Origin of the sequence: Natronobeatus ordinarius (assembly GCF_024362485.1) — an archaeon.
GTDB lineage: Archaea > Halobacteriota > Halobacteria > Halobacteriales > Natrialbaceae > Natronobeatus > Natronobeatus ordinarius.
This window is the reverse complement of sequence record NZ_CP101456.1, coordinates 2,837,021-2,891,830: the sequence shown is the minus strand read 5'-3', so window position 1 is coordinate 2,891,830 and position 54,810 is coordinate 2,837,021. Positions and strand designations below refer to the sequence as shown.

58 protein-coding genes (2 of these 58 only partly in view) are annotated in these 54,810 nt (G+C 66.8%); 24 read left to right on the top strand and 34 right to left on the bottom strand.

Going from position 1 to position 54,810, the window contains the following annotated elements:
• Positions 1–211, top strand: the 3' end of a protein-coding gene (locus NMQ09_RS14755) for a PAS domain S-box protein (protein ID WP_255191344.1). Its footprint begins 2,930 nt before the window's first position; the window shows 211 of its 3,141 coding nt (coding positions 2,931–3,141); its start codon lies off the left edge, out of view; its stop codon occupies positions 209–211.
• Between the two features lie 148 nt (positions 212–359).
• Complete coding sequence (locus tag NMQ09_RS14750; RefSeq protein ID WP_255191343.1) at positions 360–632, top strand: HalOD1 output domain-containing protein; 273 nt, start codon at positions 360–362, stop codon at positions 630–632.
• Between the two features lie 201 nt (positions 633–833).
• Here the strand turns inward: NMQ09_RS14750 and NMQ09_RS14745 are convergent, their stop codons facing one another.
• The 3 genes from NMQ09_RS14745 to NMQ09_RS14735 all read right to left on the bottom strand — a co-directional run bounded on the left by NMQ09_RS14745 (position 834) and on the right by NMQ09_RS14735 (position 3,004).
• Positions 834–1,544, bottom strand: coding sequence for a competence/damage-inducible protein A (locus NMQ09_RS14745; protein WP_255191342.1), 711 nt, complete (start codon positions 1,542–1,544; stop codon positions 834–836).
• A gap of 58 nt (positions 1,545–1,602) precedes the next feature.
• Positions 1,603–2,043, bottom strand: coding sequence for a dCTP deaminase/dUTPase family protein (locus NMQ09_RS14740; RefSeq protein ID WP_255191341.1), 441 nt, complete (start codon positions 2,041–2,043; stop codon positions 1,603–1,605).
• Between the two features lie 163 nt (positions 2,044–2,206).
• On the bottom strand, positions 2,207–3,004 hold the full coding sequence (locus NMQ09_RS14735; RefSeq protein WP_255191340.1) for an alpha/beta fold hydrolase: 798 nt from the start codon (positions 3,002–3,004) through the stop codon (positions 2,207–2,209).
• Between the two features lie 178 nt (positions 3,005–3,182).
• Here NMQ09_RS14735 and NMQ09_RS14730 point away from each other — a divergent pair, with 178 nt between their 5' ends.
• On the top strand, positions 3,183–3,863 hold the full coding sequence (locus NMQ09_RS14730) for an O-methyltransferase (protein ID WP_255191339.1): 681 nt from the start codon (positions 3,183–3,185) through the stop codon (positions 3,861–3,863).
• Here the strand turns inward: NMQ09_RS14730 and NMQ09_RS14725 are convergent.
• The 4 genes from NMQ09_RS14725 to NMQ09_RS14710 all read right to left on the bottom strand — a co-directional run bounded on the left by NMQ09_RS14725 (position 3,836) and on the right by NMQ09_RS14710 (position 6,945).
• The gene (locus NMQ09_RS14725) at positions 3,836–4,297 is read right to left on the bottom strand and encodes a hypothetical protein (RefSeq protein ID WP_255191338.1); all 462 of its coding nucleotides are present in this window, start codon (positions 4,295–4,297) and stop codon (positions 3,836–3,838) included. The genes NMQ09_RS14730 and NMQ09_RS14725 overlap by 28 nt on opposite strands.
• Before the next feature lie 55 nt (positions 4,298–4,352).
• A complete protein-coding gene (locus tag NMQ09_RS14720) occupies positions 4,353–5,150 on the bottom strand; it encodes a creatininase family protein (RefSeq protein ID WP_255191337.1) in 798 nt (265 codons plus the stop codon).
• 90 nt (positions 5,151–5,240) lie between these two features.
• Positions 5,241–6,515 carry a 4Fe-4S ferredoxin N-terminal domain-containing protein gene (locus NMQ09_RS14715; protein ID WP_255191336.1) on the bottom strand — a complete coding sequence of 425 codons (1,275 nt, stop codon included), beginning with the start codon at positions 6,513–6,515 and terminating at the stop codon, positions 5,241–5,243.
• Positions 6,516–6,783: 268 nt separating this feature from the next.
• Entirely contained in the window at positions 6,784–6,945 is a 162-nt protein-coding gene (locus NMQ09_RS14710) for a hypothetical protein (RefSeq protein ID WP_255191335.1), read from the bottom strand.
• A 79-nt stretch (positions 6,946–7,024) separates the two neighbouring features.
• Here NMQ09_RS14710 and NMQ09_RS14705 point away from each other — a divergent pair, with 79 nt between their 5' ends.
• Positions 7,025–7,993: a sugar phosphate isomerase/epimerase family protein gene (locus NMQ09_RS14705; protein WP_255191334.1), complete on the top strand. Its 969-nt coding sequence runs from the start codon at positions 7,025–7,027 to the stop codon at positions 7,991–7,993.
• Positions 7,994–8,065: 72 nt separating this feature from the next.
• Here NMQ09_RS14705 and NMQ09_RS14700 read toward each other — a convergent pair whose 3' ends face one another.
• The gene (locus tag NMQ09_RS14700; protein WP_255191333.1) at positions 8,066–8,497 is read right to left on the bottom strand and encodes a universal stress protein; all 432 of its coding nucleotides are present in this window, start codon (positions 8,495–8,497) and stop codon (positions 8,066–8,068) included.
• A gap of 151 nt (positions 8,498–8,648) precedes the next feature.
• Between NMQ09_RS14700 and NMQ09_RS14695 the strand changes: the two genes are divergently transcribed.
• Positions 8,649–9,794 (top strand): Gfo/Idh/MocA family protein, encoded by a 1,146-nt coding sequence (locus NMQ09_RS14695; protein WP_255191332.1) that lies wholly within the window; start codon positions 8,649–8,651, stop codon positions 9,792–9,794.
• 114 nt (positions 9,795–9,908) lie between these two features.
• Here NMQ09_RS14695 and NMQ09_RS14690 read toward each other — a convergent pair whose 3' ends face one another.
• The 3 genes from NMQ09_RS14690 to NMQ09_RS14680 all read right to left on the bottom strand — a co-directional run bounded on the left by NMQ09_RS14690 (position 9,909) and on the right by NMQ09_RS14680 (position 14,180).
• Positions 9,909–10,226, bottom strand: coding sequence for a DUF7344 domain-containing protein (locus NMQ09_RS14690; RefSeq protein WP_255191331.1), 318 nt, complete (start codon positions 10,224–10,226; stop codon positions 9,909–9,911).
• Positions 10,227–10,421: 195 nt separating this feature from the next.
• Positions 10,422–11,423, bottom strand: a complete 1,002-nt coding sequence (locus NMQ09_RS14685) for a hypothetical protein (RefSeq protein ID WP_255191330.1) — start codon at positions 11,421–11,423, stop codon at positions 10,422–10,424.
• Positions 11,424–11,459: 36 nt separating this feature from the next.
• Complete coding sequence (locus NMQ09_RS14680) at positions 11,460–14,180, bottom strand: hybrid sensor histidine kinase/response regulator (RefSeq protein WP_255191329.1); 2,721 nt, start codon at positions 14,178–14,180, stop codon at positions 11,460–11,462.
• 179 nt (positions 14,181–14,359) lie between these two features.
• Here NMQ09_RS14680 and NMQ09_RS14675 point away from each other — a divergent pair, with 179 nt between their 5' ends.
• Complete coding sequence (locus NMQ09_RS14675) at positions 14,360–15,247, top strand: universal stress protein (RefSeq protein WP_255191328.1); 888 nt, start codon at positions 14,360–14,362, stop codon at positions 15,245–15,247.
• Positions 15,248–15,276: 29 nt separating this feature from the next.
• Here the strand turns inward: NMQ09_RS14675 and NMQ09_RS14670 are convergent, their stop codons facing one another.
• Positions 15,277–16,638 (bottom strand): sulfatase family protein, encoded by a 1,362-nt coding sequence (locus NMQ09_RS14670; protein ID WP_255191327.1) that lies wholly within the window; start codon positions 16,636–16,638, stop codon positions 15,277–15,279.
• Between the two features lie 209 nt (positions 16,639–16,847).
• Between NMQ09_RS14670 and NMQ09_RS14665 the strand changes: the two genes are divergently transcribed.
• A complete protein-coding gene (locus NMQ09_RS14665; protein WP_255191326.1) occupies positions 16,848–17,279 on the top strand; it encodes a pyridoxamine 5'-phosphate oxidase family protein in 432 nt (143 codons plus the stop codon).
• Here the strand turns inward: NMQ09_RS14665 and NMQ09_RS14660 are convergent.
• The 3 genes from NMQ09_RS14660 to NMQ09_RS14650 form a co-directional block, all read right to left on the bottom strand.
• Positions 17,276–17,761 (bottom strand): metal-dependent hydrolase, encoded by a 486-nt coding sequence (locus tag NMQ09_RS14660; RefSeq protein WP_255191325.1) that lies wholly within the window; start codon positions 17,759–17,761, stop codon positions 17,276–17,278. The genes NMQ09_RS14665 and NMQ09_RS14660 overlap by 4 nt on opposite strands.
• A 114-nt stretch (positions 17,762–17,875) precedes the next feature.
• A complete protein-coding gene (locus tag NMQ09_RS14655) occupies positions 17,876–18,163 on the bottom strand; it encodes a HalOD1 output domain-containing protein (RefSeq protein WP_255191324.1) in 288 nt (95 codons plus the stop codon).
• 128 nt (positions 18,164–18,291) lie between these two features.
• Positions 18,292–19,080 carry an HAD-IIA family hydrolase gene (locus tag NMQ09_RS14650; protein ID WP_255191323.1) on the bottom strand — a complete coding sequence of 263 codons (789 nt, stop codon included), beginning with the start codon at positions 19,078–19,080 and terminating at the stop codon, positions 18,292–18,294.
• Positions 19,081–19,216: 136 nt separating this feature from the next.
• Here NMQ09_RS14650 and NMQ09_RS14645 point away from each other — a divergent pair, with 136 nt between their 5' ends.
• Positions 19,217–19,789 carry a GNAT family N-acetyltransferase gene (locus NMQ09_RS14645; RefSeq protein ID WP_255191322.1) on the top strand — a complete coding sequence of 191 codons (573 nt, stop codon included), beginning with the start codon at positions 19,217–19,219 and terminating at the stop codon, positions 19,787–19,789.
• Between the two features lie 94 nt (positions 19,790–19,883).
• Positions 19,884–20,357: a DUF7992 family protein gene (locus NMQ09_RS14640; RefSeq protein WP_255191321.1), complete on the top strand. Its 474-nt coding sequence runs from the start codon at positions 19,884–19,886 to the stop codon at positions 20,355–20,357.
• A gap of 69 nt (positions 20,358–20,426) precedes the next feature.
• On the opposite strand, the gene NMQ09_RS14635 is transcribed toward NMQ09_RS14640, so the two are convergent.
• Positions 20,427–20,981: a class I SAM-dependent methyltransferase gene (locus tag NMQ09_RS14635; protein ID WP_255191320.1), complete on the bottom strand. Its 555-nt coding sequence runs from the start codon at positions 20,979–20,981 to the stop codon at positions 20,427–20,429.
• Between the two features lie 108 nt (positions 20,982–21,089).
• Here NMQ09_RS14635 and NMQ09_RS14630 point away from each other — a divergent pair, with 108 nt between their 5' ends.
• Both NMQ09_RS14630 and NMQ09_RS14625 read left to right on the top strand, forming a co-directional pair.
• Positions 21,090–21,584, top strand: coding sequence for a GNAT family N-acetyltransferase (locus NMQ09_RS14630; protein ID WP_255191319.1), 495 nt, complete (start codon positions 21,090–21,092; stop codon positions 21,582–21,584).
• A 189-nt stretch (positions 21,585–21,773) separates the two neighbouring features.
• A complete protein-coding gene (locus NMQ09_RS14625) occupies positions 21,774–22,244 on the top strand; it encodes a DUF2062 domain-containing protein (protein ID WP_255191318.1) in 471 nt (156 codons plus the stop codon).
• A gap of 90 nt (positions 22,245–22,334) precedes the next feature.
• Here NMQ09_RS14625 and NMQ09_RS14620 read toward each other — a convergent pair whose 3' ends face one another.
• Positions 22,335–23,213, bottom strand: coding sequence for a COX15/CtaA family protein (locus tag NMQ09_RS14620; RefSeq protein ID WP_255191317.1), 879 nt, complete (start codon positions 23,211–23,213; stop codon positions 22,335–22,337).
• Positions 23,214–23,370: 157 nt separating this feature from the next.
• On the opposite strand from NMQ09_RS14620, the gene NMQ09_RS14615 reads away from it, so the two are divergent.
• Entirely contained in the window at positions 23,371–24,474 is a 1,104-nt protein-coding gene (locus NMQ09_RS14615) for a M24 family metallopeptidase (RefSeq protein WP_255194601.1), read from the top strand.
• Positions 24,475–24,489: 15 nt separating this feature from the next.
• On the opposite strand, the gene NMQ09_RS14610 is transcribed toward NMQ09_RS14615, so the two are convergent.
• On the bottom strand, positions 24,490–25,092 hold the full coding sequence (locus tag NMQ09_RS14610) for a helix-turn-helix domain-containing protein (protein ID WP_255191316.1): 603 nt from the start codon (positions 25,090–25,092) through the stop codon (positions 24,490–24,492).
• 248 nt (positions 25,093–25,340) lie between these two features.
• Here NMQ09_RS14610 and NMQ09_RS14605 point away from each other — a divergent pair, with 248 nt between their 5' ends.
• Complete coding sequence (locus NMQ09_RS14605) at positions 25,341–26,339, top strand: 5-methyltetrahydropteroyltriglutamate--homocysteine methyltransferase (protein WP_255191315.1); 999 nt, start codon at positions 25,341–25,343, stop codon at positions 26,337–26,339.
• Complete coding sequence (locus tag NMQ09_RS14600) at positions 26,336–27,403, top strand: methionine synthase (protein WP_255191314.1); 1,068 nt, start codon at positions 26,336–26,338, stop codon at positions 27,401–27,403. The genes NMQ09_RS14605 and NMQ09_RS14600 overlap by 4 nt, the downstream gene beginning before the upstream one ends.
• Before the next feature lie 163 nt (positions 27,404–27,566).
• Here the strand turns inward: NMQ09_RS14600 and NMQ09_RS14595 are convergent, their stop codons facing one another.
• Complete coding sequence (locus NMQ09_RS14595) at positions 27,567–28,034, bottom strand: pyridoxamine 5'-phosphate oxidase family protein (RefSeq protein WP_255191313.1); 468 nt, start codon at positions 28,032–28,034, stop codon at positions 27,567–27,569.
• 219 nt (positions 28,035–28,253) lie between these two features.
• Positions 28,254–29,009, bottom strand: a complete 756-nt coding sequence (locus NMQ09_RS14590; protein ID WP_255191312.1) for a DUF2797 domain-containing protein — start codon at positions 29,007–29,009, stop codon at positions 28,254–28,256.
• 460 nt (positions 29,010–29,469) lie between these two features.
• On the opposite strand from NMQ09_RS14590, the gene NMQ09_RS14585 reads away from it, so the two are divergent.
• Positions 29,470–31,491 carry a bacterio-opsin activator domain-containing protein gene (locus tag NMQ09_RS14585; protein WP_255191311.1) on the top strand — a complete coding sequence of 674 codons (2,022 nt, stop codon included), beginning with the start codon at positions 29,470–29,472 and terminating at the stop codon, positions 31,489–31,491.
• A gap of 453 nt (positions 31,492–31,944) precedes the next feature.
• Here the strand turns inward: NMQ09_RS14585 and hutH are convergent, their stop codons facing one another.
• Genes hutH through hutU form a run of 4 tightly spaced genes read right to left on the bottom strand, consistent with a single transcriptional unit; the run spans position 31,945 to position 37,521 of the window.
• On the bottom strand, positions 31,945–33,564 hold the full coding sequence (gene hutH, locus NMQ09_RS14580) for a histidine ammonia-lyase (protein ID WP_255191310.1): 1,620 nt from the start codon (positions 33,562–33,564) through the stop codon (positions 31,945–31,947).
• A complete protein-coding gene (gene hutI, locus NMQ09_RS14575; RefSeq protein WP_255191309.1) occupies positions 33,561–34,820 on the bottom strand; it encodes an imidazolonepropionase in 1,260 nt (419 codons plus the stop codon). The genes hutH and hutI overlap by 4 nt, the downstream gene beginning before the upstream one ends.
• Complete coding sequence (hutG, locus tag NMQ09_RS14570) at positions 34,817–35,743, bottom strand: formimidoylglutamase (RefSeq protein ID WP_255191308.1); 927 nt, start codon at positions 35,741–35,743, stop codon at positions 34,817–34,819. Before hutG ends, hutI begins: the two co-directional genes overlap by 4 nt.
• A complete protein-coding gene (hutU, locus tag NMQ09_RS14565) occupies positions 35,740–37,521 on the bottom strand; it encodes a urocanate hydratase (RefSeq protein ID WP_255191307.1) in 1,782 nt (593 codons plus the stop codon). Before hutU ends, hutG begins: the two co-directional genes overlap by 4 nt.
• A 63-nt stretch (positions 37,522–37,584) precedes the next feature.
• Between hutU and NMQ09_RS14560 the strand changes: the two genes are divergently transcribed.
• Positions 37,585–38,262, top strand: a complete 678-nt coding sequence (locus tag NMQ09_RS14560; RefSeq protein ID WP_255191306.1) for a helix-turn-helix domain-containing protein — start codon at positions 37,585–37,587, stop codon at positions 38,260–38,262.
• Positions 38,263–38,319: 57 nt separating this feature from the next.
• On the opposite strand, the gene NMQ09_RS14555 is transcribed toward NMQ09_RS14560, so the two are convergent.
• The 3 genes from NMQ09_RS14555 to NMQ09_RS14545 form a co-directional block, all read right to left on the bottom strand.
• On the bottom strand, positions 38,320–38,568 hold the full coding sequence (locus NMQ09_RS14555; RefSeq protein WP_255191305.1) for a DUF3194 domain-containing protein: 249 nt from the start codon (positions 38,566–38,568) through the stop codon (positions 38,320–38,322).
• Complete coding sequence (locus NMQ09_RS14550; protein ID WP_255191304.1) at positions 38,569–38,967, bottom strand: prefoldin subunit beta; 399 nt, start codon at positions 38,965–38,967, stop codon at positions 38,569–38,571.
• A 143-nt stretch (positions 38,968–39,110) separates the two neighbouring features.
• The gene (locus NMQ09_RS14545; protein ID WP_255191303.1) at positions 39,111–39,533 is read right to left on the bottom strand and encodes a VOC family protein; all 423 of its coding nucleotides are present in this window, start codon (positions 39,531–39,533) and stop codon (positions 39,111–39,113) included.
• A 199-nt stretch (positions 39,534–39,732) separates the two neighbouring features.
• Here NMQ09_RS14545 and NMQ09_RS14540 point away from each other — a divergent pair, with 199 nt between their 5' ends.
• Positions 39,733–40,512, top strand: coding sequence for a DUF7839 domain-containing protein (locus NMQ09_RS14540; RefSeq protein ID WP_255191302.1), 780 nt, complete (start codon positions 39,733–39,735; stop codon positions 40,510–40,512).
• Positions 40,513–40,590: 78 nt separating this feature from the next.
• Here NMQ09_RS14540 and NMQ09_RS14535 read toward each other — a convergent pair whose 3' ends face one another.
• Both NMQ09_RS14535 and NMQ09_RS14530 read right to left on the bottom strand, forming a co-directional pair.
• Positions 40,591–40,776 carry a DUF7525 family protein gene (locus NMQ09_RS14535; RefSeq protein WP_255191301.1) on the bottom strand — a complete coding sequence of 62 codons (186 nt, stop codon included), beginning with the start codon at positions 40,774–40,776 and terminating at the stop codon, positions 40,591–40,593.
• A gap of 147 nt (positions 40,777–40,923) precedes the next feature.
• Positions 40,924–41,694 carry a methyltransferase domain-containing protein gene (locus NMQ09_RS14530; protein ID WP_255191300.1) on the bottom strand — a complete coding sequence of 257 codons (771 nt, stop codon included), beginning with the start codon at positions 41,692–41,694 and terminating at the stop codon, positions 40,924–40,926.
• Positions 41,695–41,888: 194 nt separating this feature from the next.
• Between NMQ09_RS14530 and NMQ09_RS14525 the strand changes: the two genes are divergently transcribed.
• Positions 41,889–42,941 carry a S66 family peptidase gene (locus tag NMQ09_RS14525; protein WP_255191299.1) on the top strand — a complete coding sequence of 351 codons (1,053 nt, stop codon included), beginning with the start codon at positions 41,889–41,891 and terminating at the stop codon, positions 42,939–42,941.
• 30 nt (positions 42,942–42,971) lie between these two features.
• Here the strand turns inward: NMQ09_RS14525 and NMQ09_RS14520 are convergent, their stop codons facing one another.
• Entirely contained in the window at positions 42,972–43,418 is a 447-nt protein-coding gene (locus tag NMQ09_RS14520) for an acyl-CoA thioesterase (protein ID WP_255191298.1), read from the bottom strand.
• A gap of 263 nt (positions 43,419–43,681) precedes the next feature.
• On the opposite strand from NMQ09_RS14520, the gene NMQ09_RS14515 reads away from it, so the two are divergent.
• Both NMQ09_RS14515 and NMQ09_RS14510 read left to right on the top strand, forming a co-directional pair.
• Positions 43,682–45,454: a TraB/GumN family protein gene (locus NMQ09_RS14515; RefSeq protein WP_255191297.1), complete on the top strand. Its 1,773-nt coding sequence runs from the start codon at positions 43,682–43,684 to the stop codon at positions 45,452–45,454.
• Positions 45,451–46,077, top strand: a complete 627-nt coding sequence (locus NMQ09_RS14510) for a zinc metalloprotease (protein WP_255191296.1) — start codon at positions 45,451–45,453, stop codon at positions 46,075–46,077. The genes NMQ09_RS14515 and NMQ09_RS14510 overlap by 4 nt, the downstream gene beginning before the upstream one ends.
• A gap of 15 nt (positions 46,078–46,092) precedes the next feature.
• On the opposite strand, the gene NMQ09_RS14505 is transcribed toward NMQ09_RS14510, so the two are convergent.
• Entirely contained in the window at positions 46,093–47,346 is a 1,254-nt protein-coding gene (locus NMQ09_RS14505; protein WP_255191295.1) for an NAD(P)/FAD-dependent oxidoreductase, read from the bottom strand.
• 244 nt (positions 47,347–47,590) lie between these two features.
• Between NMQ09_RS14505 and NMQ09_RS14500 the strand changes: the two genes are divergently transcribed.
• Positions 47,591–48,496 (top strand): acetamidase/formamidase family protein, encoded by a 906-nt coding sequence (locus NMQ09_RS14500; protein WP_255191294.1) that lies wholly within the window; start codon positions 47,591–47,593, stop codon positions 48,494–48,496.
• Between the two features lie 94 nt (positions 48,497–48,590).
• Here NMQ09_RS14500 and NMQ09_RS14495 read toward each other — a convergent pair whose 3' ends face one another.
• Positions 48,591–49,493, bottom strand: coding sequence for an alpha/beta fold hydrolase (locus NMQ09_RS14495; protein ID WP_255191293.1), 903 nt, complete (start codon positions 49,491–49,493; stop codon positions 48,591–48,593).
• A gap of 162 nt (positions 49,494–49,655) precedes the next feature.
• A complete protein-coding gene (locus NMQ09_RS14490; RefSeq protein WP_255191292.1) occupies positions 49,656–50,990 on the bottom strand; it encodes a metallophosphoesterase in 1,335 nt (444 codons plus the stop codon).
• Positions 50,991–51,094: 104 nt separating this feature from the next.
• Between NMQ09_RS14490 and NMQ09_RS14485 the strand changes: the two genes are divergently transcribed.
• Together NMQ09_RS14485 and NMQ09_RS14480 are read left to right on the top strand one after the other, a co-directional pair.
• Positions 51,095–52,906, top strand: coding sequence for a 2-oxo acid dehydrogenase subunit E2 (locus NMQ09_RS14485; protein WP_255191291.1), 1,812 nt, complete (start codon positions 51,095–51,097; stop codon positions 52,904–52,906).
• A 167-nt stretch (positions 52,907–53,073) separates the two neighbouring features.
• Entirely contained in the window at positions 53,074–53,631 is a 558-nt protein-coding gene (locus NMQ09_RS14480) for an OsmC family protein (RefSeq protein WP_255191290.1), read from the top strand.
• A 26-nt stretch (positions 53,632–53,657) separates the two neighbouring features.
• Here NMQ09_RS14480 and NMQ09_RS14475 read toward each other — a convergent pair whose 3' ends face one another.
• The gene (locus NMQ09_RS14475) at positions 53,658–54,299 is read right to left on the bottom strand and encodes a helix-turn-helix domain-containing protein (protein ID WP_255191289.1); all 642 of its coding nucleotides are present in this window, start codon (positions 54,297–54,299) and stop codon (positions 53,658–53,660) included.
• 90 nt (positions 54,300–54,389) lie between these two features.
• Here NMQ09_RS14475 and NMQ09_RS14470 point away from each other — a divergent pair, with 90 nt between their 5' ends.
• Positions 54,390–54,810, top strand: the beginning of a protein-coding gene (locus tag NMQ09_RS14470; RefSeq protein WP_255191288.1) for a cytochrome P450. It continues 893 nt past the right edge of the window; the window shows 421 of its 1,314 coding nt (coding positions 1–421); it begins with the start codon at positions 54,390–54,392; its stop codon lies beyond the right edge, outside the window.

The window sequence follows — 54,810 nt, the reverse complement described above, 5'->3', positions numbered from 1 at the left end:
GCCCCTCTTAGACGATCTCACCGACCGTCAGCGCGAGGTCGTGCAGGTCGCCTACCACGGCGGGTTCTTCGAGTGGCCCCGCCAGAGCACTGGCGAAGAACTCGCGGCGTCACTCGAGATCTCTCCGCCCGCGTTCCACAACCACGTTCGGACGGTCCAGCAGAAGCTCTTCTCGAGCCTGTTTGCCCGAGACCAGCGCAGTGGCGGTTAACTGTTTAACCCCCCTCTGAGTGTCCGATTACAGGATTAATGAATAACCTCTTTACCCATCACGCTGAACGTACGGATAGCTCCCCTTGGGATGCTGGGGGACGTAGTACCAAATGAGTGAGATGACTTCGCAATCGTCACGGACACCGATGGAAACGCAGTATACTGTACAGTACGATCGACTCGACGACGAACCCCTGAGCGTCGCCGTCGCAACCGCCGTCGCGACGTTTTCCGGGATCGACGTTACCGAACTCGAGCCGCTTCACTACGCGATCAACGCCGACGCCCTCGAGCGACTCTTCGAACCCCACGCGGACGGGCTTCGATCGGGGGGGTCAGTGACGTTCGAGTACAATAACTGTCTGGTGACGGTGACCGCCGACGGCGCAATCACCGTCGAATCGGCTGACCGAGCCTGAGGCTGTTCTGGCGGTACTCTCCGGCACACACCTGTCGTGACAGCAGACCACGTTGGGCCAGCGGACGCTCGTATGTGTGCCTACGCGCTCGCACGGGCAATCGACAACAAGGTCCGCGCGAGTGGGTGTGAGTATCGCGTGAGCGGTTGAAACCCGGCTCCACTCGTGTGAGAGACAGCGCCTGAGCCGACGGAACGACGCTCAGTCCTCGACTTCGGGACGGCTCGACAGCCACTCGTGGGCCGCCTCGAGTCGCTCCGGGTCGGTCGCGGTCACGGTGATCCGCTTTCGTTTCTCGCCGGGATAGCAGCCGACGCCGACGTCGAATCGCTCCTGGAGCTCGACCAGCAGGGGATTGAGGTTGCTCTCGGGAACGCTCGAGTAGACGCTTCGCGACCGGACGTCGCCGACGAACTCGTCTTCGACGCGCTCGAAAACTACCTTCATCTCCTCGGGAACCCCCGGGAACACGTAGACGTTCTCGACGACACAGCCGGGAACGATGCCTTCCTCGTTCGGGATCGGCCGTGAGCCCACCGGATACCGCGCCGACCGGTCGACGTCGTAGTCGAACTCCGGGAGCCGGCGTTCGATCTCGCGGACGGTCCGCTCGATGTCCGCCCGAGCCGCCGGGTCGACCTCGAGCGGCCGCTCGAGCGCGTTCGCGACCGCCTCGAGCGTGACGTCGTCGGGAGTCGAGCCCAGCCCGCCAGTGACGACGACGTGGTCGAACCGGTCGGCGAACCCCGACACGGCGCGTTCGATGGCCGGCCCGTCGTCGGAGACGACCCGGATTTCGCGGACGGCGACGCCGCTCGCGGTCAGCCGTTCGGCCAGCCACATCCCGTTCCCGTTGGCGATCTCCCCGGCGAGCAGCTCGTTACCGACGTTGAGAATTCCCGCGGTCGTCATGTTCGATTCGGGGCCCGATACGTCCCCAACCGTCTTCAACGCTTTCGGAAGTGGCCGATCAGCCGTCCACCGCGGGCGCTGCCGGCACCAGCGTCGAGATGCGGGCGTTCTCCTTGAGCTCGAGCCCGCCGCCGGCGACCGACAGCGGCACCAGCGGCAGGTGGCCCATCACCAGCAGCGAGGGGTGTGAGCCGCCGCGGGCGAGCAACTCGTTTCGCGGCTGGAGCGCCAGCGGCTCCTCGCCGTCGACGACGAACTCGTTGTACTGGAGGACGTACTGGCCGCCCGCGAGCTCCCACCAGCCGTACTCGTCGTCCGACTCGCGGTGGGTCGTCGAGATGGGCTCGAGGTCGGCGTCCTCGAGTTCGTCGCCCCCGAAGTCGATGCGTCCGGGGCCGGCGACCTCGTACACCGCGCTCACGGTGAGGTCGACGCCGTGTTCGTGCACCTGTACGGGCTCGTACACCAGGTTGTCGACGCGTTCTGCGAGAGGTCCCATACGAATCGTCTCAACGGAGTGATCGATAAAAAAGGTGGTCGCCTCGAGGGGGCACAGTCACCCCGCGCGAAGTGATCGAAATTAGTAACGCAACTCATCGTCTTGATTCAGTGCTCACCAGTAGTTGAGATATTGGCACTGATGAATACAAAGCGCGTATCGGTCACAGCGAATCAACGAACTGGCTCACGACCTGATTGAACCGCTCAGGTTCTTCGAACGGCGGAGCGTGGCCGCTCTCATTGAACAGTTCCACCCTCGCCTCGGGAACGAGTTCGGCGACGTGCCGAACGGCGTCAACGGAGCCTCTTGTTTCGGCGGCACCAGCACAGACCAGCATCGGAACGTCGATTTTAGGGAGGACAGACCGGTAGTCTCGTGTGTGCGTATCGAACAGGATTGCGCTTTGAATCGGTGGTGGCGTCCGGGAGATTTCGTCGTACTGTAAGGCTCTCATCTCGGCAGTTGGGTCGGCGAAAACCTGCTCCGTGGCCTGATCGATGAGACCTTGCTGGTCTGTCTGAGCCAGTTCAAGCAGGCTCTGTACGTCCTCCAGTCGAGCGAGCCCGTAGTCGTAATCGTTCCATTTGAACCGGGTCGCCTCAATATCAACATCAACCAATCCGCGAATTCGGTCAGTACCGAACTGGTCCACGTAATCCCACGAGACAAACGCGCCCATCGACCAGCCGACCAGAACTACGTCCCCAAGGCCACGCTGCTCGAGGAACGCGTGGAGATCCCGAGCATATTGGGGGACCGTGTGGCCGAGCTCTGTCTTCTCTGACCGGCCGTGTCCTCGACAATCAAACGCGATTGCCCGATACTCGTCCGAGAGCCCGGCCAGCTGCGGTTCGAAGAACCGGAGCCCATGTAATACGCCGTGGAGAAACACAATCGGTTGCCCCTCTCCGAAGTCTTCGTAATAGAGGTCGGCTCCATTACATTGGATGACGGCCATAGCTTCGTACTTCGGGTCCTGTTTCGATAACTGTACGTGCTGCAGACAGCCTCTGTATCGGTCACGGCGATTTCAACACAGCTGTGATCTACCACGGGGAACCGTGTGCGAATCCACGCTGCTCTACGAGACCGCCGCAATCCGGACGACTATGAGGCGTGCGCTCGAGGACTCGAGCATGGTCACGATCCTGTCACCGGAGGTCTCCCGGTTCGTCCGTGCGGTCGCGCCCGATTCCGACGCGGTCCTGGCCGAGATGGACGCCTACGCCGACGAGGAGGGCTTTCCGACGGTCGGTCCCGAGGTCGGCGCGTTCTTGCGGCTGCTCGCCCGGACGACCGATGCGCGACGGATCTTCGAGTTCGGCTCGGGCTACGGCTACTCCGCCTACTGGTTCGCCGAGGCGCTGCCCGACGACGGCGAGCTCGTCCTCACCGAAGTCGACGCCGACGAACTCGAGCTCGCCCGCGAGTACCTGACCCGCGGCGGCTACGACGAGCTGGCGCGGTACGAACTCGGGGACGCCCTCGAGACGATCGACCGCTACGACGGCCCGTTCGAGGTCGTCCTGATCGACCACCAGAAACACCGCTACGTGGAGGCGTTCGAGGCGATCAGGCCGAAGGTTCCCGTCGGCGGCGTGATCGTCGCCGACAACGCCATGACTGCGGGCCCGATTCAGTTCGAACAGTTACTCGAGCTCGTCGAGGGCGCCGACCCCGACGACGTTAACGAGGACACCCGCGGCATCGCTGACTACCTCGAGACGGTGCGAGCCGATCCCGACTTCGAGACCGTCGCGCTCCCACTGGGAGAGGGAATCGCCGTGAGCTACCGGGTCCGGGACGGAATGTCGTAGTCGCCCTCGAGGATGCGCTCTTCGGGCGCGTCAGCGCCCGCCTGTGCGCCGTACTCCCGGAAGCCGAGGAACGTCGTCGTCCCGAACGCGCCGAGGAGCGTCGCCCACGTGAGGGCGGTGAGCGTCGCGGCGACGGCGACCGTCGAGACTGGGAGCGCGGAGCCGACGGCCGCGACGCCGACGACGTGGGCGGGCGTGACGGCGAGGAAGGCGATCCAGAGGCCGATCGACAGCGTGGCGAGCGTGCGACGGCTGACGGTGCGTGCGTATCTCGCCAGCCCGTAGACGCCGACGGTCACGAACGCGACGGCGGCGAGACTCTGGGCTGATGCGGCGAGCGTCGTATTTGCCACACCCGCTGTGGCGAAGAAGGTGAGCGAACCCGCGAGCAGGGGCCGACCGGCGCGATCGGGGAGTTGACTGACGTCGTTCACTGCTTGGCTGGGTGCAGCACACGGTGCGGTATATATCTGTTGGTGGACGAGCAGCTCAGCGACGACCGCTGCCCGGCTGTGGATCGACGTGCGGGGCGGGGAGCAGGTCGTCGAACGGCTGGTCGTCGAGCCACTCGAGCAGGGCGACCAGCTGGTCGGTTGCGGCGTCGAAGAGGCGTTCGCCGACGGCGGGCGTCGCGTCGGTCTGGTCGCCGAAGACGCCGTTCTCGCTGTTCTCGATCGCGTCGTAGGTGACCCGGGCGCCGTTGACGGCCATCTCCTCGGCCTCGAACGTCGGCCGGCCGGCGTCGCGGGCGGCCTCGAGGTACTCCTCGCGCACCAGCTCCCGTGCGATGTGCATGATCATGGCCGTCTCCTTCGGTCCGCCGTGGGGGCCCGGCTGTGCGAAGACGTCCTCGATCAGCTCCGGGATGGACTCGTCCCACATCCACTCGCAGGCGAAGGCGGTGCCGTCGTCGCGCAGGCGACGGCCGACCTCACGGAGGTGGACGACGTTGCCGCCGTGGGCGTTGACGTAGACAATGCGGTCGACACCGTGGTAGGTGAGATTCCGCGAGAGGTTCTCGACGTAGTCCCGGAACACCGGCGCGTCGACCCACATCGTCCCGTGAAACTGGCGGTGGTGGGGACTGACGCCGATCGTGACGGGCGGCGTACAGAGGTGGCCCGTCCGGTCGGTCGCCGCTCGAGCCAGCGCGCGAGCGATCAGGTAGTCGGTCCCCTCCGGGAGGTGGGGTCCGTGTTGTTCGGTCGAGCCGAGCGGGACGACCGCGAGCGACTCCTCGGCCACGTACTCGCCGAGTTCCGGCCACGTCTCGTGGGGGAGATACATGAGACGTGGGTTCGGCTCGAGGAAGAAAACGTTACCCCTCGCCGACGAGTCGTCGGCCCGGTGTTCGAACGCCGGACGTCGGATCTCCGTTCAGGGAATCGACCACGTCCGATCCTCGAGTACCTCTTCCGTCCGATTGTCGGCCAGCCCCATCTCCTCGTAGGTGACGATGGTCTCGACGCCGCGTTCCCGGGCTTCCTCCTGAGGGATCTGCTCGGCGTTGGGTCCCGGTTCGTTCCCGACGTAGGCGATGTTCGGGTTGGTCCCGGCGTCCTCGAGCAGCCGGTAGACGGAGGTCCGTTCGGGTTCGTCGTCGGCCGGTCCCTCGACCTCGTCAATGAGCTGTCGGGGATCGCTGTCGGGGTCGTTCATATCGCCGAACTTGATGATCTGCGGGGGACAGGCAACCTCGCAGGCGGTGGTCCCGACCAGGTCCTCACCTTTCATCCCGTCCTGACGAGAGGGACAGAACGTACACTTGCCCATAACGCCGCGGGGCGGGCGGCTGTCGACCCACTGTCCGCGCTCATCGTAGATGTGATCGGGATCGATCTCTCCCTGCGGGACGTCCGGTTCGCCCCACTGGAAGTAATTGACGCCGTACGGACAGGCCACCTGGCAGTACCGACAGCCGATGCAGATGTCGTAGTCGGTGAGTACGAGGCCGTCTTTCGAGCGAGTGTGTCGGGCCGTCGTCGGACACACCTTCTCACACGGCGCGTCCGAACAGTGCTGACAGGGACGAACCATCAGGTCCGGCTCCCCACCGCGGTCCTCGTCCTCGTAGGCGAGGATGTACATCCAGTTGGCCCCCTCGTCGAGGTTGTGTTCTTGTTGACACGCGACGACGCAGCTGAGACACCCATCACAGTAGGCGAGGTCGATCGCCATCCCCCACTGGACGTTGTCCTCGTCGTCCTCCTGGGCCGCGGCGACGCCATCCGACGGGTCACCGACGGCCGATCGGGGATCGCCGTCGGCGTTCTCTTTCGTCGCCATCGCGCCGAGTCCGAGGAAGGCGGCGCCAGCGCCCATCTTCTTCATCATCTCGCGTCGAGACTCCTCGTCGTCGAGGTCGAACGTCGAGAGGGCGTCGCTCAGCCGTCCTTCCTCCCGGGCGGCTTCGATCTCCTCGGCCATCGGGCGATCGTCCTGGCCGAACTCCTCGACGACGGCGTCGTGGTACTGATCGTAGAACTCCTCCTCCGTGAGTTCTCCCTGGACGAGTCGCTGGGCATCCCGTGCCATCTCCATGCCGAGTTCGGTGTCGTACTCGGTCTCCTCGAGGCGTTCCTCGAGTTCGTCCTGCCACGCCTCACCCATCGGGTGGAACGTCTCGTCGTCGACGTCGTCACCGGGAATCATCGAATCGGTGCACCTCCGGAGCGAGGACCGATCGTATCGAGTGCCGTCATTGTGAAAACCCAACTGCGTGAAACGAGTCCTCGAACGCCCAAAAGCGCCTGCCCTGCATTCTCATGCGTGTCAATCACACACTGCTGGCGGTCGAACGACGACTCCGGTCGCTCCGTCGCTCGCTCGAGCGTCGACGCTGACGGATGGCTGTACCGCTGTCCCGACGCAGCCGCCACAGGGCCACGGTGACGCCGGAGCTGACGTCCAGCGGCCTGTCTCACTCGGAGACGTCGCCGACCCGTTTTGCCTCGTGTTCGGAGACGACTTCTCGGGCCAGTTCGCGCTTCGTGTGCTCCTCGGCCAGATGATCGACGAGCCGCTGGTCGGGACGAACGTCCTCCTTGCAGAGCGGGCAGCGAGCAGGTGGTCGTGATGCCATACCACACGAACGACTGCCGGGGGCAAAAGGTCCGGGCCGGCACGCGTTTTATTTTCCGTGCCGTGGTCGTCTCACCCGCATGGACATCGGCGTACACACCCCACCGCTGGCGGACGAATCGCTCGAGGGCGCGCTCGCCTACCTCGCCGACCGCGGCGTCGACGCGATCGAACCTGGCGTCGGTGGTCACCCGGGCGACGACCACTTGCCTCGCGAGGCGTACCTCGACGACGAGGATGCCCAGGCGGAACTCCACGACCTGCTCTCCGAGTACGACATGCGCATCAGCGCGCTGGCGACCCACAATAATCCGCTCCACCCCGACGAGGACGTGGCGTCGACGGCCGACACCGAACTCCGGGAGGCGATCCGGCTCGCGAGCCAGCTCGAGGTGAACGTCGTCACCTGCTTCTCCGGTCTCCCCGCGGGCGGCCCCGACGACGCGGTCCCGAACTGGATCACCGCTCCGTGGCCGCCCGAACACGCCGAGGCGCTCGCCTACCAGTGGGAGGTCGGCCTCGAGTACTGGGGGGATCTCGCCGCCCACGCCGACGACCACGGGGTCGACGTCGCCATCGAGATGCACCCGAACATGCTCGTCTACGAGCCCCACGGGCTGGTTCGTCTGCGCGAGGAGACGAACGAACGGATCGGAGCGAATTTCGACCCCTCACACCTCTACTGGCAGGGCATCTCGATCACCGACGCGGTCCGCTACCTCGGCGAGCGCGACGCCATCCACCACGTCCACGCCAAGGACACCCGCATCTACGAGGAGCAAGCCCGCGAGAAGGGCGTCCTCGATACGACCCCTTACGACGACGAACCCAACCGTTCGTGGCTCTTTCGCTCGGTTGGCTACGGCCACGGCGAACGCCACTGGAAAGATCTCGTCTCGACGCTCCGGCTGGTCGGCTACGACGACGTCCTGAGCATCGAGCACGAGGATTCGCTGACGAGCTCGCGGGAGGGGCTCGAGAAGGCGATCGAGTTGCTCTCTCGCGTCGTCTTTGCGGAACAGCCCGGCGAGGCCTACTGGGCGGAGTGAGACGGTCTGTTCTGTGTCGTTGTGAGACGACGCGACCGCCGAGCCCCGATTGCCGGCTCCTCGCGCAGTCGATCACCGAATGATCGTCACGGGGACCGTCGCCCTGTCGACGACGCTCTTGGCGACGCTGCCGACGACCTGTTCGCGCTCGCTCGAGAGGCCACGGTGGCCGACGTAGATCGCGTCAGCAGCCGTCGACTCCGCGTGATCAGCGATCGCCTCGGCGGGTCGTCCCGCGAGCAGTTCCGTCTCGACGCGCAGTTCCTCCTGGCGGTCGGTCGCGACGTCCGCCGCCAGGGAGCGGGCGCGCTCGAGCGTCCGCTGGCCGTGCTCGACTGCCGCCTCGCCGCCCGGCATGACGATCTCTCCCTCGACCAGTTCCGTCCGCGGCGTGAGCACGTGGACGATCTCGAGGAGGGCGTCGCTGTCGAGCGCCTGGCGGGTGGCGTACCGGACCGCCTCGTCACTCTCCGCCGATCCGTCGGTTGCGACGACGTAGTGCATACGCGAACCTACCGCCGTCACAATAATAGACACCACCACGTGTTCCCACGGGACGGGAACCCGCCGTCGGGTGGATCGCCGCCGTCTGACGGCGAGCGCCCGGATCGGTCCAGCGCAAAACCATAACTGTCCGCTCGGTGAACGGCGGCACATGACCCTCGACGTCGGCGTACTCGGCTACCGGTTCATGGGTGAGGCACACGCGAACGCGCTCGCGCGGCTGCCGATGTTCTTCCCGGACGCCCCGGCGGTGAACCGGCGCGTGCTCGTCGGCCGGGACGAGGAGGCGCTCGCGGACGCCGCCGATCGGCTCGGGTTCGAGTCGACCGCGACCGACTGGCGCGACGTCGTCGACGAGGTCGACGTCTTCTACAACCTCGGGCCGAACCACCTCCACGCCGAGCCGTCGATCGCCGCCCTCGAGGCCGGCACGCCCGTCTTCTGTGAGAAACCCCTCGCGCCGACGCTCGAGGGTGCCGAGGCGATGGCCGACGCCGCACGGACGGCCGACGTCCCGGCCGGCTGTGCGTTCAACTATCGGTTCGTGCCGGCGATCCAGTACGCAAAGCAGCTGCTCGAGGACGGCACACTGGGCGAGATCCACCACGTCCGCGGCCGCTACTTACAGGACTGGCTGGTCGATCCCGACGCCCCGTGGGCGTGGCGACTGGACGAGGGGCTGGCCGGTTCGGGTGCGCTCGGAGATCTCGGTTCGCACACGGTCGATCTCTTGCGCTTTCTCGTCGGCGACGACGAACTCGCCGGCGAGATCGAGCGCGTCAGCGGCCACCTGCGGACGTTCGTGGACGAACGTCCAGTCGAGGACCGGGACGACGACGTCGAAACCCGACCCGTCACCGTCGACGACGCCTACAGCGCGCAGGTCGCCTTCGAAAACGGCGCGATGGGCACGCTCGAAGCCTCGCGGTTCGCGAGCGGCCACAAGAACGACCACACGATCGAGATCCACGGTTCCGACGGCAGCCTGCGGTTTTCACTCGAGCGACTGAACGAACTCGAACTCCTCCGCGACGGGAACCGCGGCTACGAGACGATTCTCGTCACCGACGAGGACGATCCGTACGTCGACCACTGGTGGCCCCCGGGACACGTCCTCGGCTGGGAGCACACGTTCGTCCACGAGAACTACGAGTTCCTGACCGCCGTCGCGGGCGAGGCGTCTCGAGACGACGGCGAGGCCTTCGAGCCGAGTTTCGAGGACGGGCTCGCGGCCCAGCGCGTTCTCACGGCGATCGAGGACAGCGACGAGCGCGGCGAGTGGGTCGACCTCGAGTGACGACGGCGTCGCGACAGCCACCGAGCGAGTCGATCATAACGATGGTTGTAGTCTCTTACCGGTGGTCGCCGTCCCGGTGGGGCGATCACCGGTAAACAGTTACAACCGTCATTATCAGTCCTCGAGTACTTTCGCGACCGTGAGGATCGCGTTGAACGCGGGCGGTTCGTCGGTCAGCCGCACGACTTTTTCGGTGGAATCGTATTCGACGAACTCCGCGGTCTGCGCTTCCGGCAGGTGGTTGTGCGTGAGTGCAATCTCGACGCGATCGAACGTTCCGTTCGGGATCGGCGTCTCCTCGGCCTCCATCTCCGCCACCGCGTCGACCAGTTCGGTCACGGGAACCGGACCGTTCTGCTCGGAGAGATAATAGAGCATGTATCGGCGCCGGCGTTCGTGGAGTAACGTCATGACCTCGTCGACCGTCGTCATTGCTCAAAATCTGGTTTGCACGTAGAAAAACACACCGGTGGTTGCAGGATCTGTGAATTTTCCCGGTAGAAAACCAAACAGTTTGAAAAATTGAACTGCGACAACTGGCCGAACGGTGCAGCTGGTCGGTAGTGTCGAGAAGATCAGTCTGTTCGTCGTCGAACGCGGACGGAGAGGTATCGGGATCGAACTCGACTAGAAGTAGTCTGCCGCCTCCGCGGCGTACGTTTCGGGGGCGACGTCGACGATCGGTTCGTCGTGGAGGATCGTGAAGAAGAACGCGTCGTTCACGTAGTGCTCGCCGAAGACCGGTCGGGCCACGACGTCGACGACGGCCGTCGACGCGGGGTCCTCGAGCAGGCGAAGCGCGAGGTTGTGGCTGTTCAGCCCGAGCTCGGCGTAGTACGAGAGGACGTTCACGATTCCGGCGGCGAGGTCGGCCACGACGTCGTCGTCGGGCGCCGGGAGCCCCGTCACGTCGGTGACGCCCGCGACGTGCCACTGGTGTTTCGGGGCGAACGGCGCGAGCCACTCCACCTCGCCGGTCGAGCCGACGTACCGCGGTCCGTCGCGTTCCTCCTCGAGGTAAGCCTCCCAGTACCGGCGGCCGTGCTCGTCGTGGTAGGCTCGCTCGTGGCGACGGATGCGGCGCAGCTGCTCGGTGCCGTGATCGTCGACGATCGTCTGGAGGTGCGGGTGAACGACGCTACTTCCCGACGAGGGGAGGATGTTCATGTTGATCGAGGCGTACGCCGCTTCCTCGTGGTCTCTGACGGCGTGGACGTACTCGAGCGCGCAGGCGAGGCCGTCGGCGAAGTGGTCCACGGTGAACTCGTCGATCGAACGGAAGTGGTCCTCGGTAAGGACGACGACGTTCGAACCCCTCGCGTACGGGAACAGGTTGGGGAACGAGACCGCTTCGCCGACCGAGCCGCGATCGACGCCGACGAAGTTGGGGTAGGTCGGCGTCGCCTCGGTGACGTTCTCGGGACAGAAGAAACAGCCCTCGCCGTCGCCGACGAAGTCGTCGAGCGGTGGTTCGTCCTCCGGCATCGGGAAGACGTCCGGGACGATCCGCGTCTGCCGGCCCGTCAGTGGATCTGTCCGGTGTTCGATCTCGACAGCGTCGGCTTCGAACCCCTCGAGCGGGTTGTGAAACGGCGCCTCCTCGACGGTTCGGTCGAACTCGATAGCCATCCGTGTTGACCGTTCACGCAGTTCGACCAAAAAACACTAGGCCCGGAACTCGAACCTGACGCCGCCGTCCTCGCTCTCGGTGACGGCGAGCGTCCACTCGTGGCCCTCGGCGATCTGGGCGACGATCGCGAGGCCAAACCCAGTGCCGTCGTCGGCGGTCGTGTAACCGCGCTCGAGGACCCACTCGCGCTCGTCGGCGGGGATTCCGGGGCCGTCGTCCGCGACGAAGAAGCCGTCGCCGAAACCGAGCGGACCGACTCGGACCGTGACGGCCGGGCCGGCGTGTTCGACCGCGTTTCGAAACAGGTTCGCCAGCAGCTCCCGCAGCCGCTCGGGGTCGGCGTCGATCGTGCCGTCGTCGACGACGAGGCGACTTGGTTCAGTTCCAGTCTCCTGCCAGGCCGTCCGGGCGACCGGCTCGAGTGCGGTCTCTTCGGCGTCGAGCACCAGCTGGCCGTGTTCGGCCATCGACAGCAGGTTCTCGATCAGCCGCCGCATGTAGTCGGTGAGCTCGTCGACGTCGCGAAACTCCCGCCGGAGGTCGGCCTCGAGCTCGCCTACGGGCGTCTCCGGATCGACCTCGAGGACGGTCTCGGTCGCCTCGACGTGGGCGTCGAGCAACGTCAGCGGATTCCGGAGGTCGTGTGCGACCATCCGCCCGTACTGGGCGAGGCGCTCGTTCTGTTCCTCGAGTTCGCGTTCGTACGTCTTGAGGTCGGTGATGTCGTTGTTGATCGCGACGAATCCCACCGGCTTCCCGTCCTCGAGCAGCGGGGCGATCGTCTGGTCGATGACGTAGTGGCTCCCGTCGGGTCGCTCGTTGACGACCTCGCCGTGCCAGACCTCGCCCGCGAGAATCGTCTCCCAGAGCGCCTCGAAGAACGCCTCGTCGTGGACGCCGGCGTTGAGGATCGCGGGCGTCTCCCCGACGGCCTCGGCCGCCGAGTAACCGCTCATCGCCTCGAACGCCTCGTTCACGTACTCGATCGTCCCCGTCTCGTCGGTGATGACGACCCCGTGGCCGGCGTGTTCGACCGCGCTACGAACGCGCTTGAGTTCGCGTTCGTATCGTCTCCGCTCGGTGACGTCCCTGACGGTCGCGACCTGGTACGGCTCGTCGTCGATGGTGATCCGTGAACTGACGACCTCGACCGGAACCGCCTCGCCCGTGTCGAGTCGTTCGTACGACGTCTCGATGAGCCGCGTCTCGCCCTCCTCGAACGCCTCCCAGCGGGCTGCTAACTGATCGCGGGCGACCTCGGCGTTGATCTCGGCGACGTGTCTCCCCTCGAGGTCCTGGCAGTCCGTTCCGACGAGGGCTGCGAGTCGGCGGTTGACGTACGTCGCCCGGCCGTCGGGCTCGTACGTGGCGACCCCAACGCCGACCTGGTCGACGGCTCGCTTGAGAAACGCCAGGTCGCGCTCGCGTGCTTTCTGGTCGGTCACGTTCTGGTTGACCGCGACGAACCCGACCGTCGCTCCCCGGGCGTTCTCGATGGGGGCGATCGTCTGGTCGATGACGTACCGGCTGCCATCCGCACGCTCGTTGATCACCTCTCCGCGCCAGACGTTGCCGGCGCGAATCGTCCCCCAGAGGTCGGCGTAGAACGCCTCGTCGTGCTCGCCGGAGCTGAGCATCGCGGGCGTGCGACCGACGGCCGCCTCGCGGTCGTAGCCGGTGACCCGCTCGAACGCCGGATTGACGTACTCGATCGTCCCAGTCTCGTCGGTGATGAGGACGACGTGACCGGCGTGTTCGACGGCGTTCCGAAAGCGGAGGAGGTCCGACTGCAGATCCGTCGTGTGGATGGCGTGAGCGACTTCGGTGGCGATACCCGCCAGGAGGTCGTGCTCGTCGATCCCACACGACTCCGTGACCACAGCGAGCAGCAGGTACTGCTCGCGGCTCACTTCCACGGCCAGTATCGTGAGACACTCGCCGTCGTCGAGGTGACGGTGGGCACTCCGCACCGGCGCTTCGCCCGCACAGACGACCTGTGGGCGGCCGGTTCGAACCGCCTCGGCGAGCACGGAGTCCTCGGGATCGTCGTGGAGTCGTTCGAGGAGGGGGGCGGTGCCGTCGGCCGACTCGAGCGGCGTCAGCTCTCGGTCGTCGTAGCGAGCGAGTTCGATCCGAACGAGCGGTTCGTAGCCATCGAACGCGCCGTGAACGGCGTCGGCGATCTGCGCGTCGTCTCGGCCGACCGTCGTGAGTTCCGCGTCGATCGCCGTCCGGAAGAGTCGGCGCGTGAGCCGATCCTGCAGGGCTCGTCCCCGCCTGAGTTCGTCCACGTCCGCTCGAGCCCGGTACCGAACGACGGCGTTTCGGACGCGGTTGCCGAGCACCGCGTAGCCGTCACGGGGTCGAAAGTGATCCGTCCCGGCGAACGAGAGCGTCTCCCGGACGAACGCCTCGTCGGCGCCGTCGATCACGAAGACGAACGGGAGGTATCGGTCGTGCTTGCGAACCGACTCGAGCAACGCGGCCCCCCTTTCGTCGGCCAACTCGCGACCACAGACGACGCAGTCGACGGTCGCCGACTCGAGGCGCTCGAGGACGGCTCGACCGTCGGTTTCGACAGCGGCCGTCAGCCGGTCGTCCCGTCGCTCGAGTTCGGTCGCCACCTGAACCGCAGCCTGCCGCTCGGCGTCGGCGCAGACGACGTCGATCGGCCCGCCGGCCTGCTCGACCGAACGGTTCCGATCTGCCCGGCCACGGGCGGAGAAGCCGGCGAGACGGCTGTCTGTACGGTCCATCTTCGAGGGGTTCGAAACCAGCCACCGTATCCCTTACGGCCGAGACGGCGGGCAGTGCCGTGACCGCGAGCGAGCCGCGCTATTATGTGGTGTGGCAACTCGGCTCGGTGTTTATCCGTGCGGGCCACGAATCACGACGCGACCGCCGACAGCCGATCGTGAACCCAGATTCACCCACCATGCCAACCCACGTTCTCGTTCCCCTCGACGGATCGGAGCAGGCCACCGCTGGCCTCGAGTACAGCCTCGCGTCGGTTCCCGACGCGGCGATCACGCTCCTGTACGTCGTCGATACCGGTCGGGACCACTACGCCGGCGTCGGCGACGCCGAGACGCCGGAACAGCGAGCGCGAGCCACCGCCGAGCGCGTCTTGTCGACGGCGAAGTCGCGCGCCGAGGCGGTCGGCGTCGAAGCACGCACGACGATCCGGACCGGCTCACCCCACACGGAGATCCTCGAGTGCCTCGTCGAGCGCGAGGCCGACCACGTGGTGATGGGCAGTCACGGCGAGTCGCCGATCACCCGGCCGTTTCTCGGCCACGTCAGCGAGGCCGTCGTCAGTCGCGCGCCGGTCACGACGACGGTCGTCTCCGAACCGCCCGCGACCCTCCGCGAGCGCGACCTCCCGGGCCACGTCGTCGTCCCCACCGACGGCTCCGAGCAGGCCGAAGCCGCACTCGAGTACGTCCTCGCCGAGTTCCCCGACGCCGAGGTAACCGCCCTGCACGTCGTCGACCTCCCGTTCGAGTCGAGCCACGACGAGGTCGACGGGACCTACCTCGAGGCGATTCGCGACGACTTCGACGAGCGCGCCGGGCAGGTCCTCGCGTCGGCCGAGACGATCGCGGCCGACCACGGTGCGTCGATCGAGACGGTCAGCAGCTACGGGGAGCCGACGACGGAGATCGTCGAGTACGCCCTCGAGGCGGACGCAGACCAGATACTCATGGGAAGTCACGGGCGCTCGCTCGCGGCGCGGCTGGTGCTCGGGACCGTCGCGGAGACCGTCGCGAGGCGCTCGCCGCTCGCGGTGACGCTCGTCAGGGGGCGTCCACACGACGCGTGAGCGGGCCGCCGCTGGCTCGTCACCGGACGTCAGTCGTGGGTCGATGACTCTTCGTGTGGCCAGGCGCTGATCTCGTCGTCGTCGCCGGGCGGCAGCGGGCCGTCGAGCAACGGGTCGTCGGTCGCGTTCATCCACTCGTGGAGCCGCCGCGAGAGGTCGACACGGACGTCCTGGTACCGTGGTTCTTTGACCACGTTCACGTCCTCCTGTGGATCGTCCTGGAGGTCGTACAGTTCCTCGTACGGGCGAGGCGGGATGCCATACTCCTCGCGCACCTCGCGGCCGGCCTCGCTGGCGAAGATGTCCGACGAGAGGTACACCTTCGGCAGGTGCCAGAAGTTCCTGACGTACTTGTACCGGTGTGTACGGATCGCCCGGAACGGGTTGTACATGTCGTGCCAGCTCATCTCGGCGAAGAGTTGCTCGCGTTCCTCGTACTCCTCGTCTGCCAGCAACGGGTAGAAACTCCGCCCGTCGATGCCGTCCGGAACGTCGGCGCCGACGCACTCGAGGAGCGTCGGGAGCACGTCGACGTTGCTGAGCAGTTCGTCGTACCGGTCGCCACCGTCGGCGAGGCCGGGACAGCGCATCACGAGCGCGGCTTCGATACCCGCGTCGTAGGGGCACCCTTTCGCCCGGGGGAAGGCGATGCCGTGTTCGGTCGTGAAGGCCACGAGCGTCTCCTCCTCGAGGCCGGTGTCCGCGAGGCAGTCGAGAATCGTTCCCATCGCCTCGTCGACGGCGTACACCATCCCCCGCATCTCCGCCAGGTCGAGCCTGATCCCGCGTCGGTCCGGAAGGTAGGGAAGCGGGCGGATCTCGTCGGGATCGTCCGTCGCGTAGTAGTCGGCGTCGAACCCGAATCGGCCGTGTTCCTCCTCGACGCGGTGGAGTTCGAAGAAGCCGATCGAGGCGAAAAAGGGCGCGTCGAAGGCCCGTTTCTCGAGGAACGTCGAGACGACGTCGGCGACGTTTCGCGCCCGATTCGCCTGGTGGACGGCCGGCGAGACGCCGGGGTAGAGGTTCCCCTCGGAGTGGACGTGATCGTAGCCCAGCCGATCGGTGTCCTGACTGATGTGCTGGAGGCCGAACAGGTGGGTCTCGTAGCCGGCGTCGTGCAGGTACTGTGGCAGGATGCGCTCGTCCTCGTGCAGCTCCCAGCTACCGTGGGCCAGTCCCATCAACCCGTTGACGTGCGGATACCGGCCCGTCATCAGGCTTCCGCGGGAGGGCGAACACTGCGGGGCGGTGACGAAGTGATTCTCGAACAGCGCACCGTCGTCGGCGAGTTCGTCGATTCGCGGCGTCTCGACGTCGACGCCGTAACACCCCAGGTACCGGCCGAGGTCGTGACAGTGTATCAGGAGGACGTTCGGCTGCGTATCGGCCATGAGAGACGTCGTACCACGACCGGCGGGATAATGGTTGGGCCGTTGACGGCGGCGAGCGGCGGCGTCGCTCGGCGGTGAACGGGACGACGACTCCAGCGGCGGGTCTGTCTCGAGTCCGTGATCGTTCAGCAGAGTCGACGATCTCGGCCACCGATCGTTCGGCTCGACTATTTACCACGGGACGTAGACACTGGCGAACGGTGACGTAGATGACAGACCACTGGTACGGAAAGCCGATGTCCGAAGACGACGCCGTCGAGTTCCTCAACGACCGCGGGACCGGCGTGCTTTGTCTCGCAGCGGAGCGTCGAGCCTACGGCGTCCCCGTCGCGTTCGCCTACGATTCTGGAAGCGATCGAGTGCTCTTCGATCTCGGCTTCGCCGCCGAGAGCAAGAAACGATCGTTCATCGAGAGGACCGACGAGGTGTGTCTCACTGTCTACGAACACTCGAGTCCCCACGAGTGGCGAAGCGTCGTGGTGACCGGACCGCTCGAGGGGCTCGCCGAGGACGACGTCGACGAAGAACTCGAGTCGTGGTTCTACACCGTCGCTGGCGACGTCGACGTCGAGGAAACCGACCTCGAGTTGCAGTGGTACGAGCTCCGTGCCGACGATGTGTCGGGGCGCTACCTTGGCTAGATACCGATCGCCTGCCGACTCATCTCGAAGCCCCACTGTGGCACTTCGTAGATGATCGCCGCCGCAATGAGGATCTCGCCAGCAGTGACGAGCACGGTAACGAGGTCCGCTTTGCTACTGCTGACGGGGACCCCGAACGGCAGGTTGTACTCGGTCGGCGAGAGCGGATAGAACAGCGCGATGCCGCGCCGACTTCCCGCCACGTCGAGCACGAAGTGTGTGAGGACGCCGATCCAGACGTACTGGAGGTTCTCGAAGTAGTACGGAAACGCGAGAAACGCCACGAGCACCGGCAGGTTGTGGAGCGTCTTCCGGTGGCGGCCGAAGTCCGTGTCGACGTCGGGAAAGAGCGCCCCCAGCGTCACCGGAATGGTGATCGCCACGATCGTCTCGAGCGTCTTCAGGTCCAGCGACGGCTCGAGGAGGAGCCCCAGTCCGACGCTGAGTAACACCGCGTTGAGAACGTGCCCCCGCTTGTTCATCTACCTGTGACTGTTCAGCCGACGGTTGAATAGGTTTCCCTCGGTCGCCGACGTCGGGTCGGGTTGGGAGTTCGGGTCGGGCCCGCTCGACGGTCGGGGTAGGGCCGTCCCGGATCACCGCTCCTCATCCGAGAGCAGGGTAGCGCGGACCTCGATATCGTCGCCTGCGACGAGCGTCACCTCACAGTCCACACAGCCGAACGTCACGACCGTATTGCCGCTTCCTGAATCCGCAAACAGGAGATCGAGCCCGGTCGGATCGACGTCGTCGTACAGAATGCACGTCTTTTTCGTGATCTCCTCGCCTTTCACCTCGGCGATCGCTTCGAGGACGACGTCGCTCAACGGTCGACCGCTCGAGGAATCGTACGCCTTGCGGACCGTGTTCTCGTCGGACCTCATCGACTGTTCCTTCACCGGTCGCTCAGATAAGTACGTCCCCGGAACACCGTCTGGATCCGTTGGATTCGCCGACTGTCGTCGGTGAACGGGTCCGCCGTCCGCTTTCCGGATGGGGCAACGAACGCGTCCTACTCCCCGTCGAGAATCGAGTCAACCTCTCCGAGCGACTCGAGTACGTACGCTGGCTCGATCTCCGACCGCTCGAGGTCCGCTCGCGTCGTGACCCCCGTCAGGACGAGCGCGGTCGTCATTCCTGCTCGCTGGCCGAGTGCCACGTCGGTGTCGAGGCGGTCGCCGACGACGAGGGTATCGGCTGGGTCGACCTCGAGTCGGGCCATCGCGGCCTCGGCGGCGATCGACGAGGGTTTGCCGAGGATGGCGTCCGGCTCTCGCCCCGCAACGGCTGCCATCGCGGCGAGCACCGCGCCCGATCCGGGCATCGTCCCGTCGTCGGTCGGAATCGTCACGTCCGGGTCGGTGCCGTAGAAGGGGACATCGCGCTCGAGCGCCTCGAGCGCCGCCCCGAGGTTGTCGTAGGTGAACGCGCGGTCGATCGAACCGACGACGAGATCCGCCGCCGTCGGGTCGGTCGTCACCTCGAGGCCAGCCTCCCGTACGATCGCGGCGAGTCGATCCTCGCCGACGAGGTAGACGGCGTCGCCGTCGTGAGTCGACGCGAGGTACTCGGCCGTGACGGTGGCCGACGTGAGCACGTTCTCGGGACCGATCTCGATGCCGTGGTTCCCGACGCGTTCCCGGTAGTGGGCCGCGCCGCGAGTCGGATTGTTCGAGAAGAGCAGGCGCGAGAGCCCGGCGTCCTCGAGCGAGCGAAGCCCCTGGGTCGCGCCCTCGAGCAACCGCTCGCCCCGAACGATCGTTCCGTCGACGTCGAGGATCGCCGCCTCGTAGGTCGTCATCGCTCGAGGGGAGGGGTCGCTGCCGGTTGAGCGTTCGGGTTCCGCTCGTCGGGTTCGATCGCCGGAGACGAATGCACCGCGTTCCGGACCTGCCGCGACGCGAAAGATTCATGTTCGATGTCAGGAAGGAGTTGGCATGCCAGGTGCACGTATCGATCGCGGCGATCGGATCGCGCTTCGGACGGTCGAGCGCGAGGACGTTCCGTTCCTCCAGCGAGCGTTCGCGAACCCCGAGATTCGGTATCCGCTCGGCAACGGCATCCACCGGACGCTCGAGGAGGTCGAACGCCGCTTCGAGGACGACGACCAGCGCCAGTTCCTCGTCTGCCTCGAGCCCGAGGACGCGAATCCGGGAACCCCCGACGGCGACGAGGTCCGGCCGATCGGCGCGGTCGCGATCACGGGCGCCGACTGGCGGCGTCCCGAACTCGTCTACTGGCTCGTTCCCGACGTCCACAGGGAAGGCTACGGCAACGAAGCCGTCTCGCTGGTCCTCGAGTACGTCTTCCGCGTCTACGACACGCCCGCCGTCGGCGCGAGCGTCTACGATCACAACGACGCCTCCCGGGGTCTGCTCGAGTCGCTCGGCTTCACCGAGGAAGGACGCCTCCGCCGGTACAGGTTCGTCGACGGCGAGTATCGCGACCTGTGCCAGTACGGGCTCCTCCGGGGTGAGTGGCGGCGAACTGACGCGTCGAACCGAAACTGACGCGAACTGACACGCTGAACCGAAACTGACGCGAATCGTCCCTCACGCCTGCCCGGGTGCGAATTCTTATCCGCGAACCGGTCCTAGGTCGACCATGACACTCGAGGTCGAACCACCCGAACCGCCGGAACTGTCGTCCGTCGACCCGAACGAGTACGAGGACGCAACGATCGGGGGCGGCGACGTTACGGAGGAGATCGATTACCGCCGCGAAGAACTCCAGGCGTTCCTCGAGGAGGGCGCCTGGAAGGAAGCGTTCGACGTCTGGGTTGCCGACACCGACCTCGAAGCGGCGGAGTACGCGATCGTCTGCGACCTCGAGCTGTTCGCCGACTTCGATTTCTTCTGGGACGACTTCGCCGACCGCGTCGGCTACCACGCGCCAGGAATCCCGGAGGACTGGCGCGAGCGATCCTATCACCCCGACCTCGACTCCTGGGGCACCGTCTCGGCGATCAACGCCGAGCTCACCGAGTTCGGCCAGCTCGTCTGTGAGGTGCTCAAAGACGAGTACATCGACTGGGAAGCGGCGTACGAGCCACCCGAGGACCTTCCCGACTTCGGGTGACAGCCGACACCTGGTTCCTGGTTCGCGAGCAAACGCTCGCGGCGAGGCTGCCGTGGTCGCCCGCTTCGACTACCGTCGAGCGACCACGAACAGTGTCTCGGGACGGTTGTGAGCCAACTCGATCGAAAAACCGGCCTCTTCGAGCTGGTCGGTCACGGCCTCGAGGCCGAACCGTTCGTCCACCGAGGGGCCGTCGTCGCCGGGGCCGTCGGCCGACCAATCGACGGTAACGAGCCGGCCGCCGGATCGGAGCACGCGGGCGAGTTCCGCGAACGCCGCCTCGCTCGCGTACTCGTGGTGGGTCATCACCGAGTACGCCCCGTCGAGGTGGTCGTCGTCGAACGGGAGCGCAGAGACGTCGGCCGTCACCGTTTCGACCGCGTCCGGGAGTTCTTTCTCCCGGTACAGGTCGTGCATTTCGGGCTGGACGTCGACCGCGTACAGCGTTTCCACGAACGGGGCCACGTCGTCCGCGTAGAAGCCCGTCCCCGACCCGAGGTCGGCGACGGCCGCCCCGTCGTCGAGTTCGAGCGCCGCGATCAGTTCCTCGCGCGAACAGAAGCGGTAGCGAGACGGATCCTCAAGCGCGTCGGCCCGGTCGATGGGGAACGTGTGAAAGCCCATACGCGCTATTGGGACGGGCGTGCAAAGACCTGTCCGGTTTGGATCGATCCGAGATGGGCGCCCGACCCGTGGGAAAGAACGATTGTGGACGAGGGCCAGTATCATGGTATGGAGTATCGTGATGCCGGCCGCGACGACGTCGAAGCGATCCAGCGAATCGCCCGGGCGTCCTGGGAACGGGACTACCCGGACATTCTGAGCCGGGAGACGGCCGCTGCCGAAGCCGTCGAGGAGTGGTACGGCCGGGAGGCGATCGAACGCGAACTCGAGACGCCGGGGTCGGCCCTGCTCGTCGCCGAGGACGACGACGAGGTCGTCGGATTCTCCCACGCAGTCGTCAGCGGCGGCGAGGCGACGATCTTGCGCGTCTACGTTCACCCCGCGTATCGCCACGAAGGCGTTGGGTCGGGACTGCTCGAGCGAACGATCGACGAGGCGACCGACCGGGCGGCCGAGCGCGTCAGGGCGATGGTGCTCTCGGCGAACGAACCCGGCGACGCGTTCTATCGGAGTGTGGGATTCGAGCCCGTCGACACCGGCGAGACCGTGATCGACGGCGAGCCGTACGAGGAGACGGTGTACGAACTCGGGAACGACGCGTGAGAACGTGAACGGCTACCGGTCCGTGGCCCGGAAGCGGTCACTGCCGTCCGGCCTCAGGGTCGTGATGGCCTTCGAAAGCTCGGCTCGCCGATCTCGAGTTCGCGCCGTGAGTGACACACCGAGTCGACCGGTGACACGTGACGATACCTTTTTGCCGATCGGGGGAAATTCAGCGGGGAAAGAGCGACCATGCTCCGTGAACGTCTGTCGGTGTATCGATCGCGAGTCCGGCGTGAGCTCACCGCAGCGTTCGACGGCAGCCACAGCGCTCACGAGGTCGCCGCGAGCTTCGCCATCGGAATCTTCGTCACCGCGATGCCGACGGGCGGACTCGGAATCGGCCTGTTCTTCCTGCTCGCCTACTGGTTCCCCTGGCTATGCAGGACCGCCATGTTCGCCTCGGTCGTCGTCCTCAACCCGCTCGTCAAACCGCTCGTCTACGCCGGGAGCGTCAAACTCGGGGCCGTCCTCCTCGGAACCGACCCCCTGGTACTGTTCGACGTCGCCGCCCTCGATTACGCCGTGACCGTCGTCCAGCTCCTCCTGCTCGGGAACGTCCTGATCGCCCTCGCTCTGGCGGGGGTCGGGTACGTCGTCGTCCTCGAGTTGACGCGATCACACCGTCGCCGGCACCGCCACTCGCGCCGGCTCACACCATGACTACGGGCTGATTTCCTCGACGAGCGACTCGAGCGACGCACGCGCAGAACAATCACCGGTCCAATCGCAGTGTGTCTCGAGCGACGCCGATTACGAGAGGGCGCGCTTTCCTCGAGTCGTCCCCGAGCGCCGTCGAACGGTGACTGCGCCGACGATCATCACGACGAACAGGAGGGCGGCCGTGAGGAGGTAGACGAGGTCGAGCGCAGGCAGGTAGGTCATGACCGCGTGACGGCCGAAGAGGACCGTGAGGAACGCGAGCACTGCGGTGACGGCAACGAGTCCCGTGACGGCGGAGCCGTCCACCCGGCGAGGGGCGATCATCACGGCGAGAATAGCCGCCGAGAGGAGCACGAGCGTGGCGGCGTACTGGAGCGTCTGGATCACGGGCGTGTAGGTCCCGATGAAGAGGGGGCTAAGCGTCACGTGGATCGGGATCATCGCCGCGCCGAGTCCGAGCGCGCCCGCGACGTGGGTCGTCGTGAGCCCCGGCGCCCAGACGGCGACCGCCGATCCGACGAACAGGACGAAGATGACGACGGCGGTCCAGAAGTGGAAGTTGAGGATCGTCAGGTCGTAGACGAGGACGGTCTCGCGGCCGAGGTAGACCTGGATCGGCGTCAGGATCATTCCCGCAGTGATCGCGTAGGTGACCCAGCGGCCGATCGAGGCGCTGCGCCAGGCGGTGATCGCCGTTCCGATGATGAAAAAGCCGGCGACCATCGCGACGACGCGGTGGATCCACTCGAAGAAACTCGGGAAGTTCGCCGGGAACAGGTTCAACAGCCCGCCGTCACACAGCGGCCAGTTGGCGTCACAGGCGAGCCCAGCACCGGTCGCCTTCGCGGCGACGCCGAGGAGGATCGTCGCCGCGGTCAGGACGACTGTCGCCCCGAGCAGGTGCGAGAATCCGAACCGGTCGATCGGCGAACGAGCGGACGAGTCGGACGTGTGATGTTCGAGCGACACGGGTTTGCCGTGGCTAGGGATGCATCGTACTTAGGTGATCCGAGTCGTTCTCAGCCGGAGGGAATCGAGTGGCTACCACGCGAACGCGTTCGACCCCGGCGTCGCGATCCGGGCCCATATCCGCCGGATTCAAGCACGGCCCCCGCCACCCTCGAGCATGGAGAAACTCGAGCGACTCACGACCGCCCTCGAGCGCGAGGACCGCTCGTCCGTCTGGTTCGCCCGGCCGAACGCGTTCGCGTGGCTGACGGGCGGGTCGAACGTCGTCGATCGCGAGCGCCCGATCGGCGTCGCCGCCGTCGGCTACGACGGGGATCGCGTTCGCATCCTGACCGACGAGATCGAGGCCGACCGTATCGAAGCCGAGGAGATGTCGGACCTCGAGGACGCCGACGTGGCCGTCGACGTCGAGTCCTACCCGTGGCACGAGACGTCGCTGGCCGAGGCCCTGGCCGAGCGGGTCGACGGGTCGGCGGCGGCCGATTTTCCGGTGCCGGGCTTCGACCGGATCGATCCGACGCCGCTACGGACGCCGCTGACCGAGACGGACGTCGATCGGTATCGCCGACTCGCCCGGGAGACGGCCGCGTCCGTCGAGGCGGTGTGTCGCGAGCTGCAGCCGGGGGACACCGAGCACGAGGTCGCCGCAGCGCTGGGAATCGCGCTCTCGGCGCGGGAGATCGAGGCGCCGGTGGTCCTCGTCGGCGGCGGCGAACGTGCGCGGGCGTATCGCCACTACACGCCGACGACCGCCGAACTCGGCGAGTACGCTCTCGTCTCGGTGACGGCCCAGCGCGGCGGACTCCACGCGAGCTGTACCCGCGCGGTCGCGTTCGACTCGCCGTCCTGGCTCGAGGAACGCCACGCCGCCGCGGCACGCGTCGAGACGACGGCGCTGGCAGCGACCCGGGAGGCCGCCGAGCGTGGGGGAACCGCTGGCGACGTCTTCGCCGCGATCCAGGACGCCTACGACGAGGTGGGCTACGCAGGTGAGTGGGAACACCACCACCAGGGCGGGGCGGCGGGCTTCGCCGGCCGGGAGTGGATCGCGACGCCCGACCACGACGCGCCCGTCGTGACGCCGATGGCCTACGCCTGGAATCCAACTGTACAGGGCGCGAAAAGTGAAGACACCGCCCTCGTCACGGACGAGGGGGTCGAGGTGCTGACGACGACCGGCGAGTGGCCGACTCGTTCCGTCCAGGCCGTGGGTGACCGGGACCTCGAACTCGAGCGGCCGACCGTCCTCGGACTCGAGTGACCGGCTCGAGCGGGGTCACTCCCCGTTTGCGTCGGCCGACTCGTCTGCGTCGTCAGTCTCGTCGGTTTCGTCGACCACGTCGACGCTGCCGTCGTCGACCGTGATCGTCACGGGTTCGACGTCCGTTTCGAACTCGTCACGGCCCGGTTCGCGGTCGAGAACGCGATCTAGCGTGAAGATGGTGTTGAGTTCGTGTTGCACCTGGTCGACGACGCCGCCGACGAGTTCGCTCGGCTGGATGGCCGTGTACTCGTAGGGGTTGTTGCCGGCACCCTCGCTGGCGCGCTTTTCGCGACTCACTTTCTCCTCCTCGTGGAGTTCCGCCAGCGCCTCACGGACCGTACTCGGATAGAGGCCGGTCCCTTTCGCAACCTCCTCGGAGGTGCTGCTGGGGTTCGCGAGCAGGTAGACGTAGATCTTCGCCCGGGTCTCTGTGTCGAGGATCCACGCGAGCAGGTCGACGATCCGGCCGTCGACCTCTTCGATCGCGGCGTCGGTTACTCGATCCGACGACCGTTCGGCGTCGTCGGCCACCCCGATCTCGAGTTCCGCTGTCGTCTCGATCTCGAGGTCGTCCGGTTCGTCCACTCGGCGGTCGTCGGCGTCGTCAGATCCCATAGTGTCCTCTCGTACGGGACGAAGTCTCGCGCGGAGTTAAACCTTTGCGGGGACAGCCTTCAGGTTCGGCTGATCCGACGAAAAACGGCCGAACAGCGTTTGAAACGCGGGTATATTTCGGTGAGTCGGGGCTGAAGCGGTCCTCGTCGACACCCGCCGGCGACCGTGTGTCCCGTTCACAAATTACTCTCACGTATCTAAGTGGATGGTAAATATTAAGCGTCAGCATAGCCTAGCCCGATCCACGCATGACCGAATACGTCTCGACCACGCCGGGGCTGTTCCCGCTTCCGGACTGGGCGAAAGACGACCTCTCGGACCTGAAGGGACACCAGAAACACGACCTCGTCAGCGGCGACGAGGACGAGGAGATCACTGCGGTGTACGAGCAGGCCCGCGGGGAGGTGATCGGCCGCCAGCACGACGCCGACCTCGACCTCGTTTCCGAGGGGCAGCTCCGATGGGACGACATGCTCGCGCACCCACTGGCCGTCCACGACAGCGTCGAAACCCGTGGCATCGTCCGGTACTACGACAACAACAACTTCTATCGCGAGCCCGTCGTCCAGGACGACCTCGGCTTCTCGGGCGACGTCGCCCGCGAACTCGAGTCGGCAGCCGAGTCGACCGACGACTTGCAGGCCGTCCTCCCCGGGCCGTACTCGCTCGCCGACCTCGCGACGGACGAACACTACGGCGACGAAGAAACGTTCCTCGCCGCGGTCGCCGACTTCCTCGCCGGCGAGGTCGAAGCGTTCCCCGACCACGAGACGCTGTTCTTGCTCGAGCCCTCGCTCGTCACCGACGCCCCCGGTGACGGCCTCGACGAGCGCGCCAGCGAGGCGGTCGATACGGTCGCCGCCGCCACCGACGCCGACGTCGTCGTCCACACCTACTGGGGCGCACTCGAGGAGAAGGTCTACGCCCACCTGCTCGACGCGGAGATCGACGCCGTCGGCTTCGACTTCGTGACCGAACAGGAGGACAACCTCTACAACCTCCAGGAGTACGGCGCGACCGACGACGTCGCGCTCGGACTCGTGGACGGGCAGAATACACTCGTCGAAGACCCCGAGGCGGTACGCGACCGCGCGGAGTGGGTCTTCGAGCGCCTGCCCGTCACGGACTTCGACACCGTCTACCTGACGACGAACACCGAGACGTTCTACCTGCCGTACCGCAAGTTCGAGGAGAAACTCGCCGTCCTCGCCGACGCCGCGACTCTCGCGGAGGTGACCCCAGCATGAGCACGAAAGACCAGTTCCGACCCGCAGAGCACGACGCAGAGCACTTCATCCTGACGACCGTCGTCGGGAGCTACCCGAAACCGAAGTGGCTGAACCGCGCGAAGGAGCGCTACCAGGACCCCGACCACGAGTTCGACGAGGGTGACTGGGGGGAAGCGAAAGACGACGCCTCCCGCCTGATCACCGACGAGCACGAACGCGCCGGCCTCGACGTCGTCGTCGACGGCGAGATGCGCCGCACTGAGATGGTCGAGTTCTTCGCCCACCGGATCGAGGGCTACGAGTTCAACGGTCCCGTGAAGGTGTGGGGCCACAACTACTTCGACAAACCCTCGGTCGTCGACGAAGTCGAGTACGGAGAGACCTGGCTCGTCGACGAGTACGAGTTCACCGCCGCCGCCAGCGATCGACCGGTCAAGGTTCCGATCACGGGTCCGTACACCCTCGCCAACTGGTCGTTCAACGAGGCCTACGAAAACGAGGAGGAACTCGCCTACGCGCTCGCCGACCTCGTCAACGAGGAGATCGAGAAGCTCGTCGAGGCCGGCGCGCGCTACATCCAGATCGACGAACCCGCCCTCGCGACCACGCCCGACGACCACGCCATCGTCGGCGAGTGTCTCGAGCGCATCGTCGACGACATCCCCGAGGACGTCCGGACCGGCCTGCACGTCTGTTACGGCGACTACTCGCGCATCTACCCCGAGATCCTCGAGTTCCCCGTCGACGAGTTCGACCTTGAGCTCGCCAACGGCGACTACGACCAGCTCGACGTGTTCAAAGACCCCGAGTTCACGAAAGACCTCGCGCTGGGCGTCACCGACGCCCACGTCGCCGAGGTCGAGTCCGTCGAGCAGATCGAGGAGAATATCAAGAAAGGCCTCGAGGTCGTCCCGCCCGAACAGCTCGTCGTCTCGCCCGACTGCGGGCTCAAACTCCTGCCCCGCGAGGTCGCCTATGGCAAGATGGCGAACATGGTCGAAGCGGCCCGCAACGTCGAGGAAGACCTCGACGCCGGCCGGATCGACGTCGAAACCAGCCGGGCAGCACCGGCCGACGACTAATCTCCTAAGCGTCGACTGCAGGGTCGAACCGTCCTTCGGCAACGGATTCGACCCTGCAAATCAGGCTTGGCAACGTACTGGCTCGTACGGATCGTTGTACCGTGTTTTCGGTGATCGCTCGAGCGGAGCTTCGATGACCGGTGCCGAATCACGACAGACCGTCTCACTCGAGCGTCGTCAGCGGCTCGTCCCCGGTGGCGCTCTCCCGGCCGACGAGCGTCTCGATCTCGAGGGCGTACCACTCGGTTTCGGCACCCTCGGCCGCCAGTCGAGTGTGCGTGTCTGCGTTGGCTGCCTGGCTGAAGAAGATCGCCGCCGCCCGATCTGCAACCTCGTCGTTCGAGAGCGGTCGGAGGGTCCCGGTCGCGATGACGCTTTGCCAGGTCCCGTCTGACTCGTACTCGTAGGTCGCCAGCGTGACGGTCTCGCTGGTCTCGAGAAACTCCCGCTTTCGCCCTTCCTGGCCGGTGACGAACTGCATGATACAGCGGTCGGTGAGGGCGTCGTAGCCGTAAGAGAGGGGAATTCCGTAGCCGACGCCCTCGTTGGCCAGCGAGAGGACACCGTGTCCGCGGTCGGCGAGGAAGCGCTCGGCCATCTCCGTGGAAACGTCCACCCCTAGATCTTCCATACGCTCCGTCTCGAACGGCCACTCATGAACGCACCGACCCTTCACCCTTCAAGCCAGGGTTGTAAGCGAGGTGCGGGCGTTCAAGCACGGCTACCGTTTCCCTCGAACCATTCAAGCACGGCTACCGTCGCCCTCGAACCGTTCAAGCAGTGCTGTAACACCTCACTCGGCGCCCAAATCGGACGGCCACCGATTTCGATCCGCCGAACTGGACCGCGGTCACCGACCGAACGTTCCCAGTGAGGACTGGAGACTGCGGGTGGCATCGCCCGCCTCGAGTTCGTAGCCGACGAGATCCCGCAGGTCGACGGCGTAGTTCGTCCCGCCGCGCTCGAGGACGAGGAGTCGACCCTTGACGCCGACGACGGTTCCCGACGCGATCGTCTCGGGGACGGGGCGGCTCTCGAGGGCGAATCCGTAGTCGAAGGTGAAACGGTCGAGCACGTCGTGCTCGGCGAGCAGGGCCTCCCAGGCGCCCTCGTCGACGTCGGCCGCGAGCGAGTCGAGCTTCGCCCGCGTCCGGACGCGGTCGACGAGGTCGCGGGCGAGTTCGGCCTCGAGTTCGCGGGCGATGCGGCCGTTCGAGACGGTGTGGACGTGTGCGCCGTGGTCGGCGCCCTGTTCGCGAAGGCGGGTCTCGAGTCGCCAGCTCCGGGTGACGCCGACTTTGAACGTGTCGGGGGCGAACGCGGCGAGGTAGACGGCGTGTTCCTCGTAGCAGTCCATCTCGTCTTTCAGGCAGGTGCCGGTGCAGCGGGCACAGATCCAGGTGCTCGCGTGCAGGTCACAGTAGGGGGCGACCTCGTTCTCACAGGCGTGGTGGACGTCGCCGTCGATCGCGCCGGCACAGTGGCGCCGTCCCAGGGTGTACGAGAGGTCGTCGCCGGCCTCGAGCGGCTGGCGTCGAACCCGGTTACCGTCGCTCAGCAACAGCGCGGCGTCGCGTCCGCTCGAGTCGTAGCCGACGAGTTGCACGCACGATCGTACGCCGGGGTCGACGATAGGCGTGACGATATAGTAACCGTTGAACGTCATTGCACACCCGGTCACGACCGTCGACGGCCAGCCTCAGCCTCGTCGTCGAGGCTACCCGTCCGGCTGTGACCGGGTGTAACTCGTCTCAACGAGTCCTATAGCTGGGATCGACGAGAGGTGAGAGTATGCTGCCAGATACGTGTAGCATGCGCGCACCAACATTGTCAACTCCGTCGGCAAAGTAGGAATCGCCTGGATCGCGAGGTCCAACGAGATGGGGCGACCCATTGCTGGCATTCTCGCAGCGACGTCGATCACAGGACTCTCGCTCGTCTGGTTCCTGTGAGAACGAGTGTCAGCCATCACGACATTGATCGACGCAAATTGATTAAATTCGTCGGTAAACACCGCAACAGGACCACTACTCTTTTACCGATTCGGTCAGATTATTTGAAAAACAATGCCCAGTTCGCCCAACGAACGACACGAGGAGGGTGATGAGGGCACGGTCGCGCCGCGCGACGCGGGTCCTGACCGTGGCGCCGGACTGACCGTCTCCGTCGTCACCGACGACCCGACAGCCGGTCCGGTCGACGAACTTCGCGAGGACTCCCGGCTCGAGGTCCGGACCGTCGACGTCGACGCGCCGGACTGGCCGGACGAACTGGACGATGCTCACTGTCTCATCTTCGACGTCAACTGCCCCGATCGAGCCCGCGAACTGCTCGAGCGTGCCGACGCCGCCTGCCCCGAGCTACCGGTCGTTCTCGCGCCGCGCGAGGGCAGCGAGCGGCTCGCGACGGTCGCCCTCCGGGCTGGCGCGGCCGAGTACGTGCCGTCCACGAGCGACGACCTCCCGGCGCGAACGCTCGCGGCGATCGATGGGGACGGGAGCGGGGCCGACGCCAGCGATCGATTCGAGGAGGTGCTCACGACCACGATCCCGGATGAAGCGTTCGTCCTCGACGAAGACGGCGTCTACCTCGAAGCGAGAGTGCGTCCCGAAGCGGGAGAGCTCTACACCGTCTCGGCCGAAGAGCTCGTCGGCACCAACCTCGAGGACGTGTTTCCCGACGCGCTCGCCACCGAGTTACAGGGCTGTATCGAGCGAACACTCGAGTCAGGGCAGCGCCAGTCGGTCGAGTACGAAGCTGAGACGACGGAGGGAACCAGACGGTTCGACGCCCGGGTCGTTCCGATCGAAGAACCCGTCAACGGCCGTCGAGCGGTCGTCTGGCTGGCCCGGGACATCACCGAACGGGCCCGGCGGGAGCGCGAGCTCCGTCGCCGTCGAGATCAACTCGAGACGCTCAACGGAATCAATCGGGTCGTCCGTCGAGTGATCCGGACGCTCGTCGAGGCGCCGACCCGGGAGGATATCGAGCGTGAAGTCTGTGAGCAGCTCGTCGCGTCGGGCCTGTACTGCGGCGCGTGGATCGGCGAATCCGACGGCTCCAACGGCCTCACGGTCAGGACTCGCGCCGGTGAAGCGACGACGATTCTCGATCGAGTCGCCGATCGGTCCGTCGATCCCGAACAGCCGGTGCTCGAAGCGATCGAAACGGGCGAGATACGGTCGAGCAACCGCGTCGGCGAGGAGCCACGGCTTCCCGAAGCCATTCGACGGGCTGCGCGAGCGGACGACGTTCACTCTGCCATCGTCGTGCCGGTCGTCCACGACAACACCGTCTACGGCGCCCTCGTCGCCTACGCGAGACGGGACGACGCGTTCAGCGAGCGCGAGAAGTCGGCGTTCGGCCTCCTCGGCGAAACGATCGGCTTCAGCATCAACGCCGTGTTGAACCGACGGTCGCTCTTCGCCGACGCCGTCGTCGAACTCGAGATCCGCGTCGAGGACGGACAGTCGCTCTCGTTTCACTTGAGCAAAACGTACGACTGTACGTGCTCACTCGAGTGGGCCGGCGACGTCGACGGGACGACCTACCAGTACGTGACGGTCGAAGGGCTCGACGGCGAGACGGTGATGGCGGAGGCGACCGACCACGAGTCGGTCGACGAGTGTCGACTCATCTACGACGATTACGAGCGCTGTACCCTCGAGGTTCGGTTCCACCAGTCCGGCGTTCGAACGCTCACGAACCACGGGGCGACGGTTCGGGAGATCACGGTCGAAGACGGAATCGCATCGTCGGTCGTCGAGGTTCCTCGAGACGCCGACGTCCGGGCGGTCATCGAGGCCCTGTCCACGGTGTACGAGAACGTGACGCTCGTCGCCAAGCGAGAGGTCGACCGTCCGGTCCAGACGGCCACCGAACGGCGAAACCGAATCGTCGACCGACTCACCGACCGTCAGTTGACGGCACTCCGACTCGCCTACTACGGCGGCTACTTCGACTGGCCACGGGGAAGTACCGGCGAGGAGATCGCCGAGTCGATGGGCGTCTCCCCACCGACCATGCACCAGCACCTCCGAAACGCACAGCGCGAGGTGCTGACCGAATTCTTCGACGATCGACACTAACGAATTAGGGTATAGCGTCGTATCGATCGACGTCGTACGATCACGTCGCCGCCGACGTGGCGCGGCAGGTGGCCCCGGTGGGTGCTCGACCGACTACGGTGGTCGGATGTCAACGACTACGGCGGCGAGTTTCGAGCGACGTGGCTCCGCAGGTACTCGAGTTCCAGAGCCGGATACGAGGGGGCGGCAGGTGGTGGTGGATGCGGTAACGTTCCCCTCGCGACCGGACAGCCTGCCTCCAACTGAAGGCACCGCACGGTACGAAGTCGCCCCTCATAACGTTACCCGCTTACAGGTTCGAGTATTCGGGTCGGATCGAACGCTGGTAGCGAACGTCCCACTCATCCGCACTGTTTCTCATCAGTTCCGGCCGACTCCCTGCACGGTCGCAATCGCGACGATAACTCGGTATCGCAACCTCACAGCCGAGTGATGGCGACCGGCCGAGTGTCGTTACCGGTCTGTCATCCCCTCGGCGAACCCGCCACACCGCGCCGTGATGGCGTCGTCGAGCAGGCCACGCTCGAGCAGGTCGACGACCGCCTCGACGTCCCGGTGGACGGGTCGATCGTCCTCGAGCGGCGGGACGACCTCGCGAATCAGCTCGTACGCCGCGTCCGTCCCGGTACCGAGGGAGAGCCCGTCCTCCTCGAACGCGTCGTCGACGAACTCGGCCGCCTGGGCGCCACAGACGAGTTCCGAGGCGACGACCGTCCGCGCGCGCTCGAGGGCGCGACGACCGTTGAGCGCCGCGCCGCCGCTCATACTGACATGGTCTTCCTGGCCGCCGCTGACGGGCGTGTTGTCGGTCGCGGCCGTCCCGATGGATCGGAGGTCGTTGAGACAGGCCGCGGCGGTGTACTGGGTGATCATGTAGCCCGACTGGACCCCGCTGTCGGGGGCCAGAAACGGCGGCAGGTGTGACTCCTGGAGGTTCGGGTTCACCAGCCGATCGATCCGACGCTCGGAAATCGCCGCCAGTTCCGTCAGCGCGATCCGGACGTACTCGAGTCTGAGCGCGATCGGCTCGCCGTGGAAGTTGCCGCCCGAGAGCACCGCGGCGCGGTCGGTGCCCGACGCGCGGTCGTCGAGTCCCGCGGCGTCGAACACCAGCGGGTTGTCCGTCGCGCTGTTGAGTTCGACCTCCACCGCCTCGCGCAGGTGGGAGACGGCGTCGCGGACGGCGCCGTGGACCTGCGGGAGACACCGCAGCGAGTAGGCGTCCTGGACGCGGTCGCAGTTGCGATGGGCCTCGACGATCTCGCTATCCGCCGTGAGCCGGCGGACGTTCTGGGCGCTCGTGCCCTGACCGGCGTGGGGACGGACGCCGTGGATCGCCGGATCCGAACTCGCGGTCGTCCCCAGCGTGACCTCCGTCGTCAGCGCGCCGGCGACGTCGGCCGCGCGGACGAGCGCCTCGGCGTCGACCACGACGAGCGACGCCAGTCCGACCGACAGCTGCGTACCGTTGATCAGCGCCAGCCCCTCCTTCGGCGCGAGGGTGAGCGCCTCGAGGCCGATCTCCGCGAGCGCCTCGTCGCCCGGAAGTCGGCGCGACGCGCTCGCGTCGTCGGCCCCATCGACCAGTGCCTCGCCTTCTCCGATGAGCACGAGCGACATGTGTGCCAGCGGCGCGAGGTCGCCGCTCGCGCCCAGGCTCCCCCGTGACTTCACGACCGGGTGGACGCCTTCGTTCAGCATCGCCACGAGGTGCTCGAGGACGACCTCGCGGATTCCCGAGTACCCCTTCACCAGGGCGTTGATCCGCGTGACCATCATCGCGCGGACCTCCTCGCGGGTCAGCTCCCGACCCGTCCCCGCGGCGTGGCTGCGTAACAGGTTCGTCTGAAGCTGCTCGATTCGGTCGGGCGGAATCCGCTCGTCGACCAGCTCCCCGAAGCCCGTGTTCAACCCGTACACCGGCTCGCCGCTCTCGAGGACGTCTTCCACGCGCTCGCGCGAGGCTCGCACCCGCTCGCGGGCCGCGTCGGCGATCGAGACGGGGACGTCGGCTCGAGCGACGGCGGCGACGTCCTCGGGCGTGAGCGAGTCGCCGTCGAGTACGACCGTCACGATCGAACCACCCCGTCGTCGGCGACGACTGCTCCAGCTTTGATCACCGTTTCGACCGCGGGGGTGTCGAATCGGTAGGCGACGTGGGCGTACGAGGGCGCCTCGAGCACGAGCGCGTCGGCCGTCGCGCCCTCGCGCAGGGTGCCCGTCCCGTCGTCGCGTCCGATCGCCAGCGCGGCGTTTCGCGTCGCCGCGAGCAGCGCCTCCGCGGGCGTCATCCCCATCTCGACGCAGGCGAGCGTCTGGACGAACTCCATGCTCCGGGAGTGGCAGTTCGGGTTGAAATCGGTGGCGACGGCGACGGGAGCGCCCGCCTCGAGAAACGCCCGCGCGTCGGCGTACTCGGCCCCGAGGCCGAAGGCGGTCCCGGGAAGCAAGACGGGGACGGTTCCCGCATCCACGAGGGCCTCGACGTCATCGTCGGTCGCGTAGAGCAGGTGGTCCGCGCTCGCGGCACCGACCTCGGCGGCGAGCTGAGTCCCACCGAGGTGTGAGAGTTCCTCCGCGTGCACTTTCGGCGTCAGTCCGGCGTCGGCGCCGGCCTCGAGCACCCGCCGGGACTGCTCGACGTCGAAGACACCCTCCTCGCAGAAGACGTCGCAGAACTCGGCGACGCCCTGATCGGCGACGGCGGGAAGCTGCTCGTCGATCACCTCCTCGACGTAGGCTTCGGCGTCGCGACCCTCGGGTACGGCGTGAGCACCCATGAACGTCGCCACGAGGTCGACGGGGTGGGCCTCGTCCGCGCGGGAAATCGCCTCGAGCATTCGGCGCTCGGTCTCGGCCTCGAGGCCGTAGCCCGACTTGACCTCGACCGTCGTCGAGCCGCGGGCGAGCATGACGTCGAGGTGGGCGAGCAGCTGCTCGAGCAGCTCGTCGTCGCTCGCCTCTCTCGTGGCCCGCACTGTTCGGAGAATGCCACCGCCCTCGGCGAGAATTTCCTGGTAGGCCTTCCCCCGGAGCTTGGCCTCGAACTCGTCGGAGCGGTCGCCCGCGAAGACGGCGTGGGTGTGTGGGTCGACGAAGCCCGGGACGACCGCCTTCCCGCTCGCGTCGATCGCTTCGCCGGCGTTCTCGGGTGGGTACTCGCGGGTGAGTTCGTCCGACGGGCCGACGGCGACGACCTCGCCGCCGACTGCGACGAGTGCGGCGTCTTCGACGGTCTCGAGGACGGCGTCCGACCCGTCGCCCTCGGCCGGGCCGACCACCAGTTCGGCGGCGTCGTGGACCACGAGCGTCTCGCGCCCGTCGCTCACCGCCACTCACCCCCGTATCCGGCGAGGAAGTGCGCGACCGCGCGGGCCGCCGCGTCGCTCGTCCGGCCGCTCTCGTCCAGCGGCGGGGCACACTCGACGACCTCGAATCCCGAGAGCCGGTCGGCGCCCGCGACCTCGAACAGGGCGGCATAGAGATCCGCCGTCGTCAGGCCGCCGGGCGTCGGGGCGCTCACTCCGGGCGCGAACGCGGCGTCGAGGACGTCGACGTCGAGGCTCACGTAGAGGAAGTCGACGCCCGAAACGGCCTCGAGCGCCCGGCTCACTGCCGACGCCGGGTCGCGACGCACCTCGTCGGCGGTCACGACCTCGCCGCGCTTTCGCTCGAGGTAGTCGGCGTAGGCGGTCGACGTCTCGAAGTGACGCGCCCCGACGACCGCCAGCGCGTCGAGCCCGCGGTCGAACAGCTGACGGTAGGGCGTCCCGCTCGAGGGACCGTCGACGGGCTCGCGACAGTCGAGGTGGGCGTCGAAGCTGATCGCGCCGACGGAGCCGCGCTCGAGCAGCGGCGCGACGTTGGGGACGGTCAGCGAGTTGTCGCCGCCGAGAAAGACCGGCAACGCGGCCGTCTCGTGGACGGCGCTCGTGACCTCCTCGGCTTCCGCCTGGACCGAGGGGACGTCGGAGAACGGAAACCGGAGATTCCCGAGGTCGCCGATCGAGCTCACGGGGCCGGCGTCGTAGTGGTGGCTCTTCACGCCCGCGAGCGCCTCGCGGATGGCGTCCGGGCCCTCCTTCGCGCCGCGGCGGCCGATGACCGCGCCATCGTAGCGCTCGCCGACGAGGACGGCGTCGTACGCGCCCGCTGCCTCGAGCGTCGTCGGCTCGACCACGTCGCCGAACGTCTCGTCGTTCGGGTCGCTCGCGGGGCTCTCCCAGCGCGGCGGGCGGGCAAACGACGTCATGGGCGTTCGTCCCCCTCCCTCGTAGCGGCGTCGTCCCGGTCTCCAGCCATCGGAACGTGGACGTCGGAGTCGCGGGCCTCCTGCAGAGCGTCCTCGTAACCGGCGTCGGCGTGGCGGATCACGCCCATTCCGGGATCGGTGGTGAACACCCGCCTGGCCTTCTCGGCGGCCAGATCGGAGCCGTCGAGGACGACGTGGTTGTTCGCGTGCAGGGAGTTCCCGATGCCGACGCCGCCGCCGTCGTGGACGCTCACGATGTCCGCGCCTGCGGCGCAGTTCAGCAGGGCGTTGAGGATGGGCCAGTCGGCGACCGCGTCGCTGCCGTCGCGCATGGCTTCGGTCTCCCGGTGTGGGCTCGCCACGGAACCGGCGTCCAGGTGGTCGCGCGTGACGACGATTGGCGCGCTGATCTCGCCCTCACGAACGAGTTCGTTGATCCGCAGGGCGAAGCGAGCGCGTTCGGTGAGGCCGTCGGGGTCGTCCCCTGCCTGGTATCCCAGCCAGCAGACCCTCGAGGGAAGCCCCTGGAACGCGACCTGTTCGCTGGCGAGGTCGATCCACCGATGCAGGTGCTCCTTCTCGGGGAACAGCTCCGTGACGGCCTCGTCGGTCCGGTGGATGTCCGCCGGATCGCCGGAGAGGGCGACCCACCGGAACGGCCCCTTCCCCTGGCAGAACAGCGGCCGGACGTACGCCGGGACGAACCCCGGGAAGTCGAAGGCCGACTCGTGGCCCCGGTGCTCGACCACCTGCCCGCGGATGTTGTTCCCGTACTCGAAGGCGATCGCTCCTCGTTCGGCGAGCTCGAGGATGGCGTCGACGTGGCGTTCCATCGTATCGAGACTCTCTGCGACGTACGCCTCGGGATCTTCCTCGCGGAGGGCGTCGGCCTCCTCGACCGTGTACCCCGACGGGTAGTAGCCCTCGAGTTCGTCGTGGGCGCTCGTCTGGTCGGTGACGACGTCCGGGATCCAGTCGCGCTCGAGCAAGCCCTCGAGCAGGTCGACGGCGTTCACGTGAACCCCGACGCTGTAGGCCTCACCCGCCTCGGCCGCGTTCTCGGCGCGCTCGAGGGCGTCCTCGAGATCGTCGGCTCGTTCCTGGCAGTAGCCAGTCTCGAGCCGGCGGTCGATCCGTTCCTCGTCGACCTCGGCGGCGATACAGACCCCGCCGTTCATCGTGACCGCGAGCGGCTGGGCGCCGCCCATGCCACCGAGGCCGGCCGTGACGACGACCTTGCCCTCGAGTCCGTCGCTACTGGGGAAGTGCTGGCGGGCGCACTCCGCGAGCGTCTCGTAGGTGCCCTGGATGATCCCCTGGGTGCCGATGTAGGCCCACGAGCCCGCGGTCATCTGGCCGTACATGATCAGCCCCTTCGCCTCGAGTTCGTGGAAGTGTTCCCAGTCGTCCCACTTGCCCACGAGGTTCGAGTTGGCGATCAGCACGCGCGGGGCGCGTTCGTGGGTAGCGAATTTCCCAACGGGCTTGCCGCTCTGGACGAGCAGGGTTTCGTCGGCATCGAGCTCCCGGAGCTCGTCGACGATGGCGTCGTAGGCGTCCCACGACCGGGCCGCCCGGCCGGTTCCCCCGTAGACGACCAGCTCCTCGGGCGTTTCGGCGACCTCGGGATCGAGGTTGTTGTTCAACATCCGCAAGGCGGCCTCGGCCCGCCAGTTCCCGCACTCGAGGTCGGTTCCCGTCGACGCACCCTGGTACTCGCGCCACCGCTCGCTCGGCTCGCCGACGTCGTGATTCTCGGCCTCCTGTGGCGTTTGCATACTCCCTCCGTTCGTGACGAACGACGAAGGGTTTCGAGTGAGCGTACGCTGGGTGTTTTATATATGGGCGCCGTCGACACGCCCATGCACGAGGCCACGTTCCGCCTGCACGGGGCGGGTGACCTGGCGCGGCTCACCGACGCATTCGACGCCCGCATCTCGCTGTGGTGTAACGACCACAGCGACCTCCTGGAGCTGCGCTGTTCACCCGTCGACGTCGACCCGATCCTCGAGCGCCTCGACGCGGTCGTCGGGGTCGACGACGCCGTCGTCGACGGGGGCGACGTCGTCGCGGTGACCAGTACCTGCGCGCGGGCGGGCGACGCACCCGCCGTCGATTCTCATCTCGAGGAACACGGCTGCCTGCTGGTTCCGCCGCTGCGGTACGCCGACGGGATGCGCCACTGCCGGGTGCTCGCGCTCGAGGCCGACCGGCTGACCGGCCTGTATCGCTCGCTGCTCGAGTCGTTCGACGTCGACGTCGGCGCGAAGCGAGAACTCGAGGGCGTCTCGAACCGCCCGTCGGACCGGTTGCAGGGGTCGACGCCGACGCTGAGCCGGCGACAGCGACAGGTGTTCACGCTCGCCCTCGAGCGAGGCTACTACGAGATTCCACGCGAGATCACGATGGCCGAACTCGCCGCCGAGGTGGGTATCGATCGTCGAACGGCTGACGAACATCGTAGACAGGCCGAACGGAAGCTGCTCGAGACGCTCGCCGAAACGTCTCTCGTGGGGTGAGCCGCGTTCGGTGGACGCCAGCAGAAGTCGCTTCGGGTGGGCGCCAGCGGCGTCGCGTCACTCCCCGAACAGGTCGTCGACGGCCCGTCGCGCGGCGAGCGCGGCGTCGTCGGCGACCTGCTCGAGGTCGCGGTCGTCTTCGGGAGCGTTGAGGTAGACGTCTACCTCGAGCATCCCCTCCTCGAACCTGACGGTGACGTCGAAGTCACGGACCGCGGACTGCTTGTACCGCGAGAAGATCACGTCCTCGGCGGCGTCCGCGGCGGTTTCGACGACCGTCTCGTCGGACGGTTCCTCGGTCGACATTTACGCGCCGCCGGCGCCCGGGCCGCCGGGCCCCATCGGACCGCCACCCATCGCGCCGCCACCGAGTAGCTGCTCTAGGTCCTCCTGGAGGCGCTCGAACTGCTGCTGGATGCGATCTTCCTGTTTCTCGAGCGTCTCGAGGCGGATCTCGAGGGTGTCGACTTTCTCCTCGAGGTCCTCCTCGGCTTCGTCGTACGTGGTCTCGACGAGGAGCTCGCCGACCTGGCGGTACATCTGGGTGTCCTCGTCCATCTCCTCGAGCTGCTCGAGGGCGGTTTTGGACTCGTTCAGCGTCGACTCGGCTTCCTGCTTCTGGACGGCGACGGTCTGGGCCGTCTCCTGCAGTCCCTGTAGCTCTTCGATCTTTTCCTGTGCTTCCGGCGGCAGATTTCCTTGCATACGTCGACCCTCGGCCTCCGCACTGATAAAGCCAAGCTTTGCGTCCGAGCCGAGGAGTGTCCGACACGGGGACAGAAAATCGAGCGCCGACGGCGACCGCTTTCCGATCGGCGCTTCCGTCTGTCGTGGCTGTCTCAGCGGCCTCACTCGACCTCGAGTAACTCGACGAGATTCCCCTCCGGATCGCGGAGGAAGCAGATTCGCGTCCCGCTCTCGGTCGTCCGGGGCTCACACAGCGCCTCGACGTCCTCGGGCAACGCCTCGAACCGGGCGTCGAGGTCCTCGACCGCGAGCCCGACGTGGGTCGCACCCGGCTGGTTGAGCGCCGGCGGCGTTCGCGAGTCGGCTTCGGGGTCGTACTCGACGAGCTCGAGGCGAACGCTCCCGGCCTCGAGGTGGGCGAACCGCCCGGTCGCCCCGGGGACGTCGACAGCGTCGGCGAACGCCGCACCGGAGACCGAAAAGCGGTCGAGTACCTCGAGGCCGAGGACGTCCCGGTAGAAGGGGAGCGTTCGATCGAGGGCTTCGACGGTGATCCCGACGTGGTGGACGGTGGGCGGTGACATGGAAGACGTCGCAACTGCCGGGAGGAAAAACGCATCGGTGCTTCGGTGCCGGGTGCCGTGTATCGATCCCGCGTGCACCGGGCCCGTTTGTCGCGCAGGTTGGCCTCGTTGACTCGTGTGCCAGCCCCGTTCACCTCGAGTTCGCGTGTGTGGACGGCGACCGCGTACCTTTTTGGTCACCTCGGCGCAAGTAGGGCGCATGGTCGACGTCCTCGACAACAAACGGGCCGCGACGCGGTTTCGAATCCTCGTCGAGATCGCCGAGCGCCAACCGGCGGTAAGCCAGGGTGAGATCGCCGACGAGGTGGGCGTGACGAGCCAGGCGGTCAGCGAGTACATCCGCGCGCTCGTCGACGACGGCCTCGTCGAGAAGGAAGGGCGCTCACGGTATCGCGTCACGAAAGAGGGCGTCGACTGGCTCTTTTCGGCCGCCGGCGACGTCCGCCGCTTTGCCGATCACGTCACCGAGGACGTCCTCGGGGCGATGGGTGAAGACGCCGCCATCGCGACCGACGACCTCGAGGAAGGCGACGCCGTCTCGCTGTCGATCGAGGACGGCCTCCTCCACGCGAGCCCCGGAACCGAAGGGCCGGCGACGGGAATCGCGACCACCGACGCGGCCGCCGGTACCGACGTCGGCGTCACGAGCTTCGAGGGCGTCATCGACCTCGAGCCCGGTTCGGTGACGGTGTGGCAGGTGCCGCCAGTGCGGGCGGGTGGCAGTCGGGCCGCCGCCGGCGAGGCGATCACCGACGGCTGTGTCGCCTCAGATCTGGTTCTCGCGAGTGGGGTCGAGGCGGTCGTGGCCCTGCGTGAACTCGACGTCGAGCCCGCAGTCACGCTCGCCGTCGGAGACGTCGCCGCCAGCGCCGCCGAGCGTGGCCTCGAGGTCGCCGTCGTGGCGACGACCGACCTCGTGGGTCGGATCACCGACACGCTTCGTGACGCCGACGTGGCGTACGAGGTTCTGGAGGGGTAGTCGGCCGGAGTCAGCGAGCGACTGGCGAGCCGGGCGGCTCTCGAGCCGTCCGCTGTGGGTGGATTACGGGGGCAGAAATCAGTCCCAGACGTGGATCGCGACGACTGCCAGCGAGCCGAAGACGACCGCAGCGGCAAAGCCCCACGCTGCGAGTTCGTCCGGCGCGCCGACGAACATCCCGGCGGCCCCGAGCGTAGCGATCAGGCTGAAGATGAGTGCGAGTCCGAGACCCTTGTCCGTGCCCGTCTCCGTTGCGTGTGCCATGTGACGACGTTGTTGGGGGGTGGTCTTAATTGCACTTATTCGTCGTGACGGTCGTGGTCTGCGAACTCGTACGGATCATTGTAACGTTTTATCGGTGATCGCTCGAACGGGTCAGCGATCACCGGTAACGAATCACAATAGACCGTATCACGTCCTGACCGCGACGAAGCGAAGTCGCCGATAGTCGGCCGTCCACGTCCCGTCGGCGAACAGCTCCGGCCGAAGTCGATCCTCGACGGCCTCGAGGACGGCATCGCGGTCGCCCGAGGGAACCGACTCGAGGAGGCCGTCGCCGAACTGCTCGAGCCAGCGCCGAAGCCCGTCCTCGCCGTCGTCGAGTTCCGTCGGCCGGTCGAACAGCCGCGCGTACCGGACTTCGAGGTCGTGAGACTCGAGCCGGGCTGCGTACTCGCCGATCGACGGGAAGTACCACGGATTCGCACCCTCGTAGCCCCGGCGCTCGAGTTCGTCGACCGTCGCCGAGACGATCGCTTCGACGTTGCCGTGCCCGCCGAGTTCGCCGACGAACCGGCCACCGGGCTCTATGGCGTCACGAACGGCGCCGAGGACAGCGTCCTGGTCGTGGATCCAGTGCAGCGCCGCGTTCGAGAAGATCGCGTCGAACGGCTCGTCGAACGTCATCGACCGCGCGTCGGCACAGACGAACGCGAGGTCGGGGTAGGAGGAACGCGCCTGCTCGACCATCGCCTCGGCGCTGTCGAGGCCGACGACGTCGGCGCCGGCGGCCGCAATCTCGGCCGTCAGGTGGCCCGTCCCACACCCCAGGTCGAGGATCCGTTCGTCGTCGGCCGGCGAGAGCACTTCGAGGAGATCTGCGCCGTACTCGTAGACGAACGCGTGGGAATCGTCGTAGACGTCGGCATCCCACGCGTTCGGTCGACCGTCCCGATCAATCATCGCGTAGTGATGTGCTGGATTCGTGTTGAGTGTTTCCATTCCCCGAGCCACGTCGCGAGAGATCGCCGAACTCGAGTCGGCGATTCAGCGTCGTTCGGACGGCAGGGTCGACGAGGTCGTCGCGGACGAATCTCATGTGACTGTGTGTCAGTCGACCCGAGCATACTTGGGTCGTCTCTCGAAACACCATCGGTATGCGAGCACCCGTCACGCCACCACCGCTCGAGCGAGGCGACCGGGTCGCGATCGTCGCGCCCGCGTCGAACTCTGCCCTGGAGTTCCCACACGTCTACGAACGGGGACTCGGGCGCCTCGAGACCGTCTTCGACCTCGAACCCGTCGAGTTCCCGACGGTGTCGAAGGGACGGAAGTACCTCTACGACCACCCCGAAGAGCGCGCACAGGACGTGATGGACGCCTTCGAGGACCCCGAGATCCGGGGCGTCGTGACCGTTATCGGCGGCAACGACCAGGTCCGGATCCTCGAGCACCTCGAGCCCGACGTCTTGCGGGAGCACCCGACGCGGTTCTACGGCTACAGCGACAACGCCCACCTCGCGTCGTACCTCTGGAACCTCGGGATCGTCTCCTTCGCCGGTCCGTCGGTGATGACGGAACTGGCGATGGACAGTCAGATGTTCGAGTTGACCGTCGAGTACGTCGAGCGGGCCTTTTTCGACGACTCGCTGGGCGAACTTCGGCCTGCCGAGGCGTTCACCGACGAACCAGGCGACTGGGCGGACCCGGACGCCTTGGAGCAGCCCCGCGAGACGGAGCCGAACCCGGGCTGGACGTGGACCGGCGGCGACGGCCCCGTCGAGGGACGGATCTGGGGGGGCTGTCTCGAGATCCTCGACCAACTGTTTCTCGCCGATCGGTTCGCGCCGCCGGACGACGACCTCGAGGGGACGATCCTCGCGTTCGAAACCTCCGAGGAGATTCCGGACCCGGCCTGGGTCGCGGGCGTCCTCAGGGCGCTCGGCGAGCGCGGGCTGCTCGAGCGCTTCGCCGGCGTGCTCGTCGGTCGCCCGCCGGCGCGCTCACACCTCGAAGATCGGCCGCCCGAGTGGCGCAAGGCGTATCGCGACCGCCAGCGGGAGGTGATCTCGAGCGTGGTCGCTGAGTACAACCCCGACGCGCCGGTGGTCCTCGACGTGGACTTCGGACACACGTACCCGACGATTCCGATCCCGATCGGCGGCCGTGTCGAGATCGATCCCGGTACGGAGACGGTCGCGTTCGACTGAGGGCAGCCGAGAGCGGCGAAACCAGTAGGGCTAGCGGCCGCCGTTTTCCCCCTCGAGTGCCTCCCGTCTGAGCTGCTCGCCTTCCTCGCTGCTCACGGTGAGTTCGGGAACCGTCGTCGGTCGGTACTCTTCGTCGATCGCGACGAAGACGAAGTACGATTCGGTGGTCTTCTCCCGTTCGCCGGTCCGGAGGTTCTCCCGGTAGACGCGCAGCCGGACCTTGACGCTCGTCTCGCCGGCGTCGTAGACGTAGGAGGTGATGAAGGCGGTGTCGCCGAGGTGGATCGGCCGCTCGAAGTTCATCTGGTTGACCCAGGCAGTGACGCAGGTTTGCCCCGAAAAGCGCATCGCCGACATCGCGCCGATCTCGTCCATCCACTTCATCACGGTCCCGCCGTGAGTCGTTCCGAGCATGTTCGTGTGGTTCGGCTGGACCATCTCGCGGTTCTCGATGTAGGTCTCCAGTAGATCGGTCATCGTCAGTCCCTTCGGAACGGTGGGGACCAGTGTCCTTCGATTCGCGGGAAACGAGTGCGGCGGAACGCTCGGCGCGACGATCGGTTCTCGATGCCACCAAACCCATCGGTTCGCCACACCGCCGAACCCATCGGTTTGCGAGGCCACCAGCGCTCGGCCCACGGCCGCCGACGAACGTATTTGCTCGAGTCACAGACGATCACGTTTCGGTGGGCGTTCGGCGTTCGATACTGGTAAAAGTCGGGGCCCTGTTACAGACGCTAATGAGTGATGCAGGCGACGCGAGCGTTCCGGAGCCCTCCGAGCCACCGGATCGTGAGCGTGGCGACGTCCACGTCCTCGGGACGGCTCACGTCTCACAGGCCAGCGTCGATGCGGTCAACGAGACGGTCGACCGCGAGCGACCGGACGTCGTCGCCGTCGAACTCGACGAGAGTCGCTTCCGCCAGATGCGAGGCGGTGCGCCCGAGGACATCGAGGCAAGCGATCTCCTGAGCGGTAACACGGTGTTTCAGTTCCTCGCCTACTGGATGCTCTCGTACGTCCAGTCGCGGCTGGGCGAGCGCTTCGACATCGAACCCGGAGCGGACATGAAAGCCGCGATCGAAGCCGCCGAACGCAACGGTCACGGCGTCGCCCTCGTCGATCGGGACATCCAGGTGACGATCCAGCGCTTCTGGGCCCGACTTTCGGTCACCGAGAAGCTCAAGATGGTCGGCGGACTCGCACTCGGGGTTACCGATCCGCGGACGATCGGCCTCTCCTTTGGCGCCGGTCTCGGGATCTTCTTCGGCGTCGTCTTCGCCGCGTTCGTCGCTCCCCTGCTCGGGCTCGGTGAGACCCTCTCTCTCGGGATCACCGAGGCATCGACGCTCCAGTTCGTCGGCGCGACTGGCATCGGCCTCGTCGGCGGGCTCTTGCTCGGATTGCTCTTCGTCCCGTCGCTCGAGGGCGCCGCCCGGTACACCGGCGGGCTGTTGAACGGCTTCTCGGCGCGGCTCCTCTCGGGGGCCGCCATCGGCGTCGTCGGCGCGCTCGCGCTCGTCTCGACGGGCACGTTCGTCGGGCCGCTCGACGCCGGAACGTTCGAGAGCGCGGGGAGCCTGACGATCCGCGGCGGCGTCGGCGTCGTCGCTGGACTCGGACTCGGCGTCCTCGTCGGTGGCGTCGTCGGTATCGTCCTCGACGCACTCACGGCCGACGTCGAGGAGTTAGACGAGATCGACATCGAGGAGTTGACTGACGGCGACGTCGTCGCGGCGATGATGGAGGAGTTCCGCCGGTTCAGCCCGCGCGGGGCGAACGCGCTGATAGACGAACGTGACGCCTACATCGCCCACAAGCTCCACGCGCTTCGCGAACAGGGCTACGACGTCGTCGCCGTCGTCGGCGCCGGCCACAAGGCGGGGATCGACCGCTACCTCGCCGATCCCGACTCCCTGCCGCCGATGGCGTCGATCTCTGGCACCGACTCCGGGCGGCGGTTCTCACCGCTGAAGATCCTCAGCTACCTCGTCATGATCGGCTTTCTGGCCTTTTTCTTCCTGTTGCTCATGGCGGGCGTCCAGAACACGTTCCTCCTGCAGGTCTTCCTCGCGTGGTTCCTCTTCAACGGAATCTTCGCGTTCACCCTCGCCCGCCTCGCTGGCGCCCGCTGGACGAGCGCGGGCGTCGGTGGTGCGGTCGCCTGGCTGACGAGCATCAACCCACTGCTCGCACCGGGCTGGTTCGCCGGCTACGTCGAACTCCGTCACCGGCCGGTGAACGTCGGCGACATCCAGACGCTCAACGACATCATCGGAAACACCGACCTGCCGATGGGCGAGGCGTTCGAGGAGATGTTCGACGTGCCGCTGTTTCGACTCATCATGATCGTCGCGATGACGAACATCGGAAGCATGCTCGCGTCGTTCCTGTTTTTCATCGTCGTGATCCCCTGGCTCGCTCCCGAGATCGGCGGCGTCGACGCGCTGATGGCCGAACTCCTCCGCGGCGCGGAGAACAGCCTCGAGCTCATTCGAGGGGTGATCGCGTGAGCTATCGCACTCGAGGGGAGCCCCAGCTGTCGTTCAGCGACCGGGAGCTGTTCGACCTCGCAGTCGCCTGGATCACCCTCAGCGTCGCGTTCGCCCTGTTCCTGAACGCACCCGCGGCGGGTCGGTTCTCGATCGGCTTTTTCCTCACGATGGCGGTGCTGAGCTTCTTCACCGTCGGCGTCGGCTTTTTAGCCCACGAACTCGCCCACAAGGTCGTCGCGATCCATTACGGGCAGGTCGCCGAATTCCGGGCCGACTACCAGATGCTGTTCCTGGCGATCATGACCGCGCTGATCGGCTTCATCTTCGCCGCCCCGGGGGCCGTCTACCACGCCGGCCGCATCACCGTCCGCGAGAACGCGATGATCGCCCTCGCCGGCCCGCTCACCAACCACGCCCTCGCCCTCTTTTTCTTCCCGTTCACGTTCGTCCTCGGCCCGATCGGGACCATCGGCCACATGGGGGTACTCATCAACCTCTTTCTGGCCGCGTTCAACATGATCCCCTTCGGCCCGCTCGACGGCAAGTCCGTCTGGGACTGGAACACAGGCGTCTTCGCCGCCGTCTTCGTCCCGAGCGTCGCGCTGCTGGTCGGGTTCTTCCTGACCTACGGGTTCTGGTGACGGGCTCCGGGAAAGCTAGTCCGCGCCCTCGAACACGCCCAGGTCGTAGATCTCGAACGGCGGCTCGGGGAAGTCGTCCGATCGGGACTCGAACCGATCGATCGAGAGCGACTCGAGCGAGAACGGGGCCCCGTAGCCACACAGCAACTGGCGCACCGCCGCGGCGGCGATGGGCGATGCGCTCAGTCCGAGGCCGCTGAACCCCGTCGCGACCACCAGCCCGTCGGGCGCGTCGTCGGGGGCGTCGATGATCGGCAGCCAGTCCGGCGACATGGCGTCGCCGGTCGGACAGCAGCCGTCGCTCACGATGCGGGCCTCGCCGTACTCCTCGAGGAGTTCGTCGAGCCGTTCGGCCAGCAGGAGGTGAAACGCCTCGTCCACGTTGTGTTTGACCGACGGCTGTGGCCCCAGCAGCCCCTCGATCCCGGCCACGTGGAGCTCGCCGTTGTGCTCGGGGCGCCAGAACGTCGCCATGTAGCCGTCGAGGCCGAGCTCTTCGGGGAGGTCGTCGCCGAAGTCGAGGTCCATGTACCACTGCGGGTACGCCTCGCTCACGCGGTCGTTGCGGTCGGCGTCCTCGTCCAGATTCACGTGCCAGAACCGTTCGGGCTGGATCGGCACCTCGAGGACGTCCTCGAGCAACGCCCGCGACCACCGACCGGCGGCGACGACCACGCTCGAGGCCCGGATCTCGCCGTCGTCGGTGTCGATGCCTCGCACCTCGCCGTCCTCGACGAGGACGTCGGTCACCTCGACGCCGGTCTCGATCGTCGCGCCGCGGTCGACCGCGTCCTCTCCCATCGTCGTCGCGAACGTGTACGGATCGACCCAGCCCATCCGTCGGTACAGCATGCCGCCGGCGATCGGACTCCCCTCGCTCGTGTCGAAGACGCCCGGATACCGGTCGGCGATCTCGTCGGCGTCGAGCCAGGTCGCGTCGTAGCCGCCGTTCGCGGAGACGAGTTCGGTGTACTCCCGTGCGACCTCGGTCCGCTCCGGGCCGTGGAGGTTGATCAGTTCGCGTTCGGTGTACTTGTAGTTCCGGTGGCCGTCGAGACCCTCGAAGAACCGAAACGACAGCCGCCCCGCCTTCGGCAGGTGGGGGAACTGATACTGGGGCTGGATGATCCCGGACGCGTGACCGGTCGTCTCCCCCGCAATTTGTCCTTTCTCGAGGAGGACGACGTCGTGGTCGGCCGAGAGCTCCCGCGCGATCGTGACGCCGATGCAACCACCGCCGACGACCGCTACGTCGTACGAGTCGGTCATCGATCGACACCCTCGCCGTGAGCCGTCTCCAGTTCGCTCGCTCCCTGCCGCCGCCCCAGCTCGCCACAGTAACTCATGGTTGCTGTTAAATACCCACATGGCGAATATGAGCGTTGGCCAGTGTATGTCGGGGTAATAAATATCACCGGTCGGCGTCGGCGAGGACCTGGAACCGGTCGACCGAGGTCGGCGGCTGTCTCGTCGAACCCACCATTTACTACCCTCGGTTCGGTACGTCATCCCAATGTCACGGACCGTGATCACTCCCGAGGACGGCGTCGTCTACGAGTTCACCCCGGACCTCGAGCCCATCGAAACCGTCGAGTCCGGCGCGAGCCTCACCGTCGAGACGGTCGACAGCTTAGAGGGTGCAGTCCAGTCCGAGGACGACCTGCTCGCGACGGTTCCCGAGGAGGTCAACGCAGCGACGGGGCCGATCGGGGTCGAGGGGGCCGAGCCGGGCGCCGTCCTGGCCGTCGAGGTCGAGGAGATTCGCCTCACCGAAGCGACCGGCCGCGTGATCACGATCGAGGGCTTCGGCCTGCTCGACGGCCACGAGGGGATCGACGCGCCCCGGACCGAGATGACGCCCGTCGACGGCGAAGCCATCCGATTCCGCGACCTCGAGGTACCCGTCTCGCCAGTGATCGGGACGATCGGGGTCGCCCCCGCCGAGGACGCCTACACCACGCTCGTCCCCCACGACCACGGCGGCAACCTCGACACGACCGACATCACCGCCGGGAACACCGTTTACTTCCCCGTCTTCCAGGACGGCGCGATGCTCGCGATGGGCGACTGCAAGGCCGCGATGGCCGACGGCGAGATGTGCGGCACCGGCTCGGAGATCGCCACCGAGATCGACCTCTCCCTCGAGTTGCTCGAGGAGCCGGCGATCGACCTCGAGCGCCCGCTGATCGAGACGGCCGACGCCTGGAAGACCGTGGCGAGCGCGGAGACGCTCGAGGAGGCCTGCGAGCTGGCTAACCGCGACGCCATCGGGCTGCTGGCGGCCGAACACGACTTCGATACGACGCAGGCGTACCTGTTCTCGAGTCTCGTCGGCGGCCTCGAGATCAGCCAGGTGGTCGATCCGCTGGTCACCGTGCGAAACGCGGTGCCGAAGGCGTACCTCTCGAGTCCGCTTTGAGCGTCGCTTCGAATCGCTTTTGAAATTTCACACGACGACACTGGAGACGCCGTTTCTGCCGTCTGCGAGTCGTCTGGTGTGGAGGTGGCGACCGTCAGCGATCCATCGGATGCTGGGAGAAGAACTCGGACAGGGCCTCGGCGCTGCCCGTCGGGTTGATCTCGAGCATGCAGTGGGTCGCATCCGGGACGACGGCGCGCTCGGCGTGCGGGAGCCACGACTGCACCGTTTCGTGGATCTCTTTGAACGGAGCTGCGGTGTCGGCCGCCGTCACGTTTAACACAGGTGCGTCGATCTGGGCCGCGTCCGCTTCAGTGAACTCCCAGGCGTCCATCGCGGGAGCGTCGTACTGAAAGAGCGTGTCCGAATCGTCGACCCACCGCTCGAACCAGCCGGCCGGCAGCGTCCGATCGAAGGCCGCGGCGTACTCTCGACCGCAGATGCCTTGGAAGAACGTGTCGAGCCCCGCGGCCATCTCCCCGTCTTCCAACAGGGGCGCCGCCGTCGTCTTCCACTCGTGGTATTCCGGCGACTCGTCGAGCACCTGGGGTACTGCGGGTTCCATCAGGGCGAGGGTCTGCACGGCGTCGGGGAAGTCGACGGCGAACTGCAGGACGATTATCCCGCCGTAGGACAGGCCAGCTACGTGGGCCCGATCGATCCCCACATGTTGCATGACCGCGTGACAGTCTGCTGCCTGTTCTTCGATGCTGAGTGGGAGGCCGGTACTCGCACTGTCACCCCAGCCGCGGCGATGATAGTGAATGAGCCGGTAGCGCTCGGCGAGCGCGGGTTCCTGGAGGACGGCGAAGCACTCGTCCCCGCCGCCGCCGTGGACGAACACGACGGGCTCGCCCGAGCCGCTGTCGTACACCTCCAGTTCGGCCCCGTCGACGTCGAGGGGTTCCATCTCCGGCAGTTCGGCGCGATCGCTTCCGGATGAACCTTCGTTCAGCCGTTTCGCATCCGTCTCGAACTGATCGCTGGCGTTTGTCATAGGGTAGGCTCTCCCCGGCCCCATCCATGTGAAAATCACACATAGAGTCACCTCGTGACGAACCTGCAGGGACTGACCGAGACTCATCCAGTGAGCGCGCACGTCCACGCTTTGAGGGCACTGAGCATCGGTTCATCCGAATTAGCCAGGCATCGTCCGCGCTCAGTCGCTCGTCTCCGGCGTCGCTTCCCGAACCCGTCGTGGGACGACCCTTCGGTCCGGAAGTTCCGGATTCGGCTCTCGACCGAGCGTGAGGAGGCGCTCGGTGCGCGTGAGCTCTGCCGCCGTCGGGCTCGATTTTTCGATTGCCTCGAACTCGACCGCCACGCCGTCCGGATCTGGAGCGATACGGACGACGCACAGCTGGTACGACGGGTAGAAGACGGCCGGGAGCACGCCAGTGACGACGTTCCGTCGATGGAGCCGTTTCAGCCACGTCCCGGTGTTGACGAGCAACCTGTCCTCGACCGCCGTCACCCCCGGTCGGTGGGTGTGGCCGTAGCAGAAAATCGCCGTCTCCGGCCGGTCGGCGAACACCTCGCGGGCGGCCTCCACGTACGGTTCGTCGGGGTCGACCGTGAGATCGGTCTCTCGAATGCCGAACCGGTCGACGGTCTCGCCGACGTCGCGGACGATGAGGGAGGTCGGGATTCCCACGAGGATCAGCAGGCCGGCGACCGCCGCGTTGACGACGAGAAGGAAATGGACGGCCTCGCCGACCAGACCCAGTCGATCGAGGAGCGCGTCCACCACGTCGACCGGCATGGTCCAGACGCCGGCCACGTCGAGCCCCGCCAGCACGGCGAGGACGAGGCTGACGTTGAGGAGGAGCAAAAACGGGATCGATGCATACCGCAAGACGGGGTTCATCTCGCGGTAGAAGTACTTCGAGAGGAGCCAGCGAGGCACCCGTTCGGTCGGCGTGATCGCCTGGACGTCCTTCAACCAGTTGTACCGCCCCCGATCGGACAGCTTCCCCGCCCGGCTCGTCACCTGGGTGTTGTAGAAGTACCCCATCGGCGTCTCGTACGGGTTGCCGAAGTCCTCGAACCGGTTGTTAGAATCTCGCTGGTGGCCGTGTTCGAACCAGATCGTTCGGTCACCGACCGGGCGCGTGATCGATTCGGCCTGGACGAGGTCGACGTTGTACTCGGCTAACCGATCGACGTACTCCTCGTACGCGGCGAGCTCGTGGTCGTGGTTACCCGGCAGGAGGGTGATCGGCAGCGACTCGCCAGTCGCGCGCAACTGCTCGAACAGGTCGGGATAGCGCTCGAGCAAGGCGTCGAACTTCGCCAGTCCCTCGAGTTCGGTGAACTCCCACAGTCCGAACGCGTCGCCGTTGACGATCAACTCCGCGTCCTCGTCGATCGACTCGAGACGCTCGAGAAACGCGAGTAGCTCCTCGAGGAAGCCGACGTCGCCGAGTTGGTCGTCGCCGCCGATGTGGAGGTCGCTGATCACGTAGTAGACCGGGCCGTCGGCATCGTCGGCCATAGCGCTAGCCTTCGCCACCGACACGCATAATGCTCTCCTCACCCCTCGTCGAGGGCTCACGCCGCTCAGCGCCTTTATACGACTCTGCCGTGTCGTATCCACACATGGGATACGTAGTCAAGATCCCCAAACTCGGGCTCGAGATGGATTCGGGGACGGTCACGGCCTGGTTCGTCGAGGAGGGCGAGGCGGTCGAGGCGGGCGACGTGATCGCGGAGATCGAATCCGAGAAGACCACCGGAAAGGTGGAAGCCCGGGAGAACGGGGTGTTGCGACGCCGGCTTCTCGAGGAGGGCGAGTCCGCCGAGCCGGGCGCGCCGATGGGGATCGTCGCCGAGGCGGACGCAGACATTTCCGATCTCGAGGCGTCGCTCGAGGGCGAGGTGCCGGACGCTGAGGCGGCGACCGAGGCAGCTGCAGGCGTCGAAGCTCCGACGCCGGACGCCGAGGCGACGACGGAGGCGGCGGCCTCGAGCGAAGACGTGAAGGCGTCACCGCGAGCCCGCAAACGTGCCGACGAACTCGGCGTCGACCTCGCGTCGGTCGACGGAACGGGGCCGCAGGGATCGATCACGGAGGAAGACGTCGAGGCCGCGGCCGAGACAGAGGGTGAGACGATCGAAGACGTGAAGGCGTCACCGCGAGCCCGCAAGCGCGCCGACGAGCTCGGTGTCGACCTCGCGTCGGTCGACGGGACGGGACCAAAGGGGTCGATCACGGAAGCGGACGTCGAGGCCGCGGCCGAGGACAGAATCGAGGGCATCGAGGAACGCCCCCTCGACGGCATGCGACGGACGATCGCCTCTCGGCTGGGCCAGAGCTATCGCGAGGCGGTCCACGTCACCGAACACCGGGTGGCGGACGCCGAGGCGCTGCGGGCCGCCGCGAAGGCCGCGGCCGCCGTCCACGACGAGTCGGTCACGGTCACCGACGTGCTGCTGGCCGCCATCTCGGCGGCGCTCGAGGACCATCCCGCGTTCAACGCGACGTTCGAGGAGGACGTCCACCGCCTCCACGGCGAGCACAACCTCTGTGTCGCCGTCGACGTCGAGGACGGGCTCCTCGCGCCGGTGATCCGCGGCGTCGACGACCTCGAGATCGACGAACTGGCGAGAAAGCGCGCGACGATGACCGACCGGGCGCTCTCGGGGCAGTACACGATGGACGACCTGCGTGGCGGGACGTTCACGATCTCGAACCTCGGCCTGCTCGGCGTCGAGTCGTTCGACCCCGTGATCAACCCGCCCCAGGTCGCCATTCTGGGCGTCAACGCCCTCGACGAACGGCCCGTCGCCCGGAACGGCGAGGTCGTCGTTCGGCGGACGCTCCCGCTTTCCCTCTCGTTCGACCACCGGCTCGTCGACGGCGCCGACGCCGCACGCTTCCTCGAGACGCTCGTCGGCCACCTCGAGGAACCCTGGCCGCTGCTCGAGGGCGTGACGCCCGCGGACGTCCCGTCCGACGTGCACTGGCGCGACGATGGAGCCGCTGCGGCCGTCGCAGAACTCCCGGAGCGCGACGTGACGGCGCACGTCCGGCCGGACCTCTCGGGGAGCGTCGCCGCCGGGAGCGCCGAGTGGCCCTTCGACGTCACGCCCGAGTGGGGCGGCGGCCGCGCGCCGACGCCCGTGGACTACTTCCTCGGCGCCCTCTCGGCCTGCCTCGCCGCCAGCATCGGCATTCAGGCGGACATGCGCGACGTCGACTTCAGCGGGATCGACGTCGGAGTCGTCGGGGCGCCCGCAGACGGAAACGAGTCCGTCGAGGCGATCACGATCGACGTCCGTCTCGACGTCGAAGACGACGTCGACGACGACGCGCTCGAGCGGATCGTCGCCGGCGGCGAGCGGACCTGCCACGTCGCGGAGCTGTTGCGTGAGGACCTCGAGATGAATCTCGCCTGGTCGCGGACGTAGGATGCGAGCCGATCGAGGAGCGTTCACCACCTGCAACTCGTTCAGTCACCGAGCACCCGTCACTGGTTGCATCCATGGCTTTGGCGGACGTACCGACTGACGGGCTGGCGAACCCCAGAGCGGACGCCGAGTGTGCGTTCGTCCGACGTTCGCCGGAGGAACCTATCATGTCAGTGAAAAACGGCGTAGACGTACAGCAGCTGGGCGACGCGATCGACGCGATCACGGAGAACCCGGACGTCGGTCAGTTCCGGTTTTTCGCCGAAACCGAGTGGACCGACGGGCTGAAGTGCGTAACCTCGATCGACGAGTTCGACCAGGCCGGGGAGCGAATTCGAACGGAGGAGTTCCGCGTCGAGGGCGACGAACCGGAGCAGATCCTCGGCGAGCGAACCGCACCGAACGCCGTCGAACTGCTGCTCGCGGCGCTCGGATCGTGTCTGAGCGTCGGTTACGCGGCACACGCCGCGGCGATGGACATCGAGCTCGACGACCTCCGGTTCGAACTGGAAGGCGACGTCGATCTCCGGGGCTTCCTCGGAATCGACGAGGACACCCGCCCCGGCTACAACGAGGTGACGTGCACCACGCACCTCGAGACGGACGCCTCCGAGGACCAACTCGACGAACTCAAAGAACGGGTCGAGGCGACCTCCCCGCTGATCGATATCGTCGCGAACGAGGTTCCGGTGAAAACCGAACTGGCCGTGGAGCGGTCCTCGTAAGCGGGTCACTCGACGACCCCGAGCGATCAGTCGAACACGTCGCTCACCAGCCGTTTCTCGGCCTTCCGCAGGTGTTCGCCGACCGTGCTGGGGGCACAGTCGAGGACGTCGGCGATCTCCTCGTGGCTCGTCTCGCTCGGCTGCTCGTAGTAGCCCAGTTCGTGGGCGACGGCGAGGACCTCCCGCTGACGGTCGGTCAGTGAGCGCCCGCGGTGGACGCCGTCGCGGTAGGTACCGATCTCGAGGACGGTGATCTCGAGAGACGGTGGAAGCGACTCGACGGCCCGCGAGAGATCCGACCCCGTCCCGACGACGGTGAGCTCGACGCCGTCGGCGCGAAACGTCGCGGGGAGCACCACCACGAGGCTGTCCCGGGTGAACCGCTCTCGGATCTCGGCGATCCCCGGCGGGGCTCGAAACCGGACGTAGGCGTAGACGACGCCCGACTCGACGCTCGAGAGCTCCCACGAGCGGACGTCGGGGTCGGCCTCGAGCACCTCCCGGACGGTCTCGGCCGGGGCCTCGATCGAGAGCGTGTACGTCGGCGTGTCGGTGTCTGCGACCCCACCCGCCAGCAGGTAGATCGCCCCGACGCCGTCGGTCGCGGCGAGCGTCGTGACCGGCGTCTCGACGGACGGTAGTTCGATTCGGAGCCTGGCGTACTCCATCTCGTCGCGACCGATTTCGTCGGGATAGAAGTTAAATCGCCGGTCCAGACCGGCAGCAGAACCAGTCGTGGCTCGGGCGTACGTGGAGACATGGCTGGGAACGTTCCAACCACGGATCGACTCCCCCTGCTCGGCAGCGCGCTCGAGGTTCGACGCGACCCGTTTCGGTTCATGGAGGAGGCGCCGAAGACCCACGGTCCGGTGTTCCGCGTCTCGATCCCCGGGCTCTCGTTCGTCTGTTACGCCGACGCCGACCTGGTCGAACGGGCGCTGGTCGATCGATCGGACCGATACCGAAAGGACCCCCGCGAACGCGACGTCCTCGGGGAACTGCTCGGGGACGGCCTGCTCACGTCCCACGGCGACACCTGGGAACGGGGGCGCGAGCACGTCCAGCCCGCGTTCTACCCGGGGCGACTCGAGGCGTACGCACAGGTCATGCTCGAGCGGAGCCGGCGGCTGGTCGAGGGCTGGACGGACGGTGAACGGATCGACGTCCACGAGGCGGCGA

Coding starts and splice junctions, on each gene's coding strand:
- NMQ09_RS14705 (WP_255191334.1), top strand. CDS start 7,025: ATGGACATCGGCGTACACACCCCACCGCTGGCGGACGAATCGCTCGAG.
- NMQ09_RS14535 (WP_255191301.1), bottom strand. CDS start 40,776: ATGGCACACGCAACGGAGACGGGCACGGACAAGGGTCTCGGACTCGCA.
- NMQ09_RS14505 (WP_255191295.1), bottom strand. CDS start 47,346: ATGACCGACTCGTACGACGTAGCGGTCGTCGGCGGTGGTTGCATCGGC.
- NMQ09_RS14645 (WP_255191322.1), top strand. CDS start 19,217: ATGCCAGGTGCACGTATCGATCGCGGCGATCGGATCGCGCTTCGGACG.
- NMQ09_RS14615 (WP_255194601.1), top strand. CDS start 23,371: ATGGAGAAACTCGAGCGACTCACGACCGCCCTCGAGCGCGAGGACCGC.
- NMQ09_RS14545 (WP_255191303.1), bottom strand. CDS start 39,533: ATGTCACCGCCCACCGTCCACCACGTCGGGATCACCGTCGAAGCCCTC.
- NMQ09_RS14685 (WP_255191330.1), bottom strand. CDS start 11,423: ATGGCTATCGAGTTCGACCGAACCGTCGAGGAGGCGCCGTTTCACAAC.
- NMQ09_RS14670 (WP_255191327.1), bottom strand. CDS start 16,638: ATGGCCGATACGCAGCCGAACGTCCTCCTGATACACTGTCACGACCTC.
- hutG (WP_255191308.1), bottom strand. CDS start 35,743: ATGACGTCGTTTGCCCGCCCGCCGCGCTGGGAGAGCCCCGCGAGCGAC.
- NMQ09_RS14525 (WP_255191299.1), top strand. CDS start 41,889: ATGCGAGCACCCGTCACGCCACCACCGCTCGAGCGAGGCGACCGGGTC.
- NMQ09_RS14735 (WP_255191340.1), bottom strand. CDS start 3,004: ATGGCCGTCATCCAATGTAATGGAGCCGACCTCTATTACGAAGACTTC.
- NMQ09_RS14720 (WP_255191337.1), bottom strand. CDS start 5,150: ATGTATCTCCCCCACGAGACGTGGCCGGAACTCGGCGAGTACGTGGCC.
- NMQ09_RS14730 (WP_255191339.1), top strand. CDS start 3,183: ATGGTCACGATCCTGTCACCGGAGGTCTCCCGGTTCGTCCGTGCGGTC.
- NMQ09_RS14490 (WP_255191292.1), bottom strand. CDS start 50,990: ATGGCCGACGATGCCGACGGCCCGGTCTACTACGTGATCAGCGACCTC.
- NMQ09_RS14665 (WP_255191326.1), top strand. CDS start 16,848: ATGACAGACCACTGGTACGGAAAGCCGATGTCCGAAGACGACGCCGTC.
- NMQ09_RS14625 (WP_255191318.1), top strand. CDS start 21,774: ATGCTCCGTGAACGTCTGTCGGTGTATCGATCGCGAGTCCGGCGTGAG.
- NMQ09_RS14655 (WP_255191324.1), bottom strand. CDS start 18,163: ATGAGGTCCGACGAGAACACGGTCCGCAAGGCGTACGATTCCTCGAGC.
- NMQ09_RS14695 (WP_255191332.1), top strand. CDS start 8,649: ATGACCCTCGACGTCGGCGTACTCGGCTACCGGTTCATGGGTGAGGCA.
- NMQ09_RS14710 (WP_255191335.1), bottom strand. CDS start 6,945: ATGGCATCACGACCACCTGCTCGCTGCCCGCTCTGCAAGGAGGACGTT.
- NMQ09_RS14740 (WP_255191341.1), bottom strand. CDS start 2,043: ATGGGACCTCTCGCAGAACGCGTCGACAACCTGGTGTACGAGCCCGTA.
- NMQ09_RS14515 (WP_255191297.1), top strand. CDS start 43,682: ATGAGTGATGCAGGCGACGCGAGCGTTCCGGAGCCCTCCGAGCCACCG.
- NMQ09_RS14555 (WP_255191305.1), bottom strand. CDS start 38,568: ATGTCGACCGAGGAACCGTCCGACGAGACGGTCGTCGAAACCGCCGCG.
- NMQ09_RS14475 (WP_255191289.1), bottom strand. CDS start 54,299: ATGGAGTACGCCAGGCTCCGAATCGAACTACCGTCCGTCGAGACGCCG.
- NMQ09_RS14640 (WP_255191321.1), top strand. CDS start 19,884: ATGACACTCGAGGTCGAACCACCCGAACCGCCGGAACTGTCGTCCGTC.
- NMQ09_RS14630 (WP_255191319.1), top strand. CDS start 21,090: ATGGAGTATCGTGATGCCGGCCGCGACGACGTCGAAGCGATCCAGCGA.
- NMQ09_RS14540 (WP_255191302.1), top strand. CDS start 39,733: ATGGTCGACGTCCTCGACAACAAACGGGCCGCGACGCGGTTTCGAATC.
- NMQ09_RS14605 (WP_255191315.1), top strand. CDS start 25,341: ATGACCGAATACGTCTCGACCACGCCGGGGCTGTTCCCGCTTCCGGAC.
- NMQ09_RS14595 (WP_255191313.1), bottom strand. CDS start 28,034: ATGGAAGATCTAGGGGTGGACGTTTCCACGGAGATGGCCGAGCGCTTC.
- NMQ09_RS14485 (WP_255191291.1), top strand. CDS start 51,095: ATGGGATACGTAGTCAAGATCCCCAAACTCGGGCTCGAGATGGATTCG.
- NMQ09_RS14520 (WP_255191298.1), bottom strand. CDS start 43,418: ATGACCGATCTACTGGAGACCTACATCGAGAACCGCGAGATGGTCCAG.
- NMQ09_RS14500 (WP_255191294.1), top strand. CDS start 47,591: ATGTCACGGACCGTGATCACTCCCGAGGACGGCGTCGTCTACGAGTTC.
- NMQ09_RS14600 (WP_255191314.1), top strand. CDS start 26,336: ATGAGCACGAAAGACCAGTTCCGACCCGCAGAGCACGACGCAGAGCAC.
- NMQ09_RS14675 (WP_255191328.1), top strand. CDS start 14,360: ATGCCAACCCACGTTCTCGTTCCCCTCGACGGATCGGAGCAGGCCACC.
- NMQ09_RS14480 (WP_255191290.1), top strand. CDS start 53,074: ATGTCAGTGAAAAACGGCGTAGACGTACAGCAGCTGGGCGACGCGATC.
- NMQ09_RS14585 (WP_255191311.1), top strand. CDS start 29,470: ATGCCCAGTTCGCCCAACGAACGACACGAGGAGGGTGATGAGGGCACG.
- NMQ09_RS14660 (WP_255191325.1), bottom strand. CDS start 17,761: ATGAACAAGCGGGGGCACGTTCTCAACGCGGTGTTACTCAGCGTCGGA.
- NMQ09_RS14610 (WP_255191316.1), bottom strand. CDS start 25,092: ATGGGATCTGACGACGCCGACGACCGCCGAGTGGACGAACCGGACGAC.
- NMQ09_RS14495 (WP_255191293.1), bottom strand. CDS start 49,493: ATGACAAACGCCAGCGATCAGTTCGAGACGGATGCGAAACGGCTGAAC.
- NMQ09_RS14650 (WP_255191323.1), bottom strand. CDS start 19,080: ATGACGACCTACGAGGCGGCGATCCTCGACGTCGACGGAACGATCGTT.
- NMQ09_RS14680 (WP_255191329.1), bottom strand. CDS start 14,180: ATGGACCGTACAGACAGCCGTCTCGCCGGCTTCTCCGCCCGTGGCCGG.
- NMQ09_RS14550 (WP_255191304.1), bottom strand. CDS start 38,967: ATGCAAGGAAATCTGCCGCCGGAAGCACAGGAAAAGATCGAAGAGCTA.
- NMQ09_RS14715 (WP_255191336.1), bottom strand. CDS start 6,515: ATGATTCCCGGTGACGACGTCGACGACGAGACGTTCCACCCGATGGGT.
- NMQ09_RS14530 (WP_255191300.1), bottom strand. CDS start 41,694: ATGATTGATCGGGACGGTCGACCGAACGCGTGGGATGCCGACGTCTAC.
- NMQ09_RS14560 (WP_255191306.1), top strand. CDS start 37,585: ATGGGCGCCGTCGACACGCCCATGCACGAGGCCACGTTCCGCCTGCAC.
- NMQ09_RS14690 (WP_255191331.1), bottom strand. CDS start 10,226: ATGACGACGGTCGACGAGGTCATGACGTTACTCCACGAACGCCGGCGC.
- hutU (WP_255191307.1), bottom strand. CDS start 37,521: ATGCAAACGCCACAGGAGGCCGAGAATCACGACGTCGGCGAGCCGAGC.
- NMQ09_RS14750 (WP_255191343.1), top strand. CDS start 360: ATGGAAACGCAGTATACTGTACAGTACGATCGACTCGACGACGAACCC.
- NMQ09_RS14700 (WP_255191333.1), bottom strand. CDS start 8,497: ATGCACTACGTCGTCGCAACCGACGGATCGGCGGAGAGTGACGAGGCG.
- NMQ09_RS14635 (WP_255191320.1), bottom strand. CDS start 20,981: ATGGGCTTTCACACGTTCCCCATCGACCGGGCCGACGCGCTTGAGGAT.
- NMQ09_RS14745 (WP_255191342.1), bottom strand. CDS start 1,544: ATGACGACCGCGGGAATTCTCAACGTCGGTAACGAGCTGCTCGCCGGG.